Raw genomic sequence first — 55,330 nt, forward strand, 5'->3', positions numbered from 1 at the left:
CCGCGCATCTCGCTGATCCTGCGCAAGGCCTACGGCGGCGCCTACATCGTCATGGACTCCCGCTCCATCGGTGCGGACCTGTCCTACGCCTGGCCGACCAACGAGATCGCGGTGATGGGCGCCGAGGGTGCCGCCAACGTCATCTTCCGCCGCGAGATCAACGGCGCCGAGGACCCGGACGCCATGCGCGCCCAGAAGATCAAGGAATACAAGAACGAGCTGATGCACCCGTACTACGCGGCCGAGCGCGGCCTCGTGGACGACGTCATCGACCCGGCCGAGACCCGCCAGGTGATCGCCGCCGCCCTGGCGATGCTCCGCACCAAGCACGCCGACCTGCCCAGCCGCAAGCACGGCAACCCGCCGATGTAGCACCTGCACGACGTAGCACCCGCACGACGCAGCAAGCAGCAGGCCGTACCGAGCGCCACCACACACCACTTTTCACCGGGGGAGAAACCAGAACATGACCGCTTCCGCCGAACCCCTCGTCCGCATCGTCCGCGGCAGCCTCTCCGACGAGGAACTCGCCGCCCTCACCGCCGTTCTGCTGACCCGCGCGGCCGCGGCCCAGCAGGCCGCCGCCATCGCGCCGGTCGAGCCGATCGCCAACTGGCAGCGCCTGGAGCGCCGCCCGGCCTACTACTCGCCGGTCAGCTGGCAGCAGGCCGCCTGACGGTCCGGAGCCCTTCCGGCGGCCGGTCACCCCACCCGGGTGGCCGGCCGTCGGGGCGTCCGCACTGGCGTGTGCACGCCGCGTACGCCCGCCCGGTCGGGTGCGAAGCGGCTCGGTAGAATACCTACTGGACGGTACGCGCCCGTCGCCCCGTCGGCCCCCATAGGATCAGCCGCTGCCGAGGTAGAGAACTTTCCAGGGAGGCTGCGATGGCCAGGCAGGCCCGCGCGCTGGCGACCCGCCAGGCGGTACTCCTCGCAGCGGCCGAGATGTTCGACGAACGGGGCTACGCCGCCGCCACGATGTCCGAGATCCTGGACCGGGCTGGTGTCACCAAGGGCGCGCTGTACTTCCACTTCCACTCCAAGGAGGAGCTGGCGCTCGCCGTGATCGAGGGCCAGGGTGCCTGGCTCGCCTCCTGGGAGCCCTCCTCGGACAGCCCGGTGCAGACCCTGATCGACCTCGGTTACGCCTTCGCGCACGCGCTCCGGGAGGACCCGCTGGTGCGCGGCAGCATCCGGCTGACGATCGAGCACGGCAGCTTCACCCAGCCGCAGATCGCCGCCTACCAGGGCTGGATGGACCTGGTCCGCGAGCTGCTGGAGCGCGCCCGGGACGCCGGGGAGCTCCACCCGGGGATCGACCTGGTGGCGGCCTCCGGGGTGATCACCGGGGCGGTCACCGGGATCCAGCTGAGCTCCCAGGTGCTGGCCGACCGGCGGGACCTGATCCAGCGGATGTCCGACCTGTGGACGCTGCTGCTGCCGGGGCTGGTGCAGCCGCACGCGCTCGCCCGGCTGCGCGTGGCCGAGCGCGCCGTCTCCTGAAGACCTCCTCCCGACACCTCAGGTCCGGTAGCCCGGGCAGCGCTCCGCCGCCACCAGGATCGGCAGCGCCGCCGTCCAGAGCCGACGGACGTCCTCCGGTGCGGGCCGGCCGACCTCCTCGGCGGCCAGCAGCACCTGGCCCGCCGCCACCGAGCTGAGCAGTTCCGCACAGGCCTGCCGGTCCACCCCGGGGCGCAGCTCGCCGGCCTCCGCGGCACGGTCCAGCAGCCGGTGGACGACGGCGGTGAGGCTGCGCCAGGTGGCGTCGCCGGGCGGGGCGGCGGCGGTTTCCGGGGCGCCGGCCGGGCGCGGCCCCGGGCGGCCGATCCGGACGCCCGCCCGCACCACCACGTCCTCGCGCAGCAGCCGGGCCAGCTCGTGCGAGAAGTCGATCAGCCCCTGGACGGCCGGGCCCTCCGCGCGCAGGGCGCGCAGCGCGGCCGAGCCGACCTCCCGCCCGGCGGCGGCCCGGACACCGTCGGCCAGGGCCTGCTTGGAGACGAAGTGGAAGTAGAGTGCGCCCTTGCTCACCCCGGCCCGGCGGCTGATGTCGACCAGGCTGGCGGCCTCGAAGCCGACCTGGGCGAAGGTGTCCGCCGCGGCGAGCAACACGGCCTGCCTGGTCCGCCCCGCGCGTTCCTGCTTGACCACTGACCCCTCCGGACTCCGCCGGACGCGCTCCCCCGCCCCGTCCGGCTGCTGTCGGCTCGCCCTCGGTGGGGGCGGTGCCTCGCATGCGGACGGCATCGGCCAAAACCGCATAGTTGGTATCTAATCTAGCGCCTGTGTCGACCCCGCCGTCCAGCGGGGACGGCCCCCCGTCCAAGGTCTGCCCTCCGTCGTTTCGGGCATTCCCGCAGTCCAGAGGCCAGGTAGCGTGGTCGGGCCGGGCGATGCGGCAGGGGGTGCCCCGGCCTCAGAACACAAACCGGGTGGTATGTATGTTTTGCTGTGGGGCGTCCGTAGCGGCCGCTCGACCGACACCCTGGAGCGGGGGCCAGTCATGCCATTGATCGTAGAGCCGGACGCCGACGGCCCGTACGCCCACCCCGGCCCCGGCACTCACCTCGACCACGGCGTCGACTCCGGCTACGACTTCCACGACCGGACCGTCTCCCGGCACCTGGTACACCGCGCCTCGGTGTCCGAGGTCTTCCTCACCGGCTGGCAGGCCACCGGCCCGTACGACTTCCTGCTCGGTGCCCAGTGGCCCCGGCTGCACGGCTTCTACCGACTGCCCGGGGACCGCTACCACGACCCGGTGCTGATGGCGGAAACCGTCCGGCAGGCCGGACTGCTGATCGGCCACGCCGGCTTCGGGGTGCCGCGCGACCACCACTTCGTCATGGAGGACCTCGGCTACGCGCTCGGCGAGCCGGGCCTGCCCGGCCTCGCCGTCACCGCCGGGCCCGCCTCGCTGATGCTGACCGTCGGCTGCGAGGACGTCCGGATGCGGCACGGTCGGCTGGCCTCGCTGCGGGTCCACGCCGAGATCACCCGGGACGGCCTGCGGATCGGCCACGGCTCCGGCCAGCTGCGGGTGCTCACCCCCGCCTCGTACGAACGGCTGCGCGGCCCCGGGCGGCCCGGCCCCACCCCGCCGCGGCCGCTGGCACCCGCCGCGCCCGAACTCGTCGGCCGGGCGGAGCCCGCGGACGTGGTGCTCAGCCCGACCCTGCGGCCGGACACCTGGCTGCTACGGGCCGACGCCGGGCACCCAGTGCTGTTCGACCACGCGCTGGACCACGTGCCCGGGATGCTGGTGCTGGAGGCCGCCCGGCAGGCCGCCCAGCGGCTGCACCACCCCGAGCCGGTGGTGCCGGTCGAGCTGGTGACCTCCTTCGACCACTACATCGAGCTGGACCGGCCCTGCTTCGTCCGGGCGGTGCGCGAGCAGTCGCCGGACGGCCGGCGCACGCCCGTCCTGGTCCGGTTGGTCCAGGACGGACGGACGGCGGCCGAGTGCCGGCTGCTCACCGAACCGGTCGACGGCCCGCAGGTGCCGGTCCGGCGGGACGCCTTCGACGGCCGCCCCGCCGCCCCGGTCCTCGGCAGCACCCGGCTGCCGCTGGCGAGTTGAGCCCTCCCCCAGGACCTGCCCCCTGGATCCTTGCTCTGATCCGACAGGATCCGAGAGCCGGGCCCTACGCCGCCACCAGCGCGGCCGGCCGCCGCCCGGCGTGCATCACGCTGAGGTTGGCCGCCAGCCTGACCGGGTCCTGGGCCAGCCAGAGCCGCAGCGCCGCGCCCAGTGCCGCGCTGGCCGACTCGATCCGGACGTCGGTGATCTGGGCGATCCGGGCCGCACCGGGCACCAGCAGGTCGGCCAGCGCGGTCGGCAGCCAGACCGTCAGGGCGCACGGCGCGGGCGTGGCGAGGGCGCTCAGCAGCCGGTAGGCGTCCCCCGGCGCGCTGAGCGTGGGGATGATGTCCAGCAGAGCGTCGGCCACCACTTCGGACACGTCGCTCCGGTGTCCCTGGGCGAGCCGGCGGAGCAGCAGTTGCTCGGCGGCGGTGATTCGGACGGTCAGCATGACCTCGTCGCACTCCATTGCGCGATTTCCTCCTCGTTCCTCCCCGTACCGGCACGGACGGCCGGCACGAACTACCCCTGTTGCACCTCGGCCCGGCTACCTCCTGCGGAAAGCCGGGCCGGTGGGTGGGTGCCCCCGGTCAGATCCCCGCGTACGAGTGCTTGCCGGTGACGAAGATGTTCACGCCGTAGTAGTTGAAGAGCCAGCAGGCGAACGCCGCCAGCGCCAGGTACGCGGCCTTGCGGCCCTTCCAGCCGGCCGTAGCGCGGGCGTGCAGGTAGCAGGCGTAGGCGACCCAGGTGACGAACGACCAGGTCTCCTTCGGGTCCCACTCCCAGTACTTGCCCCAGGCCGCCTCGGCCCAGATCGCGCCCGCGATGATGGTGAACGTCCAGAGCGGGAAGACCAGGGCGTTGATCCGGTAGGACAGCTTGTCGAAGGTGGAGGCAGCGGGCAGCCGGCGCCAGATCGACGCCGAGGTGCCCAGCGGACCGGTGGTCAGGCCAGCCGCCGTGCGCTTGTCGAAGGAGTCCTTGCCGAGGTACAGCAGCGTGGCGATGAACGCCGCGTAGAAGGCGCCGCCGCAGAAGATCGCGGTGGACACGTGGATCGCCAGCCACGGCGAGTGCAGCGCCGGGACGAGCTGCTCGGAGTCGGTGTACAGCACCGTGGTGGCGATGCCGAGGGTCAGCAGCCCTGCGAGCACCACCGGCAGGCCCAGCCAGCGGACCTTCTTCTTCGCGGCCAGCAGCACCAGGTAGGCGGCGGTCATCGCGAAGGCGAAGGCGCAGGAGAACTCGTACATGTTGCCCCACGGCCAGCGGGACACCGACAGGCCGCGGGCGACGATGCCGCCACCGTGCAGCAGCAGCCCCAGGACGGTGAGCGAGACGGCGATCCGGCCGGCCAGGTCGGCCCGCTCGTTGGTGCCGGCCGCGCCCGGGCCGTCCTCCTCGTCCGCGCCGCGCCCGCTGGTGACCACCGTCGCGCCCTCGCCCGCCACGGCGGTGCGGGTGAGCGTGGTGGTGCCGCCGCCGGCCCCCGCCACGGTGACGGTGACCTTCTTCGCAGCCTTCTTCCCGGCCGCGGCGACGGTCTCCGCCAGACTGCCCGCCTGTTCCGTCGAGCGGACGGCGACGGCACCCTTGCTGCCGAAGGTCCACTCGATCATGTGGGCGAACATGGCGAGCGTGTAGACCACCATCGCCGAATAGATCAGCTTGTTGGAGAGGTCGGCCAGCTGTGGGTCGACCGCCGAGGCGAGTTGCACCGTCTACTCCTTGGAGTTCTGGTCGGCAGGGACTGCGGGGTCTGAGGCCTCGGCCTCGGGGTCGTGGGGTACTGCGTCGGCCTGGGCGGCCTTGTCTGCTTCCCCGGCCTCGGATCCCTCGGAGGCTTCCTCGGCCTCGGATTCCTCGGAGGCCGGGGCGTCGTCCTGGAGGTCCACCGCGAGTTCGGCCAGCTCCTCGGCGATCTTCGCCGACTCGCTGCGGGCCAGACCGGCCAGCTCCACCTGGGTGCCGCCGCCCGGCAGGGCCACCGCCCGCACCCAGATCCGGCGGCGCTGGATGAACAGCGAGCCGATCAGGCCGAGGATCGCCATCACGGCGCCGGTCAGCGCGATCTCGTTGCCGGGGCGGTGCGAGACGTTGAAGCTCGCCCACTGCTTGTAGCCCTCGAAGGTGACGCTGCCGTAGCCGTTCGGCAGGGTCCAGCCCTGGCCGGGCTTGAGCCGGGCCTTGGCCGGCTGGTCGTCCACCTTCATCTGGGTGAGGTTGCGGGTGTTCAGCTGGTAGATGTTCTGCGGCAGGCCGGAGTCGGTGCCCAGGTCGCCGGAGAAGGCGTTGAGCACCAGCTCGGGGGCGGCGTCGCCGGGGAACAGTGAGACCGGGCCGGTGCCCTCGAAGCTCAGCGGAGCGGTCGGCAGGAAGAAGCCGGAGAAGCCCAGCTGGGTCTTGTTGCCGTCCGGGCCCGTGCCGTAGTCGGAGACCTTCACGACACCGGTCGAGGTCAGGTTGGCGTCCTGCGGCAGGAACGGCACCACGTCGTGGTAGACGACGTCGCCCTTGCCGTTCCGGACGGTGACGACCGGGGCGTAGCCGTGGCCGATCAGGAAGACCTTGCTGCCGCCGATCTCCAGCGGGTGGTTGACCTCGATCGTGCCCTTCTTGAGCTTCGACTCGTCGTTGCCCTCGTAGTACTCGACGTTCGCGGTGAACTCCCGCGCGGCGCCGATCTGGTCGCCCTTGGTCTGGAACTTCGAGGTGAAGTTGTCGAGCTTCAGGTAGAACGGGTCGAGGTCCTGGCTGCCGTAGAACCGGGTGCCGGTGAAGTCGTCGAACTGGGTGATGGTGTTGGCGTAGCCCTGGCCCTCGACCATCAGCTTGCCGCCGGTGCCGGAGGCCAGGCTGGCCCAGGCGAAGCCGCCGAGCAGCGCGAACAGCGACAGGTGGAACAGCAGGTTGCCGACCTCGCGCAGGTAGCCCTTCTCGGCGGCCACCGCGCCCCCGGACAGGTTGGCGCGGAAGCCGCGCTTGCGCAGCAGCCGGTGGGCGGCGGCGTTGACCTTCTCGGGGTCCGCCTCGGTGCGCCAGGCCGCGTGCACCGGCATCCGGGTGAGGTTGCGCGGCGCGGCCGGCGGCTGGGCCCGCAGCACGCCGACGAACTGCCAGGTGCGCGGGATGATGCAGCCGGCCAGCGAGACGAACAGCAGGATGTAGATCGCGGAGAACCAGACCGAACTGTAGACGTCGAACAGCTGGAGCTTCTCGTAGATCGGCGCGACCGTGGTGTGCTGCGCCTTCCAGGTCTGCACCTTGAACTGGTTCTGGCCGTTCTGCGGGATCAGCGAGCCCGGGATGGCGGCCAGCGACAGCAGGAACAGCAGGATCAGGGCGACCCGCATCGAGGTCAGCTGGCGCCACATCCAGCGCGCCCAGCCGAACGGCCCCATGCCGGTCGGGCCCTCGGACTCGACCGGCGCGGTGCTGAGCCGCTCGGCGGCGGTGTCGTCCGGCGCCGGGGGCAGCTCGGTCTCGGTCGTGGTCTTGCTCACGGTCAGATTCCGATCCGGAAGTCGGCGGTCCAGGACTGCAGTTCGCTCATCATCGAGTCCCAGATCCCGGTGACGAGCAGCAGACCGACCGCGACGAGCATGCCGCCGCCGATCCGCATGACGAGCGGGTAGTGCCGCTTGACCCACCCGAAGGCACCCAGCGCCCGGCGGAAGGCGACGGCGGCCAGGATGAACGGTACGCCGAGGCCCAGGCAGTAGAAGGTGGTCAGCAGCGCGCCACGCTGGGCGTCGGCCTGGTTGAGGGCCAGGTTCTGCACGGCGGTCAGGGTCGGACCCATGCACGGGGTCCAGCCGACGCCGAAGACCACGCCCAGCATCGGGGCGCCCAGCAGGCCGACGGCCGGACGGCGGTGCGAGCGCACCTCCAGCATGTTCAGGCCGGGGATCAGGCCCATGAAGGCCAGGCCCATCACGACGGTGAGCGAGCCCAGCACGATGCTGATCGGCCGCTTGTAGTCCTGCAGCTCCTGGCCGAAGAAGCCGAACAGGGCGCCGGTGGAGACGAAGACGGCGGTGAAGCCGAGGATGAACAGCACCACGCCGAGCAGCATCCGGCCGCGCTTCGAGCCGCGGGCGTCCGCGAGGTCGGCGGCGGAGAAGCCGGTCACGTACGACAGGTAGCCCGGCACCAGCGGCAGCACGCACGGCGAGAAGAACGACACCAGCCCGGCCGCGAGCGCGACCGGGGCCGCGACCAGCAGCGCCCCGCTCTGCACGGTCGTGGTGGTGTCGGCGAGCTGCAGTGCGCCACTCACTGCTTCTGCTCCGCGACCACCGGCTGGACGATCGACTCCAGCGCCTCCTCGGTCGTGCCGCCGACGGCGCGGGCGGCCAGCTTGCCGTCGCGGTCGACGATCAGGGTGGTCGGGATGGACTGCGGGTTGAGGCTGCCCTTGGGGAACTTGAGCAGCTGGGTCCCGGCCGGGTCGAAGATGCTCGGGAAGGTGACGCCCTGCTCCTGCTCGAAGCGGACGGCGTTGGTCTTGTCGGTGTCCCGGGTGTTGATGCCGAGGAACTGGACGCCCTGGTCCTTGTACTTCTCCGCGACGGTCTGCAGGCTCTTCGCCTCGGCCCGGCACGGCCCGCACCAGGAGCCCCAGACGTTCAGCACCACGACCTTGCCGCGGTAGTCGGAGAGCTTGACCTGGTTGCCCTCCAGGGTCTCCCCGGTGATGTCCGGCGCGTCCCCGCGCTTGCCGGCGTCCGCCTTCGACAGGTTGGTCCCCTTGACGGTGACGAAGCCCACCTGGCCTTCACCGCTGCTCGACGAGCCCGAGGAGGAACAGCCGGTGAGGACGAGCGCAGCAGCGGCGACGGTGGCAGCGGCTGCGGCGACACGGGGACGGGGGCGCGTCATGGCAGACATGTGAAAAGTTTCGCATGGAGTTCCGGGCCGGTTCGCCGGGGTCCTGCCTTGCGCGTCGCACCCCCTCTGACCTGCGACGGAAGCGGGCCACCCGGCGGTCGCCGGGTGGCCCGAAGTCATACTTACCCAGGGCTTACGCGCGGTGGCGCAGGACCGTACGCGCGGTCGCGCGGGCTCAGGCCCCGAAGCTCAGGCCCCGAAGCTCAGGCTCCGAAGCTCTTGCCCACCGGCTTGCCCTTGCCGCCCTTGCCGACCAGGTGCGCCGGCAGCAGGTCGCGGGCCGGCTCGCGGTAGCCGACCGAGACGATCCGGTCGCCCTCGAAGGTGAAGCTGGTCAGCGAGGCCAGCGAGCACTGCCGGCGGCGCGGGTCGTGCCAGAGCCGGCGGCGCTCCACGAAGGAGCGGACGATCCAGATCGGCAGCTGGTGGCTGACGCAGACCGCCTCGTGCCCGCGGGCGGCGTCCCGGGCGGCGCCGAGCGCGCCCATCATCCGCACCACCTGGTCGAGGTACGGCTCGCCCCAGGAGGGCTTGAACGGATTGGTGAGGTACTTCCAGTAGCCGGGGTTGCGCAGCGAGCCGTCGCCGACGCCGAAGGTCTTGCCCTCGAAGACGTTCTCCGCCTCGATCAGCCGCCCGTCCACCGCGAGGTCCAGGTCGTGCGCCTTGGCGATCGGCGCGGCGGTCTCCTGGGCGCGTTCCAGCGGGGAGGCCACCACGTGGGTGATGTCCCGGCCGGCCAGGTCCTCGGCGACCCGGTCGGCCATCTCCCGGCCCAGCTCGGACAGGTGGTAGTCGGGCAGCCGCCCGTAGAGGATGCCCTCCGGGTTGTGCACCTCGCCGTGGCGCATCAGGTGGACGACGGTGATCTCTTTGGCGCTCACTTCTCAACTGCTCCTGGGGCTCGGGGTGGACTCAGGCCGTGGCGGCGGCAGCGGCGCGCGCGGCGGCCGGCAGGGCGGCGGCGATCCGCTCGATCGCCCGCGCGTCGTGGGCCGCCGAGACGAACCAGGACTCGAAGGCGGACGGCGGGAGGTAGACGCCCTCGGCCAGCATCGCGTGGAAGAAGGCGGTGAAACGGTACGCCTCCTGGGTCCGGGCCTCGTCGTAGTTGGTGACCGGAGCCTCGGTGAAGAACACCGAGAACATGTTCCCGGCGGTCTGCAGCCGGTGCGCCACGCCCTCCTTGGTGAGCGCCTCGGACACCAGGCCGGAGACCTCGACGGCGACCTCGTCCACCGTCGCGTACACCTCGTCGGTGCAGCCGCGCAGCTGGGCCAGGCCCGCCGCGGTGGCGACCGGGTTCCCGGACAGGGTGCCCGCCTGGTAGACCGGGCCGGCCGGGGCCAGGTGCGCCATCACGTCGGCGCGGCCGCCGAAGGCCGCGGCCGGGAAGCCGCCGCCCATCACCTTGCCGAAGGTCAGCAGGTCCGGCGCCCAGCCCTCGTTCGCCGCCTCCAGGCCGTACCAGCCGGCCTTGGAGACGCGGAAGCCGGTCATCACCTCGTCGGAGACGAACAGCGCGCCGTTGTCCCGGCAGAGCCGGGCCAGGCCCGCGTTGAAGCCGGGCAGCGGCGGGACGACGCCCATGTTGCCGGGCGAGGCCTCGGTGATCACGCAGGCGATCTCGCCCGGGTGGGCGGCGAAGGCCTGCTCGACGGCGGCCAGGTCGTTGTACGGCAGCACGATGGTGTCGCCGGCCTGGGCGCCGGTGACGCCCGGGGTGTCCGGCAGACCGAAGGTGGCCACACCGGAACCGGCGGCGGCCAGCAGCGCGTCCACGTGACCGTGGTAGCAACCGGCGAACTTGACCACCTTCGCCCGGCCGGTGAAGCCGCGGGCGAGCCGGATCGCGGACATGGTGGCCTCGGTGCCGGAGGAGACCAGGCGGACCTGCTCGACCGGGGCGATCCGGGAGACGATCTCCTCGGCCAGCTCGACCTCGCCCTGGCCGGGCGTGCCGAAGGAGGTGCCGTGGGCGACCGCCTGCTGGACGGCGTCGATCACGGCGGGGTGCGCGTGGCCGAGGATCATCGGACCCCACGAGCACACCAGGTCGACGTACTCACGGCCGTCGGCGTCGGTGAGGTAGGGGCCGGTGCCGGACACCATGAAGCGCGGCGTGCCGCCGACCGCGCGGAAGGCGCGCACCGGGGAGTTGACGCCGCCGGGCGTGACCACGGAGGCGCGAGCGAACAGCGACTGGGACTGGGGGGCTTCGTAGGGGTAGCTCACGGGAGACATGGTCTCAAATCGTGTCCTTGAGCTCTGCATGTCCGGCCCGATCATCTGGAACGATGATCCGGGCACCGTTGTCTGTACGGTTGTCCGTGACGGTTTGTCCGTGACGGGTTGTCCGTACGGACGGGGCCGCTGGCTGCCCCGGAGCACGGACCAGTCAGACTGTGTACACAGAGTGCGCGAGCGCTCCGGTTGTGTGCAGGGGTGTGGAGAGGACTGCTGTGTGCCGCGAGTGGGTACGGCCCGCGAGTGGGTACGGCGGCGCATGACGGGTAAGGAGCACGTCCGGAGGGACGCCGGGCGTGCGGGGGTCTGTCGATTCCGGCGAATTCCGGTGAGGATGGTCCGAGTGTCCGAGGCGCAGGACGGCTACGACGAGGCCGCGGGGGGCTCCCGCAGGCCCGCCGAGGCCGCACGCGGGGGTACGGGAGCGGGTACGGGTCGTGGTCGTCGCGGCGGCGAGAGGCGGGGTGAGGGACGCGTGGGGGTGACGTACAAGTACTTCGGCGCACCGGACCGCGCCACCGCCGCCAGAGTCCCCACCGCGCTCGGCCCAGGCGGTCTCGGCCTGGACGCCGGCGAACTCGGCGCGCTGGGGCGGCTCGGCGACCTGATGGAGACCAGCGGCTCCCCCACCGGCCACCTCTCCACCAAAATCAAGCCGGAGACCATGAGCGCCATGGTCCTCACCGGCATCCAGGGCGTCCCGCTGCACCAGGTCCCGCCGCTGGAACTCGTCGTGCTGCACCCCGACTACGCCGTCGTCCAGCTCCCGCACAACGTGGTCGAACCGCTCCGCAAGGCCGACGAGACCGAGCTCGGCGCGGCCGCCTTCATCTGGTCCACCGTCCCGGACCGGCGCGGGCCGCGCGATGCCTTCGTGATCTACAGCATGCTGCACGAGTGGCAGGACTTCGCCAACCGGCTGCACGACGCCGGGCACCAGCTGTACTGCCTGGTCTGGCCGTAACGGCGGCACCGAACCGCTCCTGGCCCTCCATCAGCTTCCGGTGGGAGGCCGTCCGGAGCGGTACGGCCGGGGGCGAGGAACTCGGCGACCCGTGTCAGCACGTCGTTGGCCGAGCGGAGTTCCTCGACCTCGGACTCCAGCCGAGCGATGTGTCGGGCACGGGCCTCGCACATGCCGTCCTCCTCCGGCCCGGACATCGACTACCCGGCTATCCCTTGACGTTCCGCCGGGCCGACCCCACCAGGAAAACCACCGCGAGCATCACCGCGGACAGTGCCACGATCAGCAGCGGGCCGGGACCGGCCGGCCTGCCGTTCACCCGGACCGCGCCCATGAAGTCCAGCGCCGCCACGTTGTTGACGAGGATGTACCAGATCGGCAGATAGGTCGCCTGGAAGACCCGGTGGGTACGGCTCAGCACGCCCAACGACATGGCGAGCGAGGGGATGAACAGCACGCCCCCGAACCAGCAGGCCACGCCCGGGCCGTCACCCGCCACCAGCATCCGCACCAGCGGGGCGGCGCCCATCACCGCGGTGAGCACCAGCCCGGACGCCCACTCGGCCAGCAGCCTGCGCCGGGCCGCCGGGTAGGCGCCCAGCAGCACCTCCAGGCCGTTCTCGACCTGCTGGCTGCCCAGCCTCGACCAGATCAGCACCGGCCACAGCCAGACACCGGGCAGCAGCATGCCGGTCACGGCGTCCATCGGCAGCGCGAAGCCGGCCACGGTGAGCGCGCCGGCCACCGCCCACCACCAGGGCGAGACGCCCCGCAGCAGGATCCGGACCTCGCCGATCAGCAGGCGCCCGAAGGCTCCGGCCCGGGTCGGCTCGGTCTGCGGGAGCTCACCCGGGGCAGTGGACCAGGTGGCGGCCGGGGCCGGCTCCGGCCCGGCGGTGCCGAAGGGATCGGCCGCCGAGGGAGCGGACTCCCCGTCCGCCGCCGCCTTGGTCGGGACCAGCGAGCCGGCCACGCGGGCCGGGTCGAACCGGCCGAACCAGAGCGTCGGCAGCAGGGCGACGGCGCAGGCCAGCAGGACCAGCACCACCCGGCCGAGGACGAAGCCGCCGGACGGGTCGAAGCCGTCCCAGAGGAAGGTGCCCAACGGCTTGCTCACCTTGGTCAGACCGAGGCTGAACCCGCCCTCGCCGGACTGCAGGTGCTGGTTCCCCATCGCCGCGTTCATCGACTGCGCGACCCGGTGCACACCGAGGCCGCCGAACGGCGCGGAGCCGGACTGGCCGCCGATCGAGATCACCAGGGCCAGCACGAACCAGACCACGTTCCCGAAGCCGGCCCGCAGCAGCGGCACCGTCTCGAACAGGATCGCGGCCGCGGCGGTCAGCGCCATCAGCGGCAGCGAGAGCAGCACGAACGGCTCGACCAGGGCGACCGGGTCGACCGAGCGGTTCTCGCCGCGGGCCAGCTGCATCACCAGCGCGGTGCCCGCCTGCACGCCGGTCATCGAGGCGAGCACCAGCAGGTTGCTCAGGAACTTGGCGAACAGGTAGCTCGACGGCCGCAGCGGGGTGGCGGCGAGGATCTGGCCGACCCGGCTGGTCTCGTCCCGCGCGAGACCGCTGCGCACCACGTAGAAGCCGCCGAAGGTGAGCCAGAGCGCCCCGGCGAGGGCGGTGACCGCGCCGACGTAGGCGCTGTTGTAGATGCCCCGGTTACCGCCGACGTCCATGATCGCCCAGGTGCTGTTCACGTTCGGGACGGCCAGGTAGCCGAGCCCAATCGCGGCCAGCAGGGTCACCGCGTACGCCGGTCGACGCACCCGGTCGCGGAAGTCGCCGACCGTCAGCCCGGCGAGCACGCGCACGTTCACCACCGCACCGCCTGCTGCTCGGCCGGGGTCCGCTCGGCGGGCCGGCGGATGATGCCCAGGTAGGCGTCTTCGAGGTCGGGCGAGACCCGGACCGCGTCCCGGGTCGGCGGGGCGGGGGCGAGCAGCCGCAGCCGCACCCCGTTCGCGGTCCGCACCATGCGGCTGACCACGTGCCGGGCCTGCACGGCCGGTACCTCGGCGGGGGCGACCATGACCTCCCAGACCTGCCCGTCGATCTCCCGGAGCAGCTCGTCGGGGGCGCCACGGCGCAGCAGGCGGCCCTGGGCGACCACGGCGATGTCGGAGGCGACCGACTCGACGTCGGAGACGATGTGGGTGGAGAGCATCACCACCCGGTCGGCCGCGAGGTCGCTGAGCAGGTTGCGGAAGCGCACCCGCTCCTCCGGGTCGAGGCCGGCCGTCGGCTCGTCGACCACGATCACCTTGGGGTCGGCCAGCAGGGCCTGGGCGATGCCGACCCGGCGGAGCATGCCGCCGGAGTACTTGCCGAGCGGGCGCTTGACCGCCTCGGTGAGGTTCACCAGCTGGATCAGCTCGTCGATCCGGGCCCGGGCGGAGCGCGCGGAGAGGCCCTTGGCAGCCGCCAGGTAGGACAGGAACTCCCGCGAGGTCAGGTTCGGGTAGACCCCGAAGTCCTGTGGCAGGTAGCCGAGTTCGCGACGCATCCGGTCCGGGTTGGCGGCCACGTCGGTCCCCTCGTAGCGGACCTGGCCGCTGGTGGGCTTGGTGACCGTGGACACGATCCGCATCAGCGAGGACTTGCCGGCGCCGTTGGGCCCCAGCAGGCCCAGCATGCCCGGGTTCAGGTGCATCGTCATGCCGTCGACGGCGCGCTTGCCGCCCTTGTACACCTTGGTGATGTCGATCAGTTCGAGCATTGTCGCCTTCTTCCCCGTCGGACCGGTCGGTCTCAGCCCTTCAGATCCGTCTGCTTGCCGTCGCGCGTCACGGCGACGCCACGCGGGACCTCCACCCGGAACTTGGCATCACAGTTGGCCAGGCCGGTGCACTGCGCCTGGAGTTCGAGCGTCCCGTTCTCCAACTGCCAGGTCTCCTTGGTGTCACCCACCTTGGAGCCCTTGTCGAACCAGCGGGTGACCTTGACGTCCCTGCGGTCGGCCGGGACGAGGTCGGTGGGGACGCCGTGCGACTTGACGTTCAGGGACTTGCCGCTGAACTCGAAGGTCTTGTCCTCGGGCGTGGCGTCCCGGGCCCTGGCGCAGCCGGTCAGCGGAACGAGGGCGGCGACGGCGAGGACGAGCAGGGCGGGTGCGGCTTTCTTGTGCGAGACCACCGGTTCCTCCGGGAAGCTGGGATTGGGCACGGTTGGGAGCCTCGCCGATCCACGGCCCGCTGCCATCTGCCGTTCGGCAGATATTGCCGCTGTCGCCGACCCGGCTGGGCCGACCGGTCAGGCCCGGCCGGGTCGGTCAGGCCCGGTCGGGTCGGGGCGCAGCGGCAGCACGCCGCGGACGCGCCAGCCCCCGGCGTGCGGGCCGGCGGCCAGGTCACCGCCGAGGGTGGTGATCCGCTCGGTCAGGGCGGCCAGGCCGGTGCCGCCGCCACCGGGACGGCGGGCCGTCAGGCCGCCGGAGCCGCGCTGCCGTCCGCTGTCGGTCACGGTGACCCGCAGGGCTGGCCCGTGGGTGCGGACCACCTCCACGTCCAGCCGGCCGGCGCTCGGGGCGTGCCGGCGGATGTTCGTCAGCGCCTCCAGGACGATCCGATAGGCGGCGTCCTCGATCTCCCGCGGCGCCGTCCCGGCCAGGCCCGGCTCCAGGTCGAGGGCGCCGCCGACCGGGCCGGAGGCCAGGAAGCGGTCGACCAGCTCGGGCAGGTCGGCGAGGCCGTGGACCCTGGTCGGCGGCGGTTCGGCGGCGGCCGGCGTCTCCGGGTCGCGCAGGGTCTGCAGGGTGTGGTCCATCGAGTCCAGCGCTCGCAGGCCGGCCGCCTCCAGCCGACCCAGCAGTTCCTTGACCTGCTCCTCGTCGTACGCGCCGACCTGGGCCGCCTGCACCTCCAGCAGGATGCCGGTCACCTCGTGGGCGACGAAGTCGTGGAGGTCCCTCGCCACTTCGAGCCGCTGCTCCCGGCGGGCCCGCTGGACCGCCCGGGCCCGGCGGTCGTCGTTCGCCCGCAGGTAGAGCCCGACGCCCACGGCGCAGGCCGCCGGGAACACCGCCATCGAGACGGCGACCACGGAAGGCGCGAGCACCGCCTGTGGCAGCCGGAGGGTGAAGCGCAGTGGGAGCGCCATCAGCCCCAGGGTCAGCGCCGAGCCGACCAGCGCCGCGCGGCGGACGTCCGCCCGCCGGATCACCCGCCCCACCAGCACCAGCATGGACGCGAACTCGAACGGGAGCCACGGCAGTACGAGCCCCTGCCGGCCGGGGTAGCCGATGTCGGCCGCGACCGACAGCACCGCGACCAGGCCGGCCGCCAGGACCGGGGAGACCGGGCCCAGCGGTCGGCGCAGGATCGCGACCGCCATCGCCAGGACGGCGACGAGGGCCACGATCCACGCACTCGGTGGGGCGATCACCGCCGGAGCCGCGACCAGGAACGTCACCGTCGCGCACACCGTGCGGCGGCGATGCGAGGCAGGCATCAGTTCGGTCTGCACGGGGCCGAGCCTACGCACGGCGCAGGACCGGTGCGGTCCCGCGCAGATGACCGACGATCAGACATCTGCCGTTCGACAGATCTTTCGGACGTGCGCGGACGGCACATTGGCCGGACGGGCGGTCACACCGCCCGCCCACCGGGGTCGGCGCCGGACCCGGGGCGGGCCGGGGCCCGGACCAGCGGCGCATGGCCGGCCGCTCCACCAGGACGTTCAGCACCCAGGCCAGCAGCAGCGACAGCAGGAAGGCGGCGACGATGAGTGCGAGGCCGGCCGACATGCCGTAGTTGGGACCGACCAGGTCACCGTCCTTCTCCACGCCGCCCATGGCCAGGCGACCGTGCTTGAGCACCAGGTTGTGCAACAGGTAGAAGGCGAAGGAGAGTTCGCCGAGGCGGACGACGATGCGGTGGTTCAGCGCGGTGCGCCGACCGGCCACCCCTGATCCGTGAGTTCTTCGGCACCCGTCGGCCGGAGGAATTCCTCACTCTGCCAATCGACCGGTCGCATATCCCATCTCGAAAGCGCGCACGGCGATTCCGACCCGGTTCCTGACGCCCAGCTTCCGCTGAATGCTGGCCACATGGGTCTTCACCGTGCCCGCCGAGATGAACAGTTCGCCGGCGATGTCGGAGTTGGTCTTCCCCTCGGCCACCTTCCCGGCGATCTCCACCTCCCGATCGGTGAGCGACTCGACCATGGCCGGGCCGCCCGGCCTGCCGCCGGTGACGTGTTTGAGCAGCCGGACCGTGACGGACGGACTGATCAGGCTGTCGCCCGCCATCGCGGCCCGGACCGCCTCGACCAGCAGCGTCGGGCCCGAGCGCTTGAGCAGGAATCCGGAGGCGCCGTGGCGCAGCGCCGGGTACACGTATTCGTCGAGATCGAAGGTGGTGACGACGACGACCTTGATCGGCGGCGCCGCCGAGGGGCCGGCGAGCAGGCGGACGACCTCCAGACCGTCCATGCGCGGCATCCGAATGTCCACCAGCGCCACGTCAGGCCGGAGTTGGCGCGCCGCTTGCACGGCGACGACACCGTCCTCGGCTTCGCCGACCACCTCCATGTCCGGCTGGTTCTCCAGGATTCGCCGCATGCCGCGGCGGACCATCTCCTGGTCGTCCGCAAGCAGTAATCGAATGGTCACAGCCGGGAATTCTGTCATACCCCGGCTGACCGGATGATCCGGTTCTCCGGGACCATCGGCAGCGCCAGCAGCAGCTGGAGCAGCGGGGCCGGCACCAGCCCGACCGCCACCACCGGCAGCCGCCGGCCGCGAGCGATCCAGCGGTCGGCCCCGCCCTCCCGCTCAAGGCCGCGCACTGGCCGATCCCCCGCGGCCCCGGCCGATGAACCTCGACCGGGGCCGCGTGCCGGGAGCGGACCTCAGTCCTGCCGCGCGGTCGACCGCAGGACCGCGGCCGCGAGCACCAACGCCACCGCGAGCAGGCCCGCGGCCACCGCGAAGGCGAGCCGGAAGCCGCTGGTGAGCGCGTCCGGCGCGGAGTGCCCGGCGGCGAGCAGGGCGCCGGTACGGCCGTCGGCGAGGGTGGTGAGCACCGCGACGCCGAGCGCGCCGCCGACCTGCTGGGTGGTGTTGAACAGGCCGGAAGCGGTGCCCGCGTCCTCCGGGCCGGCGCCCGACATGCCGAGCACGGCGAGCGCGGAGAGCACCAGCCCGCCGCCGCCGATCAGCACCATGGTGGGCAGCAGGTGGGCGGTGTAGTCGGCGTCGGACGGCAGCCGGACCAGCAGGCCGAGCGCGACCACCAGCATGGCCAGGCCAGCCAGCAGCACCACGCGCTCGCCGAACCGGGCGCTCAGCCGGGCGGACAGCAGCAGCGACACCGCGCCGATGGCGACCGCGGCGGGCAGCATCGCCAGGCCGGTGGCGGCGGCACCGTAGCCGAGGACCTGCTGCATGTAGAGGGCGACCAGGATCTGGAAGGCGAACATCCCGGAGATGGTCAGGATCTGCACGGCGTTGGCGCCGGAGACGTTGCGGGAGCGGAACATCCGCAGCGGGAGCAGGGGGTGGGCGGCCCGGGCCTGGCGGAGCAGGAAGGCGGCCAGCAGGGCGAGCGAGAGCGCGCCGAGGCCGAGGGTGCGGGCGGAGGCCCAGCCGTGCGCGCCGGTGCCGACGATGGTGTAGATGCCGAGCATCAGGGCGGCGGTGATCAGCGCGGCGCCCAGCGCGTCGGCGCCGGCCCGCAGGCCCGGGCCGCGCTCGTCCTCCAGCACCCGGGCGGCGAGCAGCGCGGCGGTGAGGCCGAGCGGCAGGTTGATCAGGAAGATCCAGTGCCAGTTGAGGGCCTGGGTGAGCACCCCGCCGAGGACCTGGCCGATCGAGGCGCCGGCCGCGCCGACGAAGCTGAACGCGCCGATCGCGCGGCCGCGTTCGCCCGGCTCGGGGTAGAGCGTGACGATCATGCCGAGGCTGACCGAGGAGGCCATCGCGCCGCCGACGCCCTGCAGGAAGCGGGCGGCGATCAGCATGCCCTGCCCGGTGGCGAGGGCGCAGAGCAGCGAGGCTGCGGTGAAGACGGCGAGTCCGGCGACGAAGACCCGCTTGCGGCCGATCAGGTCGCCGAGCCGGCCGGCCAGCAGCAGCAGCCCGCCGAAGGCGATCAGGTAGGCGTTGACCGTCCAGGTGAGGTCGGCGGGCGAGAAGTGCAGGTCGTTCTTGATGGCGGGCAGCGCCACGGTGACGATCGAGCCGTCCAGGATGATCATCAACATCCCCGCGCAGAGCACCGCCAGGGCCAGTGCGCGGGAGCGGGCGGGGGTCGCGGTCACCGTGCAAGGCGCGGCCAGGGCATTCGTGGTCATGGCGGGTCTCCCGGTTCATCGAGTACCGGGAAGGACGCTATCAGATTGTTTTGTTCGGGACTATCTATCTCGGGAGCATATCCACACCATGGATCACTGGCCTCGGGGGCGGCGGGCACGGCGGACGGTGCGGCCACTCTCCACCGGCTCGGCCAGGTGTCCGTCCACCAGGCGGGTGAGGGCGGAGACGAACATGTCCTGCTCGGGCTGCGGCAGCGACTCCAGGAGTTCGCGGTGCACCCGGTCGGCGATCGCGGTGCCCTTCACCACGGCGCGGGCGCCGTCCTCGGTGACCGAGATGATCCGGGCCCGGCGGTCGGTCGCGGACGGGCGACGCTCGGCCAGGCCCGCCTTCTCCAGCTCGTCGACGGTGACCACCATGGTGGTCTTGTCCAGGTCCGCCAGCTCGGCCAGCTGGATCTGGGTGCGCTCGGCCTCCTGCGCGTGGAACAGCACGCAGTACGCGCGGGGGGTGATCCCGAGCTCGGTGAAGGCGGCCGCCATCCGGGTCGCCAGCACGTGGCTCGCGTGGTCCAGCAGGCCGGAAATGTCGCGAATCTGGCGCACGGGCGGGGTCGTCGTCATACGTCCGAGATTAGCAACGGCCCGTCTGCTGCCGGATGATCCCGTTGCCAACCAACGCCGGGGCTACGGAATGCCCAACTCGAACAGCGCATACCCCGCGTACCAGCCCGCCGCGACCACCGGCATCGCGAACAGTCCGACCAGCGAGGAGGTCCGCACCCGGCGCAGCGCCACCGCCAGCCCGATGAACAGCGGGAAGGCCGGCAGCAGGTAGCGGGAGATGTTGCCGAAGATCTGGTTGCTGCTCAGCGCGGTGAAGAGGGTCAGCGCGGTGTAGACCCACAAGACCAGCGGCGGGCGGACCCGCCGGAGCAGCACCAGCAGACCCGGCAGGGCGATCAGCAGGGCGATGGCGATCAGGTCCGGGACGGGGTTGGACTGCCAGAAGTCCCAGTGGCCGGTGATCACGTCCATGATCGTGCGGACGGTGGAGGCACCGAAGTCGAAGTAGCGGTTCCAGGCGCCGCGCTGGAGCTTGAAGTAGCCGCCCCAGTCGCCCATCCGCCAGCCGACCCAGGCGACGTAGCCGATCAGGCCCCACGGGGTGATCAGCATCGCGGTCAGCGGGCGGCCCACCCCGTCGGTGCGGCGGATCAGCGCGACCAGCGCGGCGATCGAGACGGCGGCGATCAGTGCGGCGGCGGTCGGCCGGTTCAGGCCCGCCACCAGGGCGAGCAGGCCGGCGGCCAGCCAGCGGCGGGTCATCACGCAGTAGCAGGCCCAGGCCGACAGCGCGACGAACAGCGAGTCCGAGTAGACCGCCCACTCCACGCCCGAACCCGGGAACAGGCCCCAGATCACGGCTGCGATCACACCCGCCCGGAACCCGCCGAGCCGCTCGGCGATGGCGAAGATCCCGGCCGCGGCGACCAGCGAGGCGAGCACCGAGACCACGATCCCGGAGCCGTACGGGCCGAGCCCGGTGACCGCGCCGACCAGCCGCATCAGCCAGGGGTAGAGCGGGAAGAAGGCGGCGGAGTTCTCGTAGTAGGTGGCCAGCGGGAAGCCGTGCAGCGGGATCAGCTGCGGGTCGTAACCGTTCTCGGCGATCCGCTGGTACCAGACGCCGTCCCAGGTGCCCAGCACGTCCCACGCGTGGGTGCCGCCGCCGCGGCCGACCTGCTTCTTCAGGTAGTCCCCGGTGTGCTCCAGCAGCATCAGGAAGACGGTCAGGCCGATCGCCTTGACCACCGCATACGCGCCCAGCGCTGGCGCGAAGCGGTCCACCAGCGCCCCGATCCGCCCGGGCGCCCGTCCCGCCCGCTCCTCGGACCGCTCCGCGGCCGGCGCCACCAGCGCCCCGGGCTCGGCGCTGGACGACTCAGTGCTCGATGCCGTGCTCATCTGCTTTGGGTACTCCCCGCCCCGCTCAATGTGCGCGCGGCTCCGGCGCAACGATTTTCCCGTGAGCCTACGGCACGCCCCCACCCGCGCCGCCCTCCCCCGCCCGCCGGAAAACCCCTGGCGCCCGGAACGTGGCGCCCGCGACGATTCCGCCCATGCCGTTCCCGCCGCCGAAGCACCAGGTCCGGGCCCTCCACACCGTCGACACGATCACCGTCTACCAGGCCTTCCCGCCGCGGATCGCCGAGCCGGCGGCGGCCGAGGGGCGGTTCCCGGAGGCGTTCAAGCGGGACCGGATGACCTGGATCAAGCCCTCGTTCCTCTGGATGATGTACCGCAGTGACTGGGGGCGGAGCCCGGGCCAGGAGCGGGTGTTGGCCCTGGAGATCGGCCGTGATGGCTTCGACTGGGCGCTGGAGCGGGCGGTGCTGAGCGCCTACACCGGGCGGGTGCACGCCTCCCAGGCGGAGTGGAAGCGGGAGCTGCGGCAGAGCCCGGTGCGGGTGCAGTGGGACCCGGAGCGCGGGCCGAACCTGGGGGCGCTGGAGTGGCGCGCGATCCAGGTCGGGCTGCGCGGCGAGGCGGTGCGGCGCTACGCGGACGACTGGATCCGGCGGATCACAGACGTCACCGCGCTGGCCGACCGGATGCGGCGGGAGCGCGATCCGGCGCTGCTGCCGGTCGAGACGCCGTACCCGGTGAGCGCGGCCGTCGCCGCCCGGCTGGGGGCGGCGACGGCCTGAGCTCGTAGCGCTTCGTCAGCTGTGCACGTAGACGATGCCGAGCTTGGTGAGTTGCCAGAGCTGGGCCGGGGCGCCGGTGTCCTGGGCGAGTTCGACGTAGGGGTTGCCCTTGGCGTCGAGGCTGGCGCCGGCGGCGAGGACCTTGGTGGGGTCGGCCGAGTCGGCGATCTCGTAGTTGCCGTTGCCGGCCGGCTTGAAGACCCAGCGCTGGTTGGCGCCGCCGTTGCAGCCCCACTGCTGGATGCGGGTGCCGACGGCGGTGGACGCGGCGTTGGCGTCCAGGCACATGTCGCGGTTGCCGCTGAAGTCCAGCTCGTAGCTGCCGCCGGCCTTAGCCTCCAGGACGAAGGACTGGTTCAGCCCGCCACCGGCGGGGTAGCTGATGGCGGCCCGGCCGTCGGTGGAGTCCCCGTACGTGCCGCCGCCGGAGAGGTCGAGGGCGTTGCCGGTGGCCGCGTTGGTGAGCTGGTACCAGGAGCCGTCCTCGGGGACGTCGCCGAAGGGCTTGCCGGGGGTGAGCGGCTGGATGGACGTGGTGTTCTGCTGGTTGAGCGTGCAGTACGCCTCCTGCTGGTCGGGCTTGGCGAAGAACTGGCCGAGGCAGACGCCCTCACCGCGGTAGCCGGCCACCCGCAGGTGGTACGACTGGCGGACCATGTTCATGCACAGCCCGGGGATGCCGATCTGCGAGTCGCAGCCGTTGCGCGCCCACTCGGAGAGGTTGATGACGTCCCCGTTGCTGTACTCGTACGGGGAGCTGGTCCACTCCGCGCACACCTCGTGGCCGAAGGCCACCCGCCGCTGGTCCAGGTACCGCACGCCGGGCACCTGTTCGGCCGCGCCGCGGAGCGCGTCGCTGAACGTCGGCACCACCCAGTTGTGGCCCCAGGCGAGGTCCTCCGGGAAGGCCGGGCAGCCGTCGGCGATCTTGCCGAGGTAGTCGTTGCGCCGGATGTCCGGGGTGATCGGGTTGAAGTACGACTGGTACACCAGTTGGTACGAGGAGTCGGCGTAGCCGGCCTTGCGCATGGTCTGCCGGATGTTCTGCAGCGCGGCCACGACCTTGGGCTGGACCCGCTTGGCCCGCTGGCGGATCTCGTCGCTGCCGATGGTGTCCCGGCAGCCCTGGTCCTTGGGGATCGGGAAGTACTGCGCGAGGCAGTGCATCATGATGCCGCTGAAGTCGAAGTCGTCATTGGCGCCGATCGTGACCACGACCAGCTTGACGTCGTACTTGCCCGCCACGTCGGCGAGTTTGACGTCCTGCTTGGGCTCGCCGAAGTCGCCGCTGCCGGATCCGGTGATCTTGGCCAGCTCGGGGTCGCTCACCAGGTCGCCGGTCTGGGCGCCGGAGCAGGCGAGGTCGATCGGGGTCACCCCGGGGATGTCGGTGACGAAGATCTCCGATTTGGGGTGCCGGTGGCAGTAGTTGGTGGGGCTGTCGGTCTCCGGGAAGTAGCCGTCGTTGGTGTCGGTGCCGGCGCCCTCCCCGGAAATGGCGCTGTCGCCGAGGGCGACGACGGCGGCCGGGCGGACGGCGTCGGGTGTCGGGGCCGGGGTGGTGTCGGCGAGGGCGGCGGGGGCGCCGGCCAGGCCGAGGGCGGCGACGAGGACGCCGGTGGCGAGCAGCGCCGCGGACCGGGAGGCGCCCGTTCGCGTCCGCCGCGCCGCTGGGATGCGGAACCTGATCACACGCGACTCCTTGCGGGGGGGGGTGGGGAACCGCCCGGCCGGGGGCGCCGAGCGGCGCGGAGCAAGGGAGGAGCAAGAAAGGTGAGCAGGTCTCACATTCTAGGTACTGGCAAGTAGTGCAACAAGACTCGTGACACCACCGCGAATTGACGCGGCGACGGCGACGACAGTGGCGACGTCCGCGACAGTCGCATGGACAGGAGAAGAGCCGCCGTTCCGCGCCCCAGGAGGGAAGCGCGGAACGGCGGCTCTCACCGGCCGAACCGGGTGTGGATTCAGCCCACGTTGGCACAGTGGTTGCCGAACGCCGGGTTCAGCAGGCCGGCGGCGTCGACGGTGTTGCCACACAGGTTGACCGGGATGTGCACCGGAACCTGGATCTGGTTGCCCGAGATGACACCGGGGGAGCCGGCGGCGACGCCCTCGGCGCCAGAGCTGGCCATGGCGGTGCCGGCGCCGGCGGCCACGATGCCCACCACAGCCGCGCCGACGGCGGCGGTCTTCTTGATGCTCATGCGAGCCTCCTGACTGTTCAACAGAGATGCACGGGGAGTGCGACATCTAGAACGAGACCCGTCCGGGCCGGTTGCGACCGTGCGCGCACTGTCACCCGTCCGGAGCAGCGAAGGGGCGCTGACCGGCATTCGGGTGATCGACGGACCGGGCCGTTTCCCCTCACGCACCGCCTCGTTCTCCCTGGCGGAAGACGATCCATCCGGTCCCACTCATGAATCGAGTACCGCTCATGCGCAGCTCGCCCACGGCCTCGTCGGCACCGAGGCCACCGGCAAGTCGCGTGGCGGGCTCCCCAGAACCCGGCGTTCGGCGACACCGCCTGAACGCCTGACCGGGAATTCCCGGTCGCGCCTTTGCCTGAAACCGTTCCCGGCCGTGCGGGAATTGTTCGCCTGGCGCTGGAACAACGCGGCGCTGCGTCGACGCCCGAGCCATGGGCGGAACACGCCGGCGTGCGCCGTCGGAGTGACAATCACGGCAATCCCTGAAGCCGTCGGGCCAGCATTCCTGCTCGCCCGGCTCCCGACATTTCCGTTCCGTCGGGCAGAAACTCGGAGGAAAATCATGCGCAACCTCAAGAAGGCCGCCACCCTGTCGCTGGCCGCCACCGGCCTGGTGCTCGGTGCCGCCGGTGGCGCGTTCGCCAGCTCGGGCGCCCAGGGCGTGGCCGCCGGCTCCCCCGGCGTGCTCTCCGGCAACCAGATCCAGATCCCGGTGCACATCCCGATCAACCTGTGCGGCAACACCTTCGGCGCCACCGGCACGCTGAACCCGGCCTTCGGCAACAAGTGCGCCAACCTCGGCTGACCCGGCGGTCGCCGCTCCGGCGACCGCCGACTCACCGAGCCCGTGCCGCGCTCCGCAGCGCCGGGGCACGGCACGCTCCACCCGTGTGTGATCTAGGAGATCAACCCCCATGCAGAACGTGAAGAAGGTCGCTGTCCTCTCCGCCGCCGCTGCCGGCCTGGTGCTGGGCGCGGCGGGCTCCGCCGCCGCCAGCTCGGGCGCCCAGGGCGTGGCCGCCGGCTCCCCCGGTGTCGAGTCCGGCAACCAGATCCAGGTGCCGGTGCACATCCCGATCAACCTGTGCGGCAACACCCTCGGCGCCACCGGCCTGCTGAACCCGGCCTTCGGCAACAGCTGCGCCAACGTGGAGGTGCATCCGAAGCCCGCGGACGACTGCTGATCCCCGATCGGCACGTGTTCCGGCCGAACTGCCCCCCGACCAGCCGGCCGGGGGGCAGTTCGGCATCCCCGGACGGGCCGTCCGGGAGACCCCGACCCACCGAAGGGTGATCCGCATGGTTTCGATGAAGAGCGGGGCGGGCCTGGCCGCCGCCGTGGGCGCGGCGGTGCTGCTCGGCACCGGCTCGGCGCAGGCTGCCACCGCCTCGGGGCAGGCGCCCGCGGCCGGCCCGGCCTCGCTGGCCAAGACCGACGTCGGGCAGGCGCTGAACGGGACGACGGCCGGCCTCGGCTACGGCGTCGCACCGATCAAGAGCCTGCGTCTGGACCCGTGGGCCAACTCCTCGGCCGACGTGCTCAACAACGGCGCGACCGTCCAGCCGGACCAGGGCCTGGCCCCGGTCGGCACCGGCACGCTGACCGGCCCGCTGAGCGCGGGCGGCGGCGTCAAGGACCTCCCGCTGGTCGGCGGGCTGACCGGCGCCCTGCCGGGCTGAATCGCAGCGGAGCCCGGCACCCCTGACGGCGAACGGGGTGCCGGGCTCCGCCGTGTCCGGCGCCGGGGCTCAGCGCCGGGTCAGCCCGGCCAGTCCCGACCGCTGCCCCGGACCGGTGGCGGTCGCCGCCGCGGTGCCGGTCAGGTCCGTCTGCCGAAGCACGCCGGTGGCGGTCGCGGCGGTGGTGTTCGCCAGGTCGTTCACCTCGTCGGTGACGGACAACCGGCTCTCGTCGCCGCCGAGGCTGGCGGTGGCCCCGGGGACGGTCTGCACGGCGCCGGGCACCAGGCGCGGGTCCAGCTCGTCCACCTTGAGCCGGCCGTCGGCGAGCTGGCCGGTGCCGTCGTGGACCAGGGCCAGCGGCTCTCCGACGGCCAGGCCGGGGGTCTTGGCCTGCAGCGGCGTGGCCGGAGCCTCCAGCAGCACCTCGCCGAGGTCGGCGCCCTGGTCGACCAGCGGGAGCGGCAGCTCGGCCTTGGCGCTCGGGCCGACCTTGCCGGTGGCCAGCTGGGGCACCAGGCGGTCCGGGAGCAGTCCGTTGTCGGTGGTCCGGCCGGGCACCGGCGGCATCAGCAGCGAGGTCGGGATGTCGGAGTGCAGGTGGCTGCCCAGCGGGGCGAGCGGCACGTCCGCCGGGACCTGCTGGGCGGCCAGCTTGTCCTCCAGGGATCCGACCCGGTCGGGGCCCACCGCGGCGGCGGAGGCCGATCCCTGGGAGGCGAGCATGCCCGCACCGACCGCCAGCAGCATCGCGCCGGCCCGCTTGGAGAACTTCATGCTTTTCACCGTTCTGCCTGTCCGTACTGGAGGCGTACTGGAGATCTGTGAGGAAGGGCTGCGGGGTCGCAGCCGGAAAGCAATCTGCCTCAACGAATGACCGCGAGTTCGGATTGCGGGCATTAACCGGTTCGGCCTAATAATCCGACCGAAAACCCTTCTTCGACGCGCCTCCCGGAATCTTTTCAAAAATCCCCGTAACCTTCCGTGCCGTCATTCTTTGATCTGGACGTCAGTGACTGCAGACCGGGTCCGAGTGTTCTACGCGTTGTACCGCACGGAAACCGAAAGCATTTCAGAGAGGGATCTCCCCATGATCCAGAAGTCCTTCGCCGCCGCCGGCCTGGCCGTCGCCGCGCTGGCCGCCGCCGCCGCGCCGGCCGCCGCCATCGGTGACGCGGACGGCGCCGCGGCCTCCATCGAGGGCAACGGCGGCACCAACTTCACCGGCACCGTCGGGAACAACAGCCCGAACTTCCACTTCCTGGACAACGCGAACATCTGCCTGCCCGAGATCCACAACATCGCCGTGAGCGGGGCCGGCCTGGCCATCCCGGTCGAGGTCCCGATCGCCAACAGCGGTGGCAGGCAGTACTGCACCCAGGGCCAGGGCACCCAGAGCCACGGCGACGCGGGCGTGTCCCACCTGGTCGGCTGACCGGTCCCCCTCGCGGCTCTCCCCCGAACCACCCTCGATTCTCTCCCCGATTCACCTTCGAGAGGAAAACCAGAAATGATCAAGAAGTCCCTCGCCGCCGCCGGACTGGCTGCCGCCGCCCTCGCGATGTCCGCCGGCTCGGCCTCCGCCATCGCCGACTCGGACGGCGCCGCCACCACGGTCCAGGGCAACGGCGGCACCAACCAGACCGGCACCCACGGCAACGGCAGCCCGAACTTCCACACCCTGGACAACCCGAACATCTGCCTGCCGGAGATCCACAACATCGCAGTCACCGCCGCCGGCGCCGCGGTGCCGATCGAGGTGCCGATCCTGAACAGCACCCCGAAGCAGATCTGCAACGTCGGCCAGAACACCCAGTCCTCGGGCGACGCGGGCATCTCGCACCTGATCGGCTGATCAAGGGACATGACACGGACGGAGGGCCCGGGGAGGAAGGTCTCCCCGGGCCCTCCGGACTTGCGGGACGAGGAGTCCGGCCGGGCTCACCGCTCGGCCGGGTGACCGGTCCATCCGGCCCGGCGCGTGGGGCGTCGGGCCGGACGGACCGGATGTGATCACGAGTCAGAGCCAGAGCGCCCGCGGGGGCGCTCCCACAGAGAGGGCAGATCCATGAAGAGCAAGCTGGCCAAGGCCGCCCTGACCGCCACCGCCGCGCTGGCGCTCGCCGGTGCCGCCACCCCGGCGTTCGCCCACGTCGGCCTGGCGGGCGGCGGCGGCATCGAGGCCTCGGCCAACCCGCCGTTCCTGGCCGGTGGAGGCTTCGGCGTCGCCCACACCTCCGACATCGTCGCCGGCGGCTTCGGCGGCGGCGCCGCCACCTCCACCGGCCTGGTCGGCGGCGGCGCGGGCTTCGCGCACGTCGGCTGATAGCGGAACCCGGAAGGCCGGGTCGCTCCGTCGGGAGCGGCCCGGCCTTCTGCTGTACAGGCAGCCCTACTTGAGCATCTGCGCGGCCTCTAGCGCCCAGTAGGTGAGGATCTGCTCGGCACCGGCCCGGCGGATGGAGGTGAGCGTCTCCATGATCATCCGCTCCCGGTCGATCCAGCCGTTCGCGGCGGCCGCCTCGACCATCGCGTACTCGCCGGACACCTGGTACGCGGAGACCGGCACCGGGGAGGCGTCGGCGACCTGGCGCAGGATGTCCAGGTAGGCCATAGCCGGCTTGACCATCACCATGTCGGCGCCCTCGGCGAGGTCCTGCTCCAGCTCGCGCAGCGCCTCGCGGGCGTTGGCCGGGTCCTGCTGGTAGGTCTTGCGGTCGCCCTTGAGCGAGGATCCGACCGCCTCGCGGAACGGGCCGTAGAAGGCCGAGGCGTACTTGGCGGTGTAGGCGAGGATGCCCGTGTCCTGGTGCCCGGCCTCGTCCAACGCCCGCCGGATGACGGCGATCTGACCGTCCATCATGCCGGACGGGCCGACCAGGTGGACGCCGGCGTCGGCCTGCACCCGGGCCATCTCGGCGTAGCGCTCCAGGGTGGCGTCGTTGTCCACGCCGCCGTCGGCGGCCAGCACGCCGCAGTGGCCGTGGTCGGTGTACTCGTCCAGGCAGAGGTCGGACATGACCACCAGGGAGTCGCCGACCTCGGAGACCACGTCCCGGATGGCCTGCTGGAGGATGCCGTCCGGGTTGGTGCCCTCGCTGCCGATCGCGTCCTGCACGGCCGGGACGCCGAACAGCATGACGCCGCCCAGGCCCGCCTCGGCTGCCTCCACCACGGCCTTGCGCAGGGTGTCCCGGGTGTGCTGGACCACGCCAGGCATCGAGCTGACCGGGACGGGCTCGCTGACGCCCTCGCGGACGAACAGCGGCAGGATCAGCTCCGCCGGATGCAGCCGGGTCTCGGCGACCAGGCGGCGCATCGCCGGGCTCTGGCGCAGCCGGCGGGGGCGAACGTACGGGAATTCAGCGGACACGGCTTCTCTCTCCGAACGGTTGTGCCGTGCCGAGGGCGGTGGACTTCCGCCCCCGGCACACTGGTTGGGGGCCTCAGCGGGCCTTGCGGCGCGAGCCCGGACGGCGCTCGCTGGGCCGGTAGACCGGCTCGCCCGCGGCCGTCGCGGTGTCGCGGCGCTTGGCACCGAAGTCCGCCAGCGCCTGGGCCAGCGCGGCCGCCGACGGCGCCGGGGCCATCACGTCGACCCGCAGGCCGTGCTCCTCGGCGGTCTTGGCGGTGGCCGGGCCGATGCAGGCGATGACCGTGACGTTGTGCGGCTTGCCGGCGATGCCGACCAGGTTCCGGACGGTCGAGGACGAGGTGAACAGCACCGCGTCGAAGCCGCCGCCCTTGATCGCCTCGCGGGTCTCGGCCGGCGGCGGCGAGGCGCGCACCGTCCGGTACGCCGTCACGTCGTCGACCTCCCAGCCGAGCTCGACCAGGCCGGCCACCAGGGTCTCGGTGGCGATGTCGGCGCGCGGCAGCAGCACCCGGTCGATCGGGTCGAACACCGGGTCGTACGGCGGCCAGTCCTCCAGCAGCCCGGCCGCGGACTGCTCGCCGGAGGGCACCAGGTCCGGCTTGACGCCGAAGTCCACCAGGGCCTGCGCGGTGGTCTCGCCGACCGCCGCGACCTTGATCCCGGCGAACGCACGGGCGTCCAGGCCGTACTCCTCGAACTTCTCCCGGACGGCGCGGACGGCGTTCACCGAGGTGAAGGCGATCCACTCGTAGCGGCCGGTGACCAGGCCCTTGATGGCCCGCTCCATCTGCTGCGGGGTGCGCGGCGGCTCGACCGCGATGGTCGGCACCTCCTGCGGCACCGCGCCGTACGAGCGCAGCTGCTCGGACAGGCCGTGGGCCTGCTCCTTAGTGCGCGGCACGAGCACGTTCCAGCCGAACAGCGGCTTGGTCTCGAACCACGAGTGCGAGGCCCGGTGGGCGACCTGCTCGCCCACCACGGCTATCACCGAGGTGGCCGGGTCCACCGGGGCGGAGACCGGCGAGGGCAGCACCCGGGCGGCCTTCAGGTCGGCCGCGATGGCGGACAGCGTGGAGGTGAAGGTGCGCTGGCGGGTGGTGGTGCCGGAGAGGGTGGCGCTCAGCGCCGACTCCGGCTTGCGGCCGTTGGAGACCAGGGCGTTGGCGGTGGCCGGCAGCTGGCCCAGGGTGGTGCGCACCACCAGGGTGGTCTCCGGCGCGCCCAGGTCGACCGGGCCGCCGGACAGCAGCTGGGCGCCGTCCACGAAGCGGACGTCGGCGCCGGCCGCGCCGCGCAGCGGGACACCCGCGTAGGCCGGGACGCCGACCGACTGGGCGACGCCCGGGATCACCTCGAAGGGGATCCCTTCGCCCGCGCAACTGAGCATCTCCTCGGCGGCGCAGCCGTCCAGGCCCGGGTCGCCGTCGACGGTGCGGACCACGTGCTTGCCGGACCGGACGGCCTCGGCGACCAGCTTGGCCAGGTCGAACTCGGCGCCCTCGACGCCCGGGGTGTGCACCTGCACACCGGACGGGCAGTGGGTGCGCACGGCCGCCGCGGTCAGCGGGTCGGCCACCAGGATGTCGGCCGAGGACAGCACCTCGACCGCGCGCAGGGTCAGCAGGCCCGGGTCCCCGGGGCCCGCGCCCAGGAAGGTGCACCGTCCGGAGGGCTGGCCTGCCGGGAACAGGGCGTCGGTGGCGGCGGTGGGGCTCATCGGGCTCGCTCCCCCATCAGGGCGGCCGCGCCCGCGTCGAGCAGCCGGGCGGCCAGGGCGTGGCCGAGGGCCCGCGCCTGCTGCTCGGCGGTCTCGTCGAGGACGATCGGACCGTTGGCGGACATCTTCAGCAGGGCGGTGCCGTCGGGGTTGCCGACCACACCGTCCAACTGCAGTTCGTTCTCCCGGCCCCAGGTGGCCAGTGCGGCCACCGGGGCCGAGCAGCCGGCCTCCAGGGTGGCCAGCAGGGCGCGCTCAGCAGCCACGGCGACCCTGGTGGGGGCGTGGTCCAGCAGGGCGAGCGCGGCGGTCAGCTCAGCGTCGGCGGTGGTGCACTCGATCGCGAGCGCGCCCTGGCCGGGGGCCGGGATCATCAGCTCTGGGTCGAGGTGCTGGGAGATCTCGGCGCCGCGGCCGAGCCGGTTGAGGCCGGCCGTGGCCAGCACGACCGCGTCCAGCTCGCCGCCGGTCACGTAGCCGATCCGGGTGTCCACGTTGCCGCGGATCGCGACGGTCTCCAGCTGGGCGCCGCGGGCGATCGCCCAGGCGTTCAGCTGCGCCATCCGGCGCGGCGAGCCGGTGCCGATCCGGGCCGGGCGGCCGGCTCCGGCCAGCTTCTCCACCAGCTCGTCCAGGTTCAGGCCCTCGGCCGCGACCAGGGCGTCCCGGACGTCCTCGCGCTCGGGGACGGCGGCCAGCACCAGGCCCGCGGGCGAGGCGGTGGGCAGGTCCTTGAGCGAGTGCACGGCGAAGTCGATCCGGCCCTCCAGCAGCGCGTCCCGCAGCGCGGAGACGAACACGCCGGTGCCGCCGATCTGCGCGAGCGCCTCCCGGGAGGTGTCGCCGTAGGTGGTGATCTCGACCAGCTCGACGGGGCGCCCGGTGAGCCTGGTCACCTCGCGGGCGACCATGCCCGACTGGGCCATGGCGAGCGCGCTGCGCCGGGTGCCGAGCCGCAGGGCGGGGGCTCCCGAGGCCTGCTCGGTGAGCGGTTGACCATTCATGAGGTGATCGTCCCGGTGGTACTCGTGGGATGGCTGACGGTTCATCTGGCGCCCCCGCCCGAGGGCTGGGGCTGGCCGCCGACGGGCGTGCCCGACACGGCGTGCACGGCCGCCGGGTCGAGGTCGAACAGCTCGCGCAGGGCGTCCGCGTAGGAGGCGCCGCCGGGCTCGGCGGCCAACTGCTTCACCCGGACGGTCGGGGCGTGCAGCAGCTTGTCGACGACGCGACGGACGGTCTGGGTGATCTCGGCGCGGGAGCGCTCGTCCAGGTCGGGCAGCCGGGAGTCCAGCCGGCCCAGCTCGGCGGCGACCACGTCGGAGGCCATCGCCCGCAGCGCGACCACGGTAGGCGCGATCCGGGCGGCCCGCTGGGCGGCGCCGAAGGCGGTCACCTCGTCGGCGACGATCCGGGTGACCTGGTCGACGTCGCCGGCGCCGGGGCTGGCGGCGTGCGCGTGGGAGAGGCTCTCCAGGTCGACCAGCAGGGCGCCGGCGAGCTCGTGCACCGCGTGGTCGACGTCGCGCGGCATGGCGAGGTCGAGCAGGGCGAGCGGTTCCGGCGCCCCGCGGCGGAGCCGCTGAGTGTCACGCCGGAGGGCGACCGCGGCGGCCACGTCCTCGGCCTTGATCACCGCGCCGGCCGCGCCGGTGCAGGAGATCACCAGGTCGACGTCGGCCAGCGCCTGCGGCACCTTGGCGAGGTCGAGGGTGCGGGCCACGTCCGGGCCGAGGATCTCGACCAGGCGCTCGGCCCGGGCCGGGGTCCGGTTGGCGATCAGCAGGTCGGTGACGCCGGAGCGGACCAGGGTGGCCGCGGCCAGGGAGCTCATCGAGCCGGCGCCGACCACCAGCGCGCGCTTGCCGGCGATCTCGCCCGCGCCCGCCGCGACCTGCTCCAGGCCGAAGGTGACCAGCGACTGGCCGGCCTTGTCGATGCCGGTCTCGCTGTGCGCCCGCTTGCCGACCCGCAGGGCCTGCTGGAACAGCTCGTTCAGGCCCCGCCCGGCGGTGTGCTCGTCCTGGGACTTGGCCAGCGCGTCGCGCAGTTGGCCGAGGATCTGGCCCTCGCCGACGACCATCGAGTCCAGGCCGCAGGCCACCGAGAACAGGTGGTGGACGGCGCGGTCCTCGTAGTGGACGTACAGGTGGGAGGTCAGCTCCTCCAGGTCCACCCCGCTGTGGTGGGCCAGCAGCAGCGACAGCTCGGCAACGCCGGCGTGGAACTTGTCCACGTCCGCGTACAGCTCGATCCGGTTGCAGGTGTTGAGCAGCGCGGCCTCGGCGACGGTCGAGGAGGCGGCCGCGTCGTGCAGCAGCCGGGTCGGGACCTCACCGGTCAGCGCGGCACGCTCCAGCACGCCGACCGGTGCCGTCCGGTGGCTCAGTCCGACGACGAGAAGACTCATGCCCGCCCCCCACAGCTCTCGGTGTTCATGCGGGCATCACCGCGGACAGCTCGCCCTCGCCGCCCTTGGCGGACTTGCCCTTGGCCGACTGCTCGGCCTGGTCCTTGCCGCCCGCCTCGCCGGAGCCGCGGCCCTTGCCGCTGCCGCCGCCGGCCGCACGGCGCAGCTTGGCGGCCGCCGCCCGGACCGGTCCGGGGGCGCGGTCGAGCACCGACTCGGTGCGGTCCGGCTCCTCGCCCGCCTTGCGCTGCTCGTGGAAGGCCAGGATCTGCAGCTCGATGGAGAGGTCCACCTTGCGCACGTCCACGCCGTCCGGGACGGTCAGCACGGTCGGGGCGAAGTTGAGGATGCTGGTGACGCCGGCCTCCACCAGCCGGTCGCAGACCTGCTGGGCGGCGCCGGGCGGGGTGGTGATCACGCCGATGGAGACGTGCTGGCTCTCGACGATCGACTCGAGCTCGTCCATGTGGCGCACCGGCAGTCCGGCCGCGGTGGAACCGACCACGTTCGGGTCGGCGTCCAACAGGGCGGCGACCCGGAAACCGCGGGAGGCGAAACCGCCGTAGTTGGCGAGGGCGTGCCCGAGGTTCCCGATGCCGACGATGACGACCGGCCAGTCCTGGGTCAGGCCGAGCTCGCGGGAGATCTGGTAGACGAGGTACTCGACGTCGTAGCCGACGCCGCGGGTGCCGTAGGAGCCGAGGTAGGAGAAGTCCTTGCGCAGCTTGGCCGAGTTCACTCCGGCCGCGGCGGCCAACTCCTCGGAGGAGACGGTCGGCACCGAGCGCTCGGAGAGCGCGGTGAGGGCCCGCAGGTAGAGGGGCAGGCGGGCGACGGTCGCCTCCGGGATGCCCCGGGCACGCGAGGGTCGGCGCGCGGCGCCCTGGTCAGGCGTCTGCGAACTGCTCTGTGGTGATCGGCCGATTGCCACGGTGCTCCTGTGGGTGAAGCTGGGCTTTGGCAGCCAGGCTATGCGTTTGTGAACGTGTGCACAAAGATGGTGTCCGATTTGTCCCCGCACAGTGACACGCATCACGCCGTCGAGCCCATAGCACCGGGTTGGGCGAGGACGACTTCCGGGGCCTGTGAATCGGGCAGCCAGGGCCCGTACGGCGCCTCCCGGCGCAGCAGTGGGACGGCGGTTCCGGACGGGCGGGACCGCGCCCGCCCCAGTCGCGGCCAGGGCACCCGGGCGGCCTCGCGCAGTGGGCCGGCCCAGTCGTCCGGCGGACAGGACGGGGCGCCCACGCAGTGCCGCAGCAGCTCGGCGGTCACCCGGGCGTCGCCCAGGGCGGTGTGCGCCGGGTACCAGCCCAGGCCCGCCGCCTCCACACAGGCCGCCAGGCCGTGGCCGCGGGCCTCCGGCAGGTGCTCGCGGGCCAGCTGCATGGTGCACAGCAGCGGCACGGGCGGCAGCGGCACCCCGATCCGGGCGAACTCACGGTCCAGGAAGGCGTGGTCGCAGCTGACGTGATGGCCGACCAGAACCCGGCCGGTCAGCAGCTCCAGCAGCCTCGGGGCGATCTCCCGGAAGCGCGGGGCGCCCTCGACGTCGGTCTGGCGTATTCGGTGCACATGGGTCGGGCCGACCGGGCCCAGCGGGTCCAGCAGGGTGGCGAACTCGCCCTCGGGGCAGAGCCGCTCGCTCAGCAGCACCACCGCGATCTCGACCACCCGGTGCCGCCACGGGCTGCGGCCGGTCGCCTCCACGTCCACCACCGCGAAGCCCCTGGGGCCCGTCAGGGCTCGGGGCGTCCCAGGGGTCGGGCCGGGAAGCATGGCGGCACTCCTCGTGTGCTCAGCCCCCCATGGGCGCAAACGCGTTCGATCGTAAGCCGACCACGGCGCTCCTCCCCAGGCCGAAACGGAGTGTCTTTGGCAACGATTCAGCGAACCGCCCCCGCCGACCGGCGGGGGCGGTTCGCCGAGCCGCTCAGGCGCCGAGGGCGGTGCGCAGACGGCGCTCGTCGACCCGCCAGAAGTCGTGCTGGCGGCCGTCGATCAGGGTGACCGGGATCTGCTCCCAGTAGCGGCGGTACAGCTCCTCGTCCTGGGTGATGTCCTTCTCCTCGAAGGTCGCGCCCAGCTCCGCCGTCACCCGGACGATCACCTCCCGGGCCTCGTCGCACAGGTGGCAGCCGGGCTTGCCGACCAGGGTCACGGTACGGTCCGCGGACTTGGGGCTCTTACGTCGCAGCAGTGGGCTCACCCCGCCATTGTGGGGCCCGGCGACGGACAGCTGTTCACCGCGTGGGCACGGCTCCGTCACGGCCGCTCCCCGCCCGGCTGGCTATGCTCGGTGACATGGCCGTGCTCCGAAGGCTCACCCAGGCGAGGCGCTCCACCACCGCGCGGAGCGCCCTGGCGGGCGAGGCCGCGGCCGAGGCCGCGCTTCGCGCCGAGCCGCAGTCCCTCCCCGCGGCCGCCCCGGCGGCCGACGCGCCCGTCGCGGTCGGCCCGGCGCCGGGCCGACCCGGGAAGGCGCCCAAGGCCCCGGCGGAGAACCACACCCCCGACCCGGACGACCCCCGCGCCGCCGCCTTCTTCGACTGCGACAACACCATCCTGCGCGGCGCCGCGATCTTCTACCTCGGCGTCGGCCTCTACCGCCGCGGTTTCCTCACCCGCCGCGACATCGCCCGCTTCGCCTGGCAGCAGGCCCTCTTCCGGCTGCACGGCACGGAGGACCCGGACCACATCTCGGACGCCCGGAACACCGCCCTCGGCATCGTCGCCGGAAAGCGCACCGCCGACCTGGAGGCGATCTGCGAGGAGATCTTCGAGCAGGTCGTCGCCGACAAGATCTGGCCCGGTACCCGTGCCCTGGTCCAGATGCACCTGGACGCCGGCCAGCGGGTCTGGCTGGTCACCGCCGCCCCGCTGGAGGTGGCCCGGATCATCGCCCGGCGGCTCGGCATGACGGGCGCGCTCGGCACCGTCGCCGAGGCCCGGGACGACGCCTACACCGGCCGGCTGGTCGGCGACCTGCTGCACGGTCCGGCCAAGGCCGCCGCGGTGCGTGCGCTGGCCCGGCGCGAGCGCCTCGACCTGGACCGCTGCGCCGCGTACAGCGACTCGGCCAACGACATCCCGATGCTCTCGCTGGTCGGCCACCCGTACGTGGTGAACCCGGACGGCGCGCTGCGGCGCCATGCCCGGGCGCAGGGCTGGCGGGTGCGGGACTTCCGGACCGGACGCAAGGCGGCCCGGGTGGGACTGCCGGCGGCGGCCGCGGCCGGGGTGCTGGCCGGCGCGACGGCGGCCGGGATGGCACTGCAGCGCCGTCGCCGGCGCGACTGAACTCCCTTCCACGCGGCCGGAAGCCCCCCGGGCCTCCCCCGGGTGGGTGAGCGGACGTCAACCAGGCCCCTGACCTGGCCCCTCATACGGGCGAACTCCCTTTCCCGGCAAGGCCGTCCCGACCCGCTGCACGAACCTGTCACCCGATGACCGGTTCTGATCGTTCGTCAAGCCGGGGAAGTCGGGGGTTGCCGGGCCCCAAGGCTGGGAAACCGCCCGTAGGACCGCCGAATTGGTCACCCTGAGCGCCCGAACGGTCACGTTGAGCCGGATGAACGATGACATCCCTGCTCAGCGTCAGCCGAATATGCGCAACAAATGGATCCCAAACGACCACTTCGACCACACGGTGTAGCTGTCATTGCACAAAGCGTTATTCTCTCTTGGATGCACGCCACCCACGTGTCCCGCTCGAACGGACGCCAGGGGGCGTGCTCTCCGCGCAGGCGGAGGTGATCCGTCCACAGTTCTGCCTCTGGGAGTCCCGTGTACCCACCCGTCCGGAACGACGCGCCTGCACCCTCCCGCCCGTCGTCCGCGCCCCTGCGCCCCCGCACCGGCCTCCGCGGCCATCCGACCGCCGAGCGGCAGATCTCCACCGGCCTGGACCTGCTGCGCAGCCTGCTCCGCGGCCAGCTCGCCATCTCACCCCAACTCGTGCCCGCCAGCGGCCCGTTCGGCCACCAGCACGGCCCCGGGGTGGCGCTGCGCACCACCGCCGCCGGCTCGGCCGGCACCGGCTCGCGCGGCCGCACCGGCACCACCGGCGTCGGCCGCAGCCGCGCCCGCACGGCGCCCAGCCCCGGCTACGAGACCGAGCACAACCCGGTCATGGAGCTGGTCGAGCGGGCCCAGGCCGGCGAGAGCGAGGCCTTCGGCCGGCTCTACGACCACTACGCGGACACCGTCTACCGCTACATCTACTACCGGGTCGGCAGCCGGGCCACCGCCGAGGACCTCACCAGCGAGACGTTCCTGCGCGCGCTGCGCCGGATCGGCACCTTCACCTGGCAGGGCCGGGACTTCGGCGCCTGGCTGGTCACCATCGCCCGCAACCTGGTCGCCGACCACTTCAAGTCCAGCCGGTTCCGGCTGGAGGTCACCACCGGCGAGATGCTCGACTCCAACGAGTGCGAGCGCAGCCCGGAGGAGTCGGTGCTGGAGTCGCTCTCCAACGCCGCCCTGCTGGACGCGGTTCGCCGGCTCAACCCGCAGCAGCAGGAGTGCGTGACGCTGCGCTTCCTGCAGGGCCTCTCGGTGGCCGAGACCGCGCGGATCATGGGCAAGAACGAGGGCGCGATCAAGACCCTCCAGTACCGCGCCGTCCGCACCCTGGCCCGGCTGCTCCCGCCCGACGCGCGGTGAGGCGGCGGTGACCGAAGGGGCGATAGCCCGGGGACGGCCCGGTCGGCCGTCACCATGTGCGCCCGATCGACACGTCCGGGTGAACGGTCGATCCGATGATCAGCCGCGCGTAACCGACCGCCCGCACCGCTCGTTGGCCAGCGTGCAAGCCCCCACCAGGCTCACGGTCAAGTCGAATTGCGACCTGTCACCCGATGGAGTGGCTTTGGCTCGCCGGGGCAACCGTCCGGCTGGCCCGGGTGTCGACAACGACGAAGGGAGGTGTGGTCCGTGACGGCAAACGTGCTGGAGCACCGGCGGGCGAAGGCCTTCGCCGAGGCGCTGGAGGCCCACCAGGCGGAGCAACGCCGCGCGGCCAACGCCGAATCGGCCAACACCGCTGCCACCGAAGCCGGTTCGGTCGCGATGGCCGAACTGATCGGCCTGGCCGACGCGCTGGGAGAGGTAGCCCGGCCGACGCTGGACCAGGAGGTCCGGACGGTCCAACGCGCCCAGCTGATGGCCGCGTTCGAGCAGGCCTTCGCGGACGGACCGGGCGCCACGGTGCCCCGGCAGCGCCGGCGCCGTGCCGCCCGAACGGCCCCGCGCGGCCGGTGGAGCCGCCGCTTCGCGATCGGCGGACTCGTCGCCGGGCTCGCCGTCGGCAGCCTGGCCGGGGCCGCCGCCGCGAGCTCCAACGCCCTCCCCGGGGACACGCTGTACGGGGTGAAGCGCGGCCTCGAAGGGCTGCGGCTCGACCTCGCGGACTCCGACTCGGAGCGCGGCGCGCTGCTGCTCGACAACGCCGCCACCCGGCTCGGCGAGGCCAACGCTCTGGTCGGCCACGGCGATCCGGTCGGCGCGCTCAGCCCGTCCACCGTCGACCGGGTCCGCCGGGCGCTGGACGACATGCACGCCGACGCCCTCAAGGGCCGTGAGCTGCTGCGCTCGGTCTACCGCAGCAACGGCTCGCTCGACCCGATGCGCGCGCTGGCCGGCTTCGCCCACGACGAGGACGGTCGCTGGAGCGAGCTGCAGGGCCGGCTGCCGGTCCAGCTCACCGAGCAGGCGCACCTGGTGAACCAGCTCTTCGACGACATAAGCGAGGACGTCGCGCCCCTGCGCCTGGCCCAGCCGCCCGCCAAGAGCGGTGGCCCGGCCGGCACCGGAGCGGGCGACGACTCGTCCTCCTCCACCGGCGGCTCCCCGGCCGGCTCCGCCGCGCCCGGCTCCGAGCAGTCCCAGGGCGGCGCCGGCGCGGGCAACGGCGGCAGCCGCCCCGGCAGCACCGAGCACGCCCCGGCCAACCCCGGCACCGGCTCCACCGCCGGTGGCGGTGCCAAGGGCGGCGGCCTGCCGAGCGCCCTGCCCACCAGCGCCCCGGACACGGTCAACGGGCTGGTCGGCGACCTCACCAACGGGCTCACCGGCGGCGCCGGCAAGCCCTCGCCGAGCACCGACGCGGCCCCGCCGCAGGCGCCCGGCACGCCCAGCTCCGCGCCCGGCGCCCCGCAGCAGGGCGTGGACGTGCCCCCGCTGGTCCCGGGCCTGCTGCCCGGTCTGCGGATCCTCGGCGGCAGCTGACCGGTACGGACGAGGGGCCCCCTGCGGAACGCACCCCGCCGGGGGCCCCTCGCCGTGCGGACCGCCAGGAGACTGCGAACCGTCAGAAGAGCCCCGTCAGAAGAACACCGAACGCCGCTGCACCAGCAGCTGGTAGAGGGTGTGCTGGATGGTCTCGCGCACCTCGTCGGCCAGGTCGAAGACCAGCATCGGGTCGTCCGCCGCCTCCGCCGGGTACCCGTCGGTGGCGATCGGCTCGCCGAACCGGATCGTCCACTTGGTCGGCAGCGGCAGCATCCCGAGCGGCCCCAGCCAGGGGAAGGTCGGCGTGATCGGCACGTACGGCAGGCCCAGCAGCCGGGCCAGCGTCTTCGCGTTGCCGATCATCGGGTAGGTCTCCTCCGCCCCGACGATCGAGCACGGCACGATCGGCACCCCGGCCCGCAGCGCCGAGGAGACGAAGCCGCCGCGGCCGAAGCGCTGAAGCTTGTAGCGCTCGGCGAACGGCTTGCCGATGCCCTTGAAACCCTCCGGCCAGACCCCGACGACCTCGCCGCGCTCCAGCAGCGCCTGGGCGTCCTCGTTGCAGGCCAGGGTGTGACCGGCCTTGCGGGCCAGCTCGTTGATGCCGGGCAGGACGAAGACCAGGTCGGCGGCGAGCATCCGCAGGTGCCGGCGGCGCGGGTGGTGGTCGTGGATGACCACCTGGGTCATCAGGGCGTCCAGCGGGATCGCCCCGGAGTGGTTGGCGACGATCAGCGCGCCGCCCTCGGCCGGGATGTTCTCGATCCCCTGGACGTCGATCCGGAAGTACTTCTCGGCCAGCGGGCGCAGCAGCGAGAGCAGCACCTCCTCGGTGAGCTCCCGGTCGAAGCCGAACTCGTCCACCTCGTAGTCGCCGGTGATCCGGCGGCGCAGGAAGGCCAGCCCCTCGGTGGCCCGGCCCTCCCAGCCCTTGCCGAACAGCCGGGTGGCCGCCGGGCCGAGCTGCCCGGACAGCGCCCCGCCGACGGCCCCGGCGAGCCGGTCGGCCAGCCCGGGAACCTCGGGGGACGTGTAGCTGGGAGCGGACTCGATCGGGATGACCTTGGCCTCGCCCGGCACGTTGTCGGCGGCGGCACTCATGGCGGCTTCAGCTCCTCGGTCGGCGGGGGCGGTTCGGTACGGCGTTCGGCGCGGCGGGGGCGGCCCCCTCCTGACCGAGCAGCCCGGTCAGCCGGTCGGTGACGGCGGCCAGCCGCTCGGGCGGCAGCAGGCCCGGGCCCTGGGCGGCGGCGAAGTCGGCGAAGGCCTCCGGGGTGCTGAACGCCGGGCGGTAGCCGAAGGTCTCCCGCAGCCGCGTGGTGTCCACCACCCGGCCGTGGGTGAGCAGCCGCAGCTGCTCGGGAGAGACGTCGACCAGCCGGGTCTGCCGGGCCAGCGCGGCCATCCAGCTGACCGCGGGCAGCAACAGCGGCAGGGTGGGGCGGCCGAGCCGGCGGGCGCACTGGGAGAGCAGCAGGACGCCCTCACCGGCCACGTTGAAGGTGCCGGTGTTGACGGTCCCCGGCGCGGGCTCGTCGGCGGCCCGGCAGAGCACCGCGACCGCGTCGTCCTCGTGCACGAACTGCAGCCGGGGGTCGTAACCGAGCACGGTCGGCAGCACGGGCAGCGCGAAGTACGCGCTGAGCGGGGTGTCGGGGTTGGGGCCGACGATGTTGGCGAAGCGCAGCACCGTCACCGCGACGTCCGGGCGGCGCCGGGCGAAGCCTCGCACGTAGCCCTCGACCTCGGCCGCGTCCTTGGCGAAGCCGCCGCCGGGCGGGTCCTTCGGCTGGATCCGCTCGCTGAACACCGCCGGGTCGCGGGGCGCGGAGCCGTAGACGCCGGTGGTGGACTTCACCACCAGCCGGCGCACCCCGGGGGCCTTCTGGCACGCGCCGAGCAACTGCATGGTGCCGATGACGTTGGACTCCTTCACCGCGGAGCGGTTCGGGGAGCCCAGGCCGGTAGCGCTGACGCTCAGGTGCACCACGGTGTCCACCCGGTACTCGGCGATCACCCGGGAGACCGCGGGGCGGCGCAGGTCGAGCTGGTGGAAGGTGTACGGCGCGGCCGGACCGGCCGGCTCCTCGGCCGGCTGCCGGGGCGGCTGCACGTCCACGCCGACGACCAGGTCCACGCCGGGGCGGCGGCGGACCTCGGCGGCGAAGCGGGCACCGAGATGGCGCGCCACGCCGGTGACGAGCACGACGACGCCCACGGTGCTGCACCCCATTCCCTCGGCCCGAGCGGCCTGCGTGCACCGTACCGCGCCGCCGTACCGGGCCGTGAAAACGACACCGCCCGCCGGGGCCACGGGGACCTGGGCGGGCGGTGGAAGCGCTGGGCGCGCTGGGCGCGGCCGGGGGCGCTTACTTCTTGTTGCGACGCTGAACGCGAGTGCGCTTGAGAAGCTTGCGGTGCTTCTTCTTGGCCATACGCTTGCGACGCTTCTTGATGACAGAGCCCACGGAACAACCCTCGCTCACTGAGACTCTCGTCCGTGAGAGACGGAGTCCATACGACTGACGTGAGGGCCTAGCCTACCGTCCGCGTGGCCGGGGCTGTAAATCGCGCTCCCGCAACCGGGAAACTCGCGGAAAATCCGGGGCGAACGGGGACGGATCCACGGCCGCGGACCCGCCCCCGCCCGACCTGGGGCTACGCGCTCTCGAGCCGCACGTAGGACTCCTTGAGATACTCGTGCACCGCCTGCTGGGGCACCCGGAAGGACCGCCCGACCCGGATGGCCGGCAGCTCTCCGCTGTGCACCAACCGGTACACGGTCATCTTGGACACCCGCATGACCGCGGCAACCTCCGCCACGGTCAGGAAGACGACTTCCTGCAGGGGGCGTTCGCCGGAACTCATGACCATCACCCGACCCTTAACCCGTGTGCAAGGCACCGGCTTCCCCTCCGGTGACTCCACCGGCACACGTGTATCCCCAGAGTAGTTATGGGTGGTACCAGTGGGAAGAGGGGAAGTGCGGTCCTCGTACGGTGAGAGATAGGACCGTTGCAGTACGTAGCCGCTCGGCGGTTCGCACCAACGGGCGTACGCACCGCCTGCCCGGCCCGGAACCGGGGCGGCGGAATCAGGCCAGCAGGCCGTGGTGGGGGAACACCGCGCGGCGGCTGGCGAGGATGGCCTGATCGAGCCGGTCGGCCGGATCGTAACCCGCCTCGAAGTCGCGCCAGGCCGGGCGGGCGCCGTCGGTCATCCGCAGCGGGGCCGGGCAGCGGGTGCGGCGGTAGACCTCGGCGCGCCAGGCCTCGGGGGTCTCGGTGGCCGGGTCGACGGGCCGGCCGGCGGCGGTGGCGACCAGGTGGGTCCAGGTGCGCGGGACGACGTCCACCACCGCGTAGCCGCCCCCGCCGGTGGCCACCCAGCGGCCGCCGGTCAGCTGGTGGGCGAGGTCGTGCAGCTCCTCGGCGATCAGCCGCTGGGCGTCCACGGTGACGGCGAGGTGGGCGAGCGGGTCCTCCAGGTGGGTGTCCGCGCCGTGCTGGGTGACCAGGACCTGCGGGCGGAAGGCGCTGAGCAGCTCGGGCACCAGGGCGTGGAAGGCGCGCAGCCAGCCGGAGTCGCCGGTGCCGGCCGGCAGTGGCAGGTTGGCGGCGGTACCGGGGGCGTCCGGGCCGCCGGTCTCGGTGGGCCAGCCGGTCTGCGGGAAGAGCGTGGCGGGGTGCTCGTGCAGCGAGACGGTCAGCACCCGGGGGTCGTTCCAGAAGGCCTGCTGGACGCCGTCGCCGTGGTGGACGTCCACGTCGACGTAGGCGACCCGCTCGGCGCCGAGTTCCAGCAGCCGGGCGATGGCGAGGGCCGGGTCGTTGTAGATGCAGAAGCCGGAGGCCTTGGCGGGCATCGCGTGGTGCAGCCCGCCGGCGAAGTTGACGGCGTGCGGGGTCTCGCCGCGCCAGACCGCCTCGGCGGCGGCCACGGACTGACCGGCGATCAGCGCGGAGGCCGAATGGAGCGCCGGGAAGGACCAGTTGTCGTCGGTGCCGAGCCCGTGCCGGGGGTCCGACTGCTCGGGGTGGGCGGCGGCGTGCTTGACCGCCTCGACGTACTCCCCGGTGTGCACCAGCCGCAGGGTGGACTCCCCGGCCGGCGGCGCGGACCGGACGGTCACCCCGGGCCCGGTGCTCAACCCGAGGGTCTCGACCAGGCGCATGGTGAGGGCCAGCCGGGTCGGGTCCATCGGGTGGCCGGGGCCGAAGTCGTAGGCGGTGACGGCCTCGTCCCAGAAGAGGTGCAGGCCGCAAGGGGTGTCACGCTCGGCTTCGGGCATGGCCTCCACCGTAGCGGGTGGGGGTGGCCGGGCGGCCGCCAGGGCTCGCCGACGGCGGGGGCTGCGGACCGTCATCGGCTGACCCCGTCCGTCCGCCCCGGCCCCGTTGTCGATCTACGCGGGGGCGGGCACGGTCGCCGGTGCCGGGGCGAAGCGCTCGGCCAGCGGCAGGACGGCGAGCACCAGCAGCATCGGGGCGAGCAGCGCCCAGCGGTACGAGCTCGCGTCGGCGATCGCCCCGACCAGCGGCGAACCGATCAGGAAGCCCACGTAGTTGAAGAGGTTGAGCCGGGCCACGGCGGCGTCCGAGTCGGCCGGGAAGAGCCGGCCGCCGGCCGCGAACACCTGCGGGATGATCGCGCAGATGCCGAGGCCGAGCACGGTGAAGGCGGCGATGCCCGCCCAGGCGGCGGGCGCCACGGCCGCCAGCCCGAAGCCGAGCGCGGCCACCGCGGCGCCCGTGCGCACCACCGGGACGGCGCCGAAGCGCTGCACCGCCCGGTCGCCCAGGGCGCGGCCGAGCAGCATCGCGACCATGTAGCCGAGGTAGGAGAGCTTGGCCAGGTCGTCCCGGCTGCCCAGGCCGTCGGTGAGGTACTTGACGCTGTAGTTGGAGACCGAGGCGTCCGCGATGTAGGCGAAGGCCATCGCCAGGCACAGCGGCAGCAGCGGCCGCCAGGGGATGGTTCGGGCGGCGGCCTCGGCGGCCTCCCGGACGGCGTCGCCGAGTTCGGCCGGACCGGCGAAGCGGGTGCCGGTCAGCACCGCGAGCGGGGCGACCACCGCGGCGGCCGTGCCGAACAGCACCGGCAGCCCGAGGTCGTAGTGCGAGCCGAGGCCCGCGATCGCCGCGCCGAGGATGCCGCCGAGGCTGAACGCGGCGTGGAAGCCGATCATGATCGAGCGGCCGTAGCGGTGCTGCAGGCCCACCCCGAGCATGTTCATACTGGCGTCCAGCGCGCCCACCAGCAGCCCGAACGCGCCCAGCGCGAGCGCGAGTTGCCACAGCGTGTCGCCGAGGCCGACGCCCGCGAGGCTGAGGCAGACGGCCGGCTGGACCACCCGCAGCACCGCCCGGGCACCGGTGCGCCTCACCAGCTGCTCGGAGAGGATCGAACCCACCCCGGCCAGGATCGGCACGGCGGCCAGGAAGACCGGCAGCAGCCCGTCGCTCAGCCCGTACCGGTGCTGGATCTCCGGGATGCAGGTGACCAGCAGCGCGAAGGTGGTGCCCTGGAGCAGGAAGCTGACGGCGAGCGCGGCCCGCCCGACGCGCAGGCCGTGCGCCACCGGGGACGAGAAGGGCCGAACGGACGGCACGGCACTCAATGCGGACCTCCAGGCAACCTCGCTACCGACCGGTAGGACGATGTTGGCGAGAGCGTAGGCGGTGCGCCGCGATTGCGGGAGGGGTTGTGCAGGGACTTCTGTCGCGGGTCACTTGCCGCCGGAGGCCAGCTCCCGGGAGCGGTCCCGGGCCGCCTCCAGGGCGCCCAGCAGCGCTGCCCGCACACCGTGGTTCTCCAGCTCGCGGATCGCCGCGATGGTGGTGCCGGCCGGGGAGGTGACCGCCTCGCGCAGCTTCACCGGGTGCTCGCCGGAGTCGCGCAGCATCACCGAGGCGCCGATCGCGGACTGCACGATCAGGTCGTGCGCCACGTGCCGGGGCAGGCCGAGCAGGATGCCCGCGTCCGTCATCGCCTCGACCAGGAAGTAGAAGTAGGCCGGGCCGGAGCCGGACAGCGCGGTGGCCGCGTCCTGCTGGGACTCGGGCAGACGCAGCGCCTTGCCGACCGAGCTGAAGATCTCCTCGGCGCGCACCAGGTGCTCCTCGGTGGCGTGCGAGCCACCGGAGATGACGCTCATCCCCTCGTCCACCAGCACCGGCGTGTTGGGCATCACCCGAACCACCGGGGTGCCGGCCGCCAGCCGCTCCTCGAACCAGGCGGTCGGAACACCGGCCGCGGCCGAGATCACCAGCCGGTCCGGGCTGATGTGCGGAGCCAGCTCCTCCAGCAGGGTGCCCATGTCCTGGGGCTTGACCGCGAGGATCAGGGTGTCGGCCAGCTTGGCCGCCTCGGCGTTGGAGACCGCCACCACGCCGTAGCGGGCGGTGAGTTCGGCGGCGCGCTCGGGGCGGCGGGCGGTCACCAGGACGTCCGCCGGGTCCTTGCCGGCCCGCAGCAGACCGGAGAGCAGGGCCTCGCCGATCTTGCCGGTGCCCAGGAAGGCGATCTTCTGTCCGTGCGCTGCGCTGCTGCCCATGGTCCGCTCCTTGCCTCGGTACTGCGGCCATCCTCGCACCGCGCGGCGACGCCCGTCGGGACCATCCGGTCCGTGGTCCCCGGCGGGCCGGAGGAGCCGTGCCCCTAGGGAGAAAACTCCGGGGTTTCCCCTATGGCCTCCGGGCCGGTACGGGCGCACCGTGGAGCCATGGCACACGACGAGATGTCCCGACGTGAGAACCGGCAACTCGCCGCCGCCTCGGCGACGATGGGCCCGTGGCGGACGGCCGCGGGAGTCGGTGCGGTGGTGGGGGCGACCACCCTGGGGGTCGAGGCGATCTCCGGCGACTGGTCGCTGAGCATGCTGGCCGAACCGGCCAGCTGGGGTCTGTTCTTCTTCTTCCTGACCGCCTGGGCGGGCGGACAGCTGCGCCGGGACACCGGCGACCGGAGGCTGCGGCGGTGGACCCGCGAGCACCCGTGGCAGTCGGCGCTCCCGGCGGCGGGCGGGCTGCTGGTGCTGAACATGCTGGCGCAGCTGTTCCTCGGCGACGCCGGCCTGCTCGGCGCGTTCTTCGTCTCGCTCATCCCGGTCGGCGTCCTGCTGGCGATCGCCGGGGTGGTGAACGGGGTGAAGGAGGCCCGCCGCAAGGGCTGACCGGCCGTCGGACATCGGCGCGTTTCTGGACAAAGAATGATGAAAGCGCCCGCTCCGCACACGAGTTCACCACACCGAGCACCCCCGATCGACGAATCGTCACACCCCGTCGGCATACTGGCGCGATGCCGATAGCCGAAGATCCGGAACCGCGCCCCTCCGAGGGCCGCGAGCCGGGCGGGTCCGACCCGTCCGAAGCGGGCGGGAAGGACCCGTTCGCAGACCTCGTCCTGGACGAGGACTTCATCAAGTCCGCCACCGTGAAGGAGCAGTCCGGGCGCACCCGGATGCTGACCGCCCGTTGGAAGCACACCCCGCCGGTCGACCCGGGCGGCCGTCGCTCCGTCAACGACGGCCCGCAGCCGAAGCGCCGGTTCGGGCGCAAGCCCAAGCTCCAGGTGGTCGACCCCTGGGGCAACCCGCGCCCGGCCCGCCGCCGTCAACCGGCTTGGCGCACGCCGCTGTTCGTGGTGCTGACCATCGCGGTGCTGCTGGCGGCGCTCAACATCGACGGGCTGCGCACCTGGTACTCGGACCACTTCGGCGGGAACGGCTCCTCGGCCGCCCCGGTACCCACCGTCGCCCCGGAGACGGCCAAGCCGACCACGGCGCCGCCGAAGGTCGACGAGAAGCAGCCGACGGTGAACCACCCGTGGGCCGGTTCCCCCGCCGAGGGCTGGCCGAACGGCGCGGAGGCCTTCGTGCTCCCCGACGCCAAGGCTTCTCCGCCGACGAGGTCGCCGCCCAGCTGCGGCTGGTCAAGGACTACCTGACCGCCGCCAACCTGGACCCGAAGGTGCTCGCGGGCGGCCGGCCGGACTCCGCGCTCGCGATGCTGGACCGGGAGGAACGGGACGGTGCGACCGGTGCTCTGGACAACCCGTCCAAGGAGAACGACCCGACCAGCTGGTTCAGCCGCTTCGACCCGCGCGACGCCGTTCCGGTGGGCGACGTGGTCAAGGTGCAGGGCCGGATGACCTACGAGAGCGACGGAGCCAAGGGCGTCCTGGTCCACACCGACTTCACCTATGTGTACGCGCTGCGTCCCGGCCCGGAGGCCGCCAAGCGGGCCATGTCGCCCCAGCCGTCGACCAGCGCCCCGCAGCCGACGAAGCCGGGCTCGCCCAAGGACGGCACGGCCAAGCCGGCGGGCCTGCTCACGCCGGCCGCCGACGTGCCCGGGGACACCTGGACCGCCCGCACCATCGTGCGCCGGGTGGACACGTTCCGCTTCTACGACCCGGGCCGCTACCAGGCCGACCCCAAGAAGCTCGCGTACGCCAGTAACCAGACGGACCCCGCCAACTCGGCCTGCGGCGTCTACGACGGCTACTTCCACCCGCAGTTCGACCAGTTCGCCGAGCTGCAACCGGACACTCCCGGCTCCCGACCGACCGGCCCCGCGGTCGACCCGTACGACCGCAGCAAGGACATCCAGCAGACCAACGAGTGCGGCTCGGTCAGCCGCACCTGACGATCAGCCCTTGCGCTTCCCGCCGGGCCGGCCGCTGCGGCCGGCCCGGCGCTTCCCGTGCTGCTCGACGGCCCGCTGGTAGGCGGCCCGCTTGACCCCCTCGCCGGGGGCCTCGACCAGGCTGCGGGCGAAGTAGGCGGCCAGGGTGCCGGCTCCGCCGATCAGCCAGACCGCGCCGAGCGACTTGTCCTCGGCCATCCAGCCGGTCAGCTGGTCCTTGCCCTCGGTGAGCACCTTCCAGGTGCGCAGGACGGCCATCATCGAGCAGACCGCGACGGCTGCGGTCAGCAGCCCGTTGAGGAAGCCGCCGTTGTCGGAGAGCGCGACGCCCTCGACGCCGAAGCGCAGCACCAGCACGGCGGCGGCGGTGGCGACCAGGGCGCCGACCGAGACGCCGACCCGGCGCAGCCAGTAGCCGTCGTCCCGGTTCAGCCAGCTGGTGCCGAAGAAGCGGATCGGGTCAGGCTCGGGGGCGCCGGCGGCCTTGGGGGCGGGGGTGGGGGGCTGCTCGCTCACGCCCTCGATTTTGACTTCCTCCCTGGCCAAACGCCAAGGATTCCCTCCGGACTTGCGACCGGATTGGTCGGGCGGTCACCCGCCGTCCTGGTTGGCGCTTCACGGACCAGCTAATGCTGAGGTCTCCACGCCCTGCAACCGCATGCCCTGCGGCCGTTTGGAACAGATGTGCAGGTCCTCGGCTTGGCTATCACCGAGGACCTACCCATCGTAATGCACCAGTGGCACAGCGTCAGCCGAGCTTGCTGACGTCCCGGACGGCGCCCTTGTCCGCCGAGGTGGCCATCGCCGCGTAGGCCCGCAGCGCCTGGCTGACCTGGCGGTCGCGGTTCTTCGGCCGGTAGCCGCCCGCGGCCTCCAGGGCTCGGCGACGCTCGGCGAGGACCTCCTCCGGCACCTCCAGGGAGATCTTCCGGCCCGGGATGTCGATGGCGACGGTGTCGCCGTCCTCGACCAGCGCGATGGTGCCGCCGGAGGCCGCCTCCGGGGAGGCGTGGCCGATGGACAGGCCCGAGGTGCCGCCGGAGAAGCGGCCGTCGGTGACCAGCGCGCAGGCCTTGCCGAGGCCGCGGCCCTTGAGGAAGGAGGTCGGGTAGAGCATCTCCTGCATGCCCGGACCGCCCTTGGGGCCCTCGTAGCGGATGACGACGACGTCGCCCTCCTTGACGCGCTTGGCGAGGATGGCCTCGACCGCGTCCTCCTGCGACTCGACCACGACGGCCGGGCCGCTGAAGGTCCAGATCGACTCGTCCACGCCGGCCGTCTTCACGATGCAGCCGTCCTCGGCGAGGTTTCCGTACAGCACCGCGAGGCCGCCCTCGACCGAGTAGGCGTGCTCGACGCTGCGGATGCAGCCCTTGGCGGCGTCGGTGTCCAGTGACTCCCAGCGCTCGGACTGCGAGAAGGCCTCGGCGGAGCGGACGCAGCCGGGGGCGGCGTGCCACAGCTCGACGGCCTCGGCGGAGGGCGAACCGCCGCGCACGTCCCAGGTCTTGAGCCACTCGGCGAGCGAGTCGGCGTGCACGGTGTGGACGTCCTCGTTGAGCAGCCCGGCGCGGTACAGCTCGCCGAGGATGGCCGGGATGCCACCGGCCCGGTGCACGTCCTCCATGTAGTACGAGCCGTTGGGCGCGACCTTGGACAGGCAGGGCACCCTGCGGGAGACGGCGTCGATGGCCCGCATGTCGAAGTCCAGCTCGGCCTCCTGGGCGGCGGCGAGCAGGTGCAGGATGGTGTTGGTCGAGCCGCCCATGGCGATGTCCAGGGCCATGGCGTTCTCGAAGGCGGCGCGGGTGGCGATCGCGCGCGGCAGCACCGAGGCGTCGTCCTGGCCGTAGTAGCGGTTGGCGATCCCGACGACGGTCTGCCCGGCCTTCTCGTACAGCGCCCGGCGGGCGGTGTGGGTGGCGAGCACCGAGCCGTTGCCGGGCAGCGAGAGGCCGATCGCCTCGGTCAGGCAGTTCATCGAGTTGGCGGTGAACATGCCGGAGCACGAGCCGCAGGTCGGGCAGGCGTTCTCCTCGATGATCGCGATGTCCTCGTCGGAGACGTTCTCGTTGACCGCCTGGGAGATCGCGTCGACCAGGTCCAGCTTGCGCACGGTGCCGTCGACCAGGGTGGCCTTGCCGGCCTCCATCGGGCCGCCGGAGACGAAGACGGTCGGGATGTTGAGGCGCAGCGCGGCCATCAGCATGCCCGGGGTGATCTTGTCGCAGTTGGAGATGCAGATCAGCGCGTCGGCGCAGTGCGCGTTGACCATGTACTCGACCGAGTCGGCGATCAGGTCGCGCGAGGGCAGCGAGTAGAGCATGCCGCCGTGGCCCATCGCGATGCCGTCGTCCACGGCGATGGTGTTGAACTCGCGCGGGATGCCGCCCGCCTGCTTGATCGCCTCGGAGACGATCCGGCCGACCGGCTGCAGGTGGGTGTGGCCGGGGACGAACTCGGTGAAGGAGTTGGCGACTGCGATGATCGGCTTGCCGAAGTCCTCGCGGGCTACGCCGGCCGCCCGGAGAAGCGCCCGGGCGCCTGCCATGTTGCGACCGTGGGTGACCGTACGGGACCTCAGCTCGGGCACTGTGCTCCACTCCTTCGAGGCTCTCGACGGCGCCCCGCGGGAGAGGGGTGCGGGGGGCCGCTGGTGGCTACCGAGCCTACGCCCGCCGTCCGGCCGGCGGACAGTCCGTCCGGGATGCGGGCACGCCGGGTCAGCCCCGCTTGACGGCCACGGTGAGGTCCAGGGTGAAGGGCTCGACCACGACGCCGTCCGGGAAGTCGGCGCGCAGGGCCTCCCGTTCGACGGCCAGGATCGGGGCGCGCTCCTCGGGGGTGAGCGAGGCCAGGAAGGAACGGGAGGTGAGGTCGGTGAGCACGTGCTCGACGGTGACCCGCCGCTCCCAGCGCAGCCGGGCGTGCCCGACCGCCAGCCCGGCCGGGGCGAAGTGGCCGGTGTGCTCGGTGATCCGGCCGTAGCCGTGGTAGCGGCCGGGCAGCGCGGCGGTCAGCCGCTCGACCCGGGCGCGGACCCAGGGCACGGTCTCGTCGTGCACGTTCCACCAGACGGCGAGCGCGCCGCCGGGCCGCAGCACCCGGATCGCCTCCGGGACGGAGTGCTCGGGGCGGGTCCAGTGGAAGGCCTGGGCGTACGTGATCAGGTCGGCGGAGCCGTCGTGGAAGGGCAGGTCGTCGCCGTTGCCGCGGACCAGCGGCAGCCGCGGCGAAGCGGCCCGCAGCTGGGCGGCCATCCCGGCGTAGGGCTCGACGGCGATCACGTCCGCGCCGCGGGCGGCCAGCAGCCGGGTCGCGATGCCGGTGCCGGCGCCGACGTCCAGGACCCGGGCCTCCTTGAGGCCGTGCCCCCAGAGCCGCTCCAGCTCGTCGAACAGTTCGTCCGGGTAGCTCGGGCGCGCCGCGTCGTACTCGGCGGCCACCGAGCCGAAGCTCTCGGCCAGCTCCCGGAAGTTGCCGAGCTCACTGAACAGCCGATCCTTCGTCACAGCTCCCCCTCCGCAAGGACGTTCGCGCCCACGTCGGCCGGGCCTCAGCGTACGCGCGAGGGGGTGGCCAGGTGCAAGCGGGTGAAGGCGAGGGCCTCGGCCAGGTCGGCCTCGCGTTCGGCGGGGGACGCGGAACGGCGGGTGTTGACCTCCAGGACCACGTGGCCGTCGAAGCCGGTGCGGGCCAGGCGTTCCAGCAGCTCGGCGCAGGGCTGCTTGCCCCGGCCGGGGATCAGGTGCTCGTCCTTGCCGGAGCCGCTGCCGTCGGCCAGGTGGACGTGGGCGAGTCGCTCGCCCATCCGCTCGACCATCGCGAAGGTGTCGATCCGCGAGGTGGCGACGTGCGAGAGATCGATGGTGAAGTGCCGGTACTCCTCGTCGGTGACGTCCCAGCCGGGGGCGTAGGCGAGCACCTCGCGGTCGCGGTAGCGCCACGGGTACATGTTCTCGACGGCGAAGCGGACGTCGGTCTCGCCCGCCATCCGGTTGATGCCCTCGACGAACTCGCGGGCGTACTGGCGTTGCCAGCGGAACGGCGGGTGGACGACCACGGCGCTCGCGCCGAGCTTCTCGGCCGCCGCCCGGGCCCGGACCAGCTTGGTCCACGGGTCGGTGGTCCACACCCGCTGGGTGATCAGCAGGCAGGGCGCGTGCACGGCCAGGATCGGCAGCTGGTGGGCGTCGGAGAGCCGGCGCAGGGCGTCGACGTCCTGGCTGACCGGGTCGTTCCAGACCATCACCTCGACCCCGTCGTAGCCGAGCTTGGCGGCCAGCTCGAAGGCGACGGCGGTGCTGGCCGGGTACACCGAGGCGGTGGACAGGGCCACCTTGGTGTCGGGGATGTGCAGGGTGGGGTGCTGGGGCAGCACCAGCCGGTCGGTGGTGCGCAGCAACGGCGGGCGGGCGGCGTCGCGCTTGGCGGCCTTGACCGAGCGCACCGACTGGACGGCGGCCTTGGCGGCGCCGGCGGCCCGGGCGGTGCGGGTCTCCCGGGGCTGCTCCTTGGCCGTTCCGGTCCGCTTCTCGGCGGCCCTCCCGGCCTTCTCGGCGGTCTTTCCGGTCTTCTCGGCGGTCTTCCCGGCCTTGTCGGCGGCCCTCTTCTTGGCCGCAGCCTTCTCGACGGTCGTCGCGGCGGCCCTCTTCTTGGCCGCAGCCTTCTCGACGGTCGTCGCGGCGGCCCTCTTCTTGGCCGCAGCCTTCTCGACGGTCGTCGCGGCGGCCTTCTTCGCGGTGCGCTGGGCCACCTGGACGGCCTTGGCGGCCTGCGCCGCGGTGGCGCCCTTGACCGCCTTGCCGAGCCCGGCCTTGCCGAGCCTGCGGCGCGTGCTGTCCGGCCGCGGCTGCCCGTCACCGGGAGCGCGGCCCTCCCGCGTCCCGTCCTCGCCCGCTGGTTGCACCACGGGAGACAGCGTAAGCGGAGCACACGCCGAACGGGACCGGACGCCCGGCAGTGACCGGCGGCACGTGCTCTGCGGCTGAGCCGGACATGCCCTACAAGGTCAGGGCGGGGCGGCGCCGGTCGGCGGGGCTGTCCATGGCGTCCAGCTGGCGCAGGATGACGCCCTCGCGCAGCGCCCACGGGCAGACGTCCAGCTCCTCCAGGCCGAACAGGTCCATCGCGGCGTCCGCGACCAGCGCCCCGGCCAGCAGCTGCTTGGCCCGGCCCTCGGAGACGCCGGGGATCTGCGCACGTTGGGCGACGGTCATCGTGGACAGCCGCGGCAGCCAGGCCGACAGCCCGGCGCGGGTGAGCCGGCGGTCGGCGTACGGGCCGGCGTCGGCGGGGGCGGCACCGGTCATCCGGGCCAGTTGCTTGAAGGTCTTGGAGGTGGCGACGGCGTGCTGCGGCGGCCCGAGCCGGGAGATCTCGCCGACGACGTTGGCGATCTCGGCCCGGATGTGCCGCCTCAGCTCGCGCAGCCCGTCCGGGTCGGCGACGTCCCCGGGCAGCCAGCCGGCGGTCAGCCGGCCGGCGCCCAGTGGCAGCGAGCAGGCGACGTCGGGCTGCTCGTCCAGGCCGCAGGCGATCTCCAGCGAGCCGCCGCCGATGTCCAGGTTGAGCAGCCGGCCCGAGGACCAGCCGAACCAGCGACGGACGGCCAGGAAGGTCAGCCGGGCCTCGTCCTGCCCGGAGAGCACCCGCAGCTCGACCCCGGTTTCGGCGGCGACCCGGCGCAGCACCTGCTCCCCGTTGGCGGCCTCGCGGACGGCGGAGGTGGCGAAGGGCAGGATGTCGACCACGCCCTTGTCCTCGGCGACCCGCAGCGAGGACGTGACGTGGCCGACCAGCCGCTCGATGCCGGCCTCGCTTATCGCGCCGGAGTCGTCCAGCAGCTCGGCCAGGCGCAGCTCGGCCTTGTGCGAGTACGCGGGCAACGGGGCGGCACCCGGATGGGCGTCCACCACGAGGAAGTGGACCGTGTTGGAACCTACGTCGAGCACACCGAGTCGCATAACTCTCCACGCTACGCGATCCGGCCCCGACGGAGATCGGTGGTGACGGTATTCGCGCTGGTCCCGGCCACTGCGGTGCAAGGCCGGGCGACCGTTCCGTGTGCCCCAGGGCGTGTCAGACAATTCGCGCCCGGCAGGAATTGTCAGACACGCCCTGGGGCCCGCGCGGTCCGACCCGCGCTCGGTACGGCAGTCGGTGTCCACCCAGCGGCGGGCCGGGCCCGGGGTGTCGGTGATCAGGTCTGTCGGCGTCCCGGGCCGTCATCAGTTGCCAGGACTCCTCGTCGTCCAGCGTCCAGACGTACACCTCGCGCCCGGCCTTGCGCTCGGCGGCGATCCGGGCGGCGGTGGCCAGGCCGGTGTCCAGGGCGATGCCGTCCGGCGTGAGGTCGCCCGGGTTCCCTGCGATCCCGCCGCCCTGGATCAGCACCACCGGCAGGGCCGGCGCGACTGCGTGGGCCTGACGCAGGTCTCGGCGGAGAAGGAGTACAGGATGACGTGCGCCTTGCTGCCGGCCGCGAGCCGGGCGATCCGGGCGACGTCCTCGGGGCGCTGCTGCTTCGGTACATCTGCTTCGCGGTCATCTGATCGTTCCGACAGCCCGGGGCCGGTGTCCGGTTCCCGGGCCCGCGGACCGACGTCCCGTCATCGGCCCTCCATCAGAGCAGACCGTCCCACAACTGCTCCACGACGACGGCCCACCAGTTCTCCGGATCGCCGTAGACCGTACCGTCCAGCTCCGCGAGACCACGCTGCAGGGCGTCCACCGCCTCGCCCGCGGCCGCCGGGTCGAGCCCGCGCAGCGTCGGCCACCAGCCGGCGAACAGCTCCAGGCAGCGGACGAAGGCGCGCAGGTCGGCATTGCAGTGACGGGCGGTCGCGTAGTCCGGGTCGACCGCCTGGACGGTGCCCAGCCGGGTGTCGAGGGTGACGGCCGCCCAGCCGTCCGTGCCCAGCACCAGCTGCCCGCCGAGCGCGAGCCGCTCGCGCTCGGCCATCCGGGTGCCCCGGCCGAGCGACGCGAGGTGCGCGGCGAGCGGCGGCAGGACGGTGCCCGCGCGGGAGCCGTCCGCGATCGCCTCCACCCTCGGGTGGTGCAGCGCGAAGAAGCCCTCGACGGCGACCGGCACCCCCACCGCCAGCAGCAGCGCGGCCGCGTCCCCGGGTAGCTCGGCCCGCGCCACGTCCGCCGGGTCGAAGCGCTGCACACCGGCCGGGCCGAACCGCTCGGCCAGCCGCCGGGCCAGGTCCTGGTCCGCCTCCGGCGGCCGCGGCGCCGCCGCGCGCGGGAACGGCACCCGGTTGCGGGCCGGACCGTCCGGCCGCGCGGGCAACTCCCGCACGGCGGCCGCGCGATGGTCGAACCGGGGGCCGTACGGAAGGTCGGAGTCCGGCCGGAGGTGCGGGAGTTCGGCCGCCAGCGCGT

The 55,330-nt window shown here is 72.8% G+C and carries 59 protein-coding genes (1 of these 59 cut by a window edge); 17 read left to right on the top strand and 42 right to left on the bottom strand.

The window, feature by feature from the left end:
• The 3 genes from ACWC9T_RS11425 to ACWC9T_RS11435 form a co-directional block, all read left to right on the top strand.
• The coding region (locus ACWC9T_RS11425; RefSeq protein ID WP_449820821.1) for a carboxyl transferase domain-containing protein at positions 1-372 on the top strand (372 nt) is incomplete at its 5' end.
• A gap of 94 nt (positions 373-466) precedes the next feature.
• On the top strand, positions 467-676 hold the full coding sequence (locus ACWC9T_RS11430; RefSeq protein ID WP_449820822.1) for an acyl-CoA carboxylase subunit epsilon: 210 nt from the start codon (positions 467-469) through the stop codon (positions 674-676).
• A 209-nt stretch (positions 677-885) separates the two neighbouring features.
• On the top strand, positions 886-1,503 hold the full coding sequence (locus tag ACWC9T_RS11435) for a ScbR family autoregulator-binding transcription factor (protein ID WP_449820823.1): 618 nt from the start codon (positions 886-888) through the stop codon (positions 1,501-1,503).
• A gap of 18 nt (positions 1,504-1,521) precedes the next feature.
• On the opposite strand, the gene ACWC9T_RS11440 is transcribed toward ACWC9T_RS11435, so the two are convergent.
• A complete protein-coding gene (locus tag ACWC9T_RS11440) occupies positions 1,522-2,154 on the bottom strand; it encodes a ScbR family autoregulator-binding transcription factor (protein ID WP_449820824.1) in 633 nt (210 codons plus the stop codon).
• A gap of 352 nt (positions 2,155-2,506) precedes the next feature.
• Between ACWC9T_RS11440 and ACWC9T_RS11445 the strand changes: the two genes are divergently transcribed.
• Positions 2,507-3,583 carry a ScbA/BarX family gamma-butyrolactone biosynthesis protein gene (locus tag ACWC9T_RS11445; protein WP_449820825.1) on the top strand — a complete coding sequence of 359 codons (1,077 nt, stop codon included), beginning with the start codon at positions 2,507-2,509 and terminating at the stop codon, positions 3,581-3,583.
• A 64-nt stretch (positions 3,584-3,647) separates the two neighbouring features.
• On the opposite strand, the gene ACWC9T_RS11450 is transcribed toward ACWC9T_RS11445, so the two are convergent.
• From ACWC9T_RS11450 to hemL, 7 genes are all read right to left on the bottom strand, one after another.
• Complete coding sequence (locus ACWC9T_RS11450; RefSeq protein ID WP_380608396.1) at positions 3,648-4,055, bottom strand: hypothetical protein; 408 nt, start codon at positions 4,053-4,055, stop codon at positions 3,648-3,650.
• Positions 4,056-4,176: 121 nt separating this feature from the next.
• Positions 4,177-5,307, bottom strand: coding sequence for a c-type cytochrome biogenesis protein CcsB (gene ccsB / locus ACWC9T_RS11455; RefSeq protein WP_449820826.1), 1,131 nt, complete (start codon positions 5,305-5,307; stop codon positions 4,177-4,179).
• Positions 5,308-5,310: 3 nt separating this feature from the next.
• The gene (gene resB / locus ACWC9T_RS11460) at positions 5,311-7,092 is read right to left on the bottom strand and encodes a cytochrome c biogenesis protein ResB (RefSeq protein ID WP_449820827.1); all 1,782 of its coding nucleotides are present in this window, start codon (positions 7,090-7,092) and stop codon (positions 5,311-5,313) included.
• Positions 7,093-7,094: 2 nt separating this feature from the next.
• The gene (locus tag ACWC9T_RS11465; RefSeq protein WP_449820828.1) at positions 7,095-7,868 is read right to left on the bottom strand and encodes a cytochrome c biogenesis CcdA family protein; all 774 of its coding nucleotides are present in this window, start codon (positions 7,866-7,868) and stop codon (positions 7,095-7,097) included.
• The gene (locus tag ACWC9T_RS11470; protein ID WP_449820829.1) at positions 7,865-8,479 is read right to left on the bottom strand and encodes a TlpA family protein disulfide reductase; all 615 of its coding nucleotides are present in this window, start codon (positions 8,477-8,479) and stop codon (positions 7,865-7,867) included. Before ACWC9T_RS11470 ends, ACWC9T_RS11465 begins: the two co-directional genes overlap by 4 nt.
• Positions 8,480-8,682: 203 nt before the next feature.
• Positions 8,683-9,330 carry a histidine phosphatase family protein gene (locus ACWC9T_RS11475; protein ID WP_449820910.1) on the bottom strand — a complete coding sequence of 216 codons (648 nt, stop codon included), beginning with the start codon at positions 9,328-9,330 and terminating at the stop codon, positions 8,683-8,685.
• A gap of 64 nt (positions 9,331-9,394) precedes the next feature.
• Positions 9,395-10,723: a glutamate-1-semialdehyde 2,1-aminomutase gene (hemL, locus tag ACWC9T_RS11480; RefSeq protein WP_449820830.1), complete on the bottom strand. Its 1,329-nt coding sequence runs from the start codon at positions 10,721-10,723 to the stop codon at positions 9,395-9,397.
• A gap of 484 nt (positions 10,724-11,207) precedes the next feature.
• Between hemL and ACWC9T_RS11485 the strand changes: the two genes are divergently transcribed.
• A complete protein-coding gene (locus ACWC9T_RS11485) occupies positions 11,208-11,690 on the top strand; it encodes a hypothetical protein (RefSeq protein ID WP_350507657.1) in 483 nt (160 codons plus the stop codon).
• A 208-nt stretch (positions 11,691-11,898) separates the two neighbouring features.
• Here the strand turns inward: ACWC9T_RS11485 and ACWC9T_RS11490 are convergent, their stop codons facing one another.
• The 10 genes from ACWC9T_RS11490 to ACWC9T_RS11535 form a co-directional block, all read right to left on the bottom strand.
• The gene (locus tag ACWC9T_RS11490) at positions 11,899-13,521 is read right to left on the bottom strand and encodes a hypothetical protein (protein ID WP_449820911.1); all 1,623 of its coding nucleotides are present in this window, start codon (positions 13,519-13,521) and stop codon (positions 11,899-11,901) included.
• On the bottom strand, positions 13,518-14,420 hold the full coding sequence (locus tag ACWC9T_RS11495) for an ABC transporter ATP-binding protein (protein ID WP_449820831.1): 903 nt from the start codon (positions 14,418-14,420) through the stop codon (positions 13,518-13,520). Before ACWC9T_RS11495 ends, ACWC9T_RS11490 begins: the two co-directional genes overlap by 4 nt.
• Before the next feature lie 32 nt (positions 14,421-14,452).
• Positions 14,453-14,866 (bottom strand): hypothetical protein, encoded by a 414-nt coding sequence (locus tag ACWC9T_RS11500; RefSeq protein ID WP_449820832.1) that lies wholly within the window; start codon positions 14,864-14,866, stop codon positions 14,453-14,455.
• 87 nt (positions 14,867-14,953) lie between these two features.
• Positions 14,954-16,165, bottom strand: coding sequence for a sensor histidine kinase (locus tag ACWC9T_RS11505; RefSeq protein WP_449820833.1), 1,212 nt, complete (start codon positions 16,163-16,165; stop codon positions 14,954-14,956).
• A 10-nt stretch (positions 16,166-16,175) separates the two neighbouring features.
• On the bottom strand, positions 16,176-16,604 hold the full coding sequence (locus ACWC9T_RS11510; protein WP_449820834.1) for a hypothetical protein: 429 nt from the start codon (positions 16,602-16,604) through the stop codon (positions 16,176-16,178).
• 45 nt (positions 16,605-16,649) lie between these two features.
• The gene (locus ACWC9T_RS11515; RefSeq protein ID WP_449820912.1) at positions 16,650-17,312 is read right to left on the bottom strand and encodes a response regulator; all 663 of its coding nucleotides are present in this window, start codon (positions 17,310-17,312) and stop codon (positions 16,650-16,652) included.
• A 14-nt stretch (positions 17,313-17,326) separates the two neighbouring features.
• The gene (locus ACWC9T_RS11520; RefSeq protein WP_449820835.1) at positions 17,327-17,488 is read right to left on the bottom strand and encodes a hypothetical protein; all 162 of its coding nucleotides are present in this window, start codon (positions 17,486-17,488) and stop codon (positions 17,327-17,329) included.
• Between the two features lie 63 nt (positions 17,489-17,551).
• Complete coding sequence (locus tag ACWC9T_RS11525) at positions 17,552-18,994, bottom strand: MFS transporter (RefSeq protein ID WP_449820836.1); 1,443 nt, start codon at positions 18,992-18,994, stop codon at positions 17,552-17,554.
• 93 nt (positions 18,995-19,087) lie between these two features.
• On the bottom strand, positions 19,088-19,579 hold the full coding sequence (locus tag ACWC9T_RS11530; protein WP_449820837.1) for a MarR family winged helix-turn-helix transcriptional regulator: 492 nt from the start codon (positions 19,577-19,579) through the stop codon (positions 19,088-19,090).
• Positions 19,580-19,642: 63 nt separating this feature from the next.
• Positions 19,643-20,923: a glycosyltransferase family 39 protein gene (locus ACWC9T_RS11535; protein WP_449820838.1), complete on the bottom strand. Its 1,281-nt coding sequence runs from the start codon at positions 20,921-20,923 to the stop codon at positions 19,643-19,645.
• 155 nt (positions 20,924-21,078) lie between these two features.
• Between ACWC9T_RS11535 and ACWC9T_RS11540 the strand changes: the two genes are divergently transcribed.
• Positions 21,079-21,666, top strand: a complete 588-nt coding sequence (locus tag ACWC9T_RS11540; protein WP_449820839.1) for a DUF4291 domain-containing protein — start codon at positions 21,079-21,081, stop codon at positions 21,664-21,666.
• A gap of 15 nt (positions 21,667-21,681) precedes the next feature.
• Here ACWC9T_RS11540 and ACWC9T_RS11545 read toward each other — a convergent pair whose 3' ends face one another.
• The gene (locus ACWC9T_RS11545; protein ID WP_449820840.1) at positions 21,682-23,358 is read right to left on the bottom strand and encodes an RICIN domain-containing protein; all 1,677 of its coding nucleotides are present in this window, start codon (positions 23,356-23,358) and stop codon (positions 21,682-21,684) included.
• 275 nt (positions 23,359-23,633) lie between these two features.
• Positions 23,634-23,873, bottom strand: a complete 240-nt coding sequence (locus ACWC9T_RS11550) for a chaplin (RefSeq protein ID WP_396531794.1) — start codon at positions 23,871-23,873, stop codon at positions 23,634-23,636.
• A gap of 565 nt (positions 23,874-24,438) precedes the next feature.
• Between ACWC9T_RS11550 and ACWC9T_RS11555 the strand changes: the two genes are divergently transcribed.
• The 3 genes from ACWC9T_RS11555 (at position 24,439) to ACWC9T_RS11565 (ending at position 25,556) form a co-directional block, all read left to right on the top strand.
• Positions 24,439-24,681, top strand: a complete 243-nt coding sequence (locus tag ACWC9T_RS11555; protein WP_449820841.1) for a chaplin — start codon at positions 24,439-24,441, stop codon at positions 24,679-24,681.
• Positions 24,682-24,790: 109 nt separating this feature from the next.
• Positions 24,791-25,060 carry a chaplin gene (locus ACWC9T_RS11560; RefSeq protein WP_449820842.1) on the top strand — a complete coding sequence of 90 codons (270 nt, stop codon included), beginning with the start codon at positions 24,791-24,793 and terminating at the stop codon, positions 25,058-25,060.
• Positions 25,061-25,175: 115 nt separating this feature from the next.
• Positions 25,176-25,556 (top strand): hypothetical protein, encoded by a 381-nt coding sequence (locus tag ACWC9T_RS11565; protein ID WP_449820843.1) that lies wholly within the window; start codon positions 25,176-25,178, stop codon positions 25,554-25,556.
• 69 nt (positions 25,557-25,625) lie between these two features.
• On the opposite strand, the gene ACWC9T_RS11570 is transcribed toward ACWC9T_RS11565, so the two are convergent.
• Positions 25,626-26,333, bottom strand: coding sequence for a hypothetical protein (locus ACWC9T_RS11570; RefSeq protein WP_449820844.1), 708 nt, complete (start codon positions 26,331-26,333; stop codon positions 25,626-25,628).
• A gap of 313 nt (positions 26,334-26,646) precedes the next feature.
• Between ACWC9T_RS11570 and ACWC9T_RS11575 the strand changes: the two genes are divergently transcribed.
• The 3 genes from ACWC9T_RS11575 (at position 26,647) to ACWC9T_RS11585 (ending at position 27,882) form a co-directional block, all read left to right on the top strand.
• A complete protein-coding gene (locus ACWC9T_RS11575) occupies positions 26,647-26,991 on the top strand; it encodes a rodlet layer protein (RefSeq protein ID WP_449820845.1) in 345 nt (114 codons plus the stop codon).
• Positions 26,992-27,066: 75 nt separating this feature from the next.
• Positions 27,067-27,411, top strand: a complete 345-nt coding sequence (locus ACWC9T_RS11580; RefSeq protein WP_449820846.1) for a rodlet layer protein — start codon at positions 27,067-27,069, stop codon at positions 27,409-27,411.
• Positions 27,412-27,624: 213 nt separating this feature from the next.
• Complete coding sequence (locus ACWC9T_RS11585; RefSeq protein WP_449820847.1) at positions 27,625-27,882, top strand: hypothetical protein; 258 nt, start codon at positions 27,625-27,627, stop codon at positions 27,880-27,882.
• Positions 27,883-27,948: 66 nt separating this feature from the next.
• On the opposite strand, the gene hemB is transcribed toward ACWC9T_RS11585, so the two are convergent.
• The 7 genes from hemB to ACWC9T_RS11620 all read right to left on the bottom strand — a co-directional run bounded on the left by hemB (position 27,949) and on the right by ACWC9T_RS11620 (position 35,268).
• Complete coding sequence (gene hemB / locus ACWC9T_RS11590; RefSeq protein ID WP_449820848.1) at positions 27,949-28,929, bottom strand: porphobilinogen synthase; 981 nt, start codon at positions 28,927-28,929, stop codon at positions 27,949-27,951.
• A gap of 73 nt (positions 28,930-29,002) precedes the next feature.
• Complete coding sequence (locus ACWC9T_RS11595; RefSeq protein ID WP_449820849.1) at positions 29,003-30,649, bottom strand: uroporphyrinogen-III synthase; 1,647 nt, start codon at positions 30,647-30,649, stop codon at positions 29,003-29,005.
• Positions 30,646-31,653 carry a hydroxymethylbilane synthase gene (gene hemC / locus ACWC9T_RS11600; protein WP_449820850.1) on the bottom strand — a complete coding sequence of 336 codons (1,008 nt, stop codon included), beginning with the start codon at positions 31,651-31,653 and terminating at the stop codon, positions 30,646-30,648. The genes ACWC9T_RS11595 and hemC overlap by 4 nt, the downstream gene beginning before the upstream one ends.
• Before the next feature lie 41 nt (positions 31,654-31,694).
• Positions 31,695-33,059, bottom strand: a complete 1,365-nt coding sequence (locus ACWC9T_RS11605; protein ID WP_449820851.1) for a glutamyl-tRNA reductase — start codon at positions 33,057-33,059, stop codon at positions 31,695-31,697.
• 25 nt (positions 33,060-33,084) lie between these two features.
• Positions 33,085-33,990 (bottom strand): redox-sensing transcriptional repressor Rex, encoded by a 906-nt coding sequence (locus tag ACWC9T_RS11610; protein WP_449820852.1) that lies wholly within the window; start codon positions 33,988-33,990, stop codon positions 33,085-33,087.
• Between the two features lie 101 nt (positions 33,991-34,091).
• Complete coding sequence (locus tag ACWC9T_RS11615) at positions 34,092-34,838, bottom strand: 3'-5' exonuclease (RefSeq protein WP_449820853.1); 747 nt, start codon at positions 34,836-34,838, stop codon at positions 34,092-34,094.
• 154 nt (positions 34,839-34,992) lie between these two features.
• On the bottom strand, positions 34,993-35,268 hold the full coding sequence (locus tag ACWC9T_RS11620) for a glutaredoxin family protein (protein WP_449820854.1): 276 nt from the start codon (positions 35,266-35,268) through the stop codon (positions 34,993-34,995).
• A gap of 95 nt (positions 35,269-35,363) precedes the next feature.
• On the opposite strand from ACWC9T_RS11620, the gene ACWC9T_RS11625 reads away from it, so the two are divergent.
• From ACWC9T_RS11625 to ACWC9T_RS11635, 3 genes are all read left to right on the top strand, one after another.
• Positions 35,364-36,359 carry an HAD family hydrolase gene (locus ACWC9T_RS11625; RefSeq protein WP_449820855.1) on the top strand — a complete coding sequence of 332 codons (996 nt, stop codon included), beginning with the start codon at positions 35,364-35,366 and terminating at the stop codon, positions 36,357-36,359.
• A gap of 543 nt (positions 36,360-36,902) precedes the next feature.
• Positions 36,903-37,724 carry an ECF subfamily RNA polymerase sigma factor, BldN family gene (locus ACWC9T_RS11630; RefSeq protein WP_449820913.1) on the top strand — a complete coding sequence of 274 codons (822 nt, stop codon included), beginning with the start codon at positions 36,903-36,905 and terminating at the stop codon, positions 37,722-37,724.
• 270 nt (positions 37,725-37,994) lie between these two features.
• Positions 37,995-39,287: a DUF5667 domain-containing protein gene (locus ACWC9T_RS11635; protein WP_449820856.1), complete on the top strand. Its 1,293-nt coding sequence runs from the start codon at positions 37,995-37,997 to the stop codon at positions 39,285-39,287.
• 96 nt (positions 39,288-39,383) lie between these two features.
• Here ACWC9T_RS11635 and ACWC9T_RS11640 read toward each other — a convergent pair whose 3' ends face one another.
• The 7 genes from ACWC9T_RS11640 to proC form a co-directional block, all read right to left on the bottom strand.
• A complete protein-coding gene (locus ACWC9T_RS11640; RefSeq protein ID WP_449820857.1) occupies positions 39,384-40,391 on the bottom strand; it encodes a lysophospholipid acyltransferase family protein in 1,008 nt (335 codons plus the stop codon).
• Positions 40,392-40,398: 7 nt separating this feature from the next.
• On the bottom strand, positions 40,399-41,508 hold the full coding sequence (locus ACWC9T_RS11645; RefSeq protein ID WP_449820858.1) for an NAD-dependent epimerase/dehydratase family protein: 1,110 nt from the start codon (positions 41,506-41,508) through the stop codon (positions 40,399-40,401).
• Positions 41,509-41,659: 151 nt separating this feature from the next.
• A complete protein-coding gene (locus ACWC9T_RS11650) occupies positions 41,660-41,776 on the bottom strand; it encodes a 30S ribosomal protein bS22 (protein ID WP_425311139.1) in 117 nt (38 codons plus the stop codon).
• A gap of 172 nt (positions 41,777-41,948) precedes the next feature.
• The gene (locus ACWC9T_RS11655; RefSeq protein ID WP_148644250.1) at positions 41,949-42,158 is read right to left on the bottom strand and encodes a helix-turn-helix domain-containing protein; all 210 of its coding nucleotides are present in this window, start codon (positions 42,156-42,158) and stop codon (positions 41,949-41,951) included.
• Between the two features lie 226 nt (positions 42,159-42,384).
• Positions 42,385-43,581: an acetoin utilization protein AcuC gene (locus ACWC9T_RS11660; RefSeq protein ID WP_449820859.1), complete on the bottom strand. Its 1,197-nt coding sequence runs from the start codon at positions 43,579-43,581 to the stop codon at positions 42,385-42,387.
• A 114-nt stretch (positions 43,582-43,695) separates the two neighbouring features.
• Positions 43,696-44,859: an MFS transporter gene (locus ACWC9T_RS11665; protein ID WP_449820914.1), complete on the bottom strand. Its 1,164-nt coding sequence runs from the start codon at positions 44,857-44,859 to the stop codon at positions 43,696-43,698.
• A 159-nt stretch (positions 44,860-45,018) separates the two neighbouring features.
• Positions 45,019-45,846: a pyrroline-5-carboxylate reductase gene (proC, locus tag ACWC9T_RS11670; RefSeq protein ID WP_449820860.1), complete on the bottom strand. Its 828-nt coding sequence runs from the start codon at positions 45,844-45,846 to the stop codon at positions 45,019-45,021.
• A gap of 168 nt (positions 45,847-46,014) precedes the next feature.
• Here proC and ACWC9T_RS11675 point away from each other — a divergent pair, with 168 nt between their 5' ends.
• Together ACWC9T_RS11675 and ACWC9T_RS11680 are read left to right on the top strand one after the other, a co-directional pair.
• Positions 46,015-46,464: a hypothetical protein gene (locus tag ACWC9T_RS11675; protein ID WP_449820861.1), complete on the top strand. Its 450-nt coding sequence runs from the start codon at positions 46,015-46,017 to the stop codon at positions 46,462-46,464.
• A 125-nt stretch (positions 46,465-46,589) separates the two neighbouring features.
• Entirely contained in the window at positions 46,590-47,237 is a 648-nt protein-coding gene (locus tag ACWC9T_RS11680; protein ID WP_449820862.1) for an SCO2583/SCO2584 N-terminal domain-containing protein, read from the top strand.
• A gap of 704 nt (positions 47,238-47,941) precedes the next feature.
• Here ACWC9T_RS11680 and ACWC9T_RS11685 read toward each other — a convergent pair.
• The 7 genes from ACWC9T_RS11685 to ACWC9T_RS11715 all read right to left on the bottom strand — a co-directional run.
• Positions 47,942-48,454 carry a hypothetical protein gene (locus ACWC9T_RS11685; protein ID WP_449820863.1) on the bottom strand — a complete coding sequence of 171 codons (513 nt, stop codon included), beginning with the start codon at positions 48,452-48,454 and terminating at the stop codon, positions 47,942-47,944.
• Between the two features lie 232 nt (positions 48,455-48,686).
• Complete coding sequence (gene ilvD, locus ACWC9T_RS11690) at positions 48,687-50,531, bottom strand: dihydroxy-acid dehydratase (RefSeq protein WP_449820864.1); 1,845 nt, start codon at positions 50,529-50,531, stop codon at positions 48,687-48,689.
• A 130-nt stretch (positions 50,532-50,661) separates the two neighbouring features.
• Positions 50,662-51,450: a class I SAM-dependent methyltransferase gene (locus tag ACWC9T_RS11695; protein ID WP_449820865.1), complete on the bottom strand. Its 789-nt coding sequence runs from the start codon at positions 51,448-51,450 to the stop codon at positions 50,662-50,664.
• Between the two features lie 44 nt (positions 51,451-51,494).
• Positions 51,495-52,298 carry a sugar phosphate isomerase/epimerase family protein gene (locus ACWC9T_RS11700; protein ID WP_449820915.1) on the bottom strand — a complete coding sequence of 268 codons (804 nt, stop codon included), beginning with the start codon at positions 52,296-52,298 and terminating at the stop codon, positions 51,495-51,497.
• A gap of 643 nt (positions 52,299-52,941) precedes the next feature.
• A complete protein-coding gene (locus ACWC9T_RS11705; protein WP_449820866.1) occupies positions 52,942-53,904 on the bottom strand; it encodes a Ppx/GppA phosphatase family protein in 963 nt (320 codons plus the stop codon).
• 115 nt (positions 53,905-54,019) lie between these two features.
• Positions 54,020-54,337, bottom strand: a complete 318-nt coding sequence (locus tag ACWC9T_RS11710; protein ID WP_449820867.1) for a hypothetical protein — start codon at positions 54,335-54,337, stop codon at positions 54,020-54,022.
• 226 nt (positions 54,338-54,563) lie between these two features.
• Positions 54,564-55,330, bottom strand: the 3' portion of a protein-coding gene (locus ACWC9T_RS11715) for an SUKH-4 family immunity protein (protein WP_449820868.1). Its footprint extends 526 nt past the window's final position; the window shows 767 of its 1,293 coding nt (coding positions 527-1,293); its start codon lies off the right edge, out of view; its stop codon occupies positions 54,564-54,566.

It is taken from the genome of Kitasatospora sp. NPDC001159 (genome assembly GCF_053598235.1).

What these genes read in the sequence shown, in the direction of transcription:
- ACWC9T_RS11430 (WP_449820822.1), top strand. Translation starts at nt 467, where the DNA reads ATGACCGCTTCCGCCGAACCCCTCGTCCGCATCGTCCGCGGCAGCCTC.
- ACWC9T_RS11435 (WP_449820823.1), top strand. Translation starts at nt 886, where the DNA reads ATGGCCAGGCAGGCCCGCGCGCTGGCGACCCGCCAGGCGGTACTCCTC.
- ACWC9T_RS11445 (WP_449820825.1), top strand. Translation starts at nt 2,507, where the DNA reads ATGCCATTGATCGTAGAGCCGGACGCCGACGGCCCGTACGCCCACCCC.
- ACWC9T_RS11450 (WP_380608396.1), bottom strand. Translation starts at nt 4,055, where the DNA reads ATGGAGTGCGACGAGGTCATGCTGACCGTCCGAATCACCGCCGCCGAG.
- ACWC9T_RS11470 (WP_449820829.1), bottom strand. Translation starts at nt 8,479, where the DNA reads ATGTCTGCCATGACGCGCCCCCGTCCCCGTGTCGCCGCAGCCGCTGCC.
- ACWC9T_RS11475 (WP_449820910.1), bottom strand. Translation starts at nt 9,330, where the DNA reads ATGCGCCACGGCGAGGTGCACAACCCGGAGGGCATCCTCTACGGGCGG.
- hemL (WP_449820830.1), bottom strand. Translation starts at nt 10,723, where the DNA reads ATGTCTCCCGTGAGCTACCCCTACGAAGCCCCCCAGTCCCAGTCGCTG.
- ACWC9T_RS11495 (WP_449820831.1), bottom strand. Translation starts at nt 14,420, where the DNA reads ATGCTCGAACTGATCGACATCACCAAGGTGTACAAGGGCGGCAAGCGC.
- ACWC9T_RS11525 (WP_449820836.1), bottom strand. Translation starts at nt 18,994, where the DNA reads ATGACCACGAATGCCCTGGCCGCGCCTTGCACGGTGACCGCGACCCCC.
- ACWC9T_RS11530 (WP_449820837.1), bottom strand. Translation starts at nt 19,579, where the DNA reads ATGACGACGACCCCGCCCGTGCGCCAGATTCGCGACATTTCCGGCCTG.
- ACWC9T_RS11535 (WP_449820838.1), bottom strand. Translation starts at nt 20,923, where the DNA reads ATGAGCACGGCATCGAGCACTGAGTCGTCCAGCGCCGAGCCCGGGGCG.
- ACWC9T_RS11540 (WP_449820839.1), top strand. Translation starts at nt 21,079, where the DNA reads ATGCCGTTCCCGCCGCCGAAGCACCAGGTCCGGGCCCTCCACACCGTC.
- ACWC9T_RS11550 (WP_396531794.1), bottom strand. Translation starts at nt 23,873, where the DNA reads ATGAGCATCAAGAAGACCGCCGCCGTCGGCGCGGCTGTGGTGGGCATC.
- ACWC9T_RS11555 (WP_449820841.1), top strand. Translation starts at nt 24,439, where the DNA reads ATGCGCAACCTCAAGAAGGCCGCCACCCTGTCGCTGGCCGCCACCGGC.
- ACWC9T_RS11560 (WP_449820842.1), top strand. Translation starts at nt 24,791, where the DNA reads ATGCAGAACGTGAAGAAGGTCGCTGTCCTCTCCGCCGCCGCTGCCGGC.
- ACWC9T_RS11565 (WP_449820843.1), top strand. Translation starts at nt 25,176, where the DNA reads ATGGTTTCGATGAAGAGCGGGGCGGGCCTGGCCGCCGCCGTGGGCGCG.
- ACWC9T_RS11570 (WP_449820844.1), bottom strand. Translation starts at nt 26,333, where the DNA reads ATGAAGTTCTCCAAGCGGGCCGGCGCGATGCTGCTGGCGGTCGGTGCG.
- ACWC9T_RS11575 (WP_449820845.1), top strand. Translation starts at nt 26,647, where the DNA reads ATGATCCAGAAGTCCTTCGCCGCCGCCGGCCTGGCCGTCGCCGCGCTG.
- ACWC9T_RS11580 (WP_449820846.1), top strand. Translation starts at nt 27,067, where the DNA reads ATGATCAAGAAGTCCCTCGCCGCCGCCGGACTGGCTGCCGCCGCCCTC.
- ACWC9T_RS11585 (WP_449820847.1), top strand. Translation starts at nt 27,625, where the DNA reads ATGAAGAGCAAGCTGGCCAAGGCCGCCCTGACCGCCACCGCCGCGCTG.
- ACWC9T_RS11595 (WP_449820849.1), bottom strand. Translation starts at nt 30,649, where the DNA reads ATGAGCCCCACCGCCGCCACCGACGCCCTGTTCCCGGCAGGCCAGCCC.
- hemC (WP_449820850.1), bottom strand. Translation starts at nt 31,653, where the DNA reads ATGAATGGTCAACCGCTCACCGAGCAGGCCTCGGGAGCCCCCGCCCTG.
- ACWC9T_RS11605 (WP_449820851.1), bottom strand. Translation starts at nt 33,059, where the DNA reads ATGAGTCTTCTCGTCGTCGGACTGAGCCACCGGACGGCACCGGTCGGC.
- ACWC9T_RS11615 (WP_449820853.1), bottom strand. Translation starts at nt 34,838, where the DNA reads ATGCTTCCCGGCCCGACCCCTGGGACGCCCCGAGCCCTGACGGGCCCC.
- ACWC9T_RS11625 (WP_449820855.1), top strand. Translation starts at nt 35,364, where the DNA reads ATGGCCGTGCTCCGAAGGCTCACCCAGGCGAGGCGCTCCACCACCGCG.
- ACWC9T_RS11640 (WP_449820857.1), bottom strand. Translation starts at nt 40,391, where the DNA reads ATGAGTGCCGCCGCCGACAACGTGCCGGGCGAGGCCAAGGTCATCCCG.
- ACWC9T_RS11655 (WP_148644250.1), bottom strand. Translation starts at nt 42,158, where the DNA reads ATGAGTTCCGGCGAACGCCCCCTGCAGGAAGTCGTCTTCCTGACCGTG.
- ACWC9T_RS11660 (WP_449820859.1), bottom strand. Translation starts at nt 43,581, where the DNA reads ATGCCCGAAGCCGAGCGTGACACCCCTTGCGGCCTGCACCTCTTCTGG.
- proC (WP_449820860.1), bottom strand. Translation starts at nt 45,846, where the DNA reads ATGGGCAGCAGCGCAGCGCACGGACAGAAGATCGCCTTCCTGGGCACC.
- ACWC9T_RS11675 (WP_449820861.1), top strand. Translation starts at nt 46,015, where the DNA reads ATGGCACACGACGAGATGTCCCGACGTGAGAACCGGCAACTCGCCGCC.
- ACWC9T_RS11680 (WP_449820862.1), top strand. Translation starts at nt 46,590, where the DNA reads ATGCCGATAGCCGAAGATCCGGAACCGCGCCCCTCCGAGGGCCGCGAG.
- ACWC9T_RS11705 (WP_449820866.1), bottom strand. Translation starts at nt 53,904, where the DNA reads ATGCGACTCGGTGTGCTCGACGTAGGTTCCAACACGGTCCACTTCCTC.